Origin of the sequence: Paraburkholderia silviterrae (genome assembly GCF_004353915.1) — a bacterium.
Taxonomy (GTDB): domain Bacteria; phylum Pseudomonadota; class Gammaproteobacteria; order Burkholderiales; family Burkholderiaceae; genus Paraburkholderia; species Paraburkholderia silviterrae.
Genome location: NZ_SMRP01000038.1, coordinates 1 through 57,311, shown reverse-complemented (window position 1 = coordinate 57,311; position 57,311 = coordinate 1). Strand labels below are relative to the sequence as shown.

Genomic DNA, 57,311 nt, shown 5'->3' with positions numbered 1-57,311 from the left:
TGCCGCCCCGCACAGGGGCAACACTCATATACCGACATGAAAACAAGGAAAGGCCAACACCCAGCACCCAACACCCCCCCCCACCAAAAACAAATCTCACTCAAACAACTTCATAACATCATCATAAAGCGCCTGCGGAACCCTAACCCCATCACGCTCGCTGCGCTCACGCGCCTCGAACCTTCGCTGCGACGGCAAGCGCGCCCCTTGCCCAATCACCGCATCAAATAGCCGCTCGGCCCTTTCCTGCCCCGCCCCATAATCCGCGCCAAGAAACCGCCGCGGATCTATCGCGATCACCAACTCGCCATGGCAAGGACTCGCCCCCGCACCATCATCGAATGCCTGCGACTCCATGCTCGTGAGGTCGCCAATCAGCGCGCCCGCCAGCAACTCCACCATGGCCGCCAGCGCCGATCCCTTGTGACCGCCAAACGTCTGCATGGCGCCTTCGAGCGCGGCGCGCGCATCCGTGGTCGGCCTACCCTCACGATCGATCGCCCAATGCGAAGGAATGGGCTTGCCCTCGCGCGCATGCAATTCGATATCGCCGCGCGCGATCGCGCTGGTCGCGAAATCGAAGACGAACGGATGCCCATGCTCGCGCGGCCACGCGAACGCGATCGGGTTGGTGCCGAACACGCCACGCGTTCCGCCTGCCGGCGCGACCCAGCTATGACTCGGGTTCATCGCAAGGCCAACGAGGCCGTGCGCCGCGATTGCCTCCACCTCAGGCCATAGCGCCGAAAAATGGAAGCAACGGTTGATCGCCATCGCGGCAAGACCCTGCGTGCGGGCTTTTTCCGCTAGCACCGGCAAACCCGTCTCGAACGCCAGCAACGAAAATCCGTAATGCGCGTCCACGGCAAGCACGCCCGGCGACACGTCGCGCAAGGTGGGCTCAGCGCGCGGATCGACCTTGCCGCTGCGCACCGAGCGCACGCAGCCGAGCAGACGGTAGATGCCGTGCGAATGGCATTCGTCGCGCTGGCCCTGGGTGATGACGCGCGCGATCGCATCCGCGTGCGCACTCGACATGCCGTGATGCATGAGCGCCTTGCGCGCCAGCGCAAAAAGTCCGTCGAGCGAAAGCGTGACGCCTGCTGCTTGATTAGTCATCCCTATTTCCCTCCCGATGGATCACTCCATCCACGCGCCGTGTGAGGCCGAGCGGATTGCCCTCGCGCAGCGCCACGGGCAGCAAATCGTCCGGCAAATCCTGATACGAGACCGGGCGCAGGAATCGCTCGATGGCGCGGCTGCCCACCGAGGTCGTGCGCGCATCCGTGGTCGCCGGAAATGGCCCGCCGTGCACCATCGCATGCGCCACTTCCACGCCGGTGCCAAAACCGTTCGCCAGAATGCGGCCCGCCTTGCGTTCGAGCGTCGGCAGGAGCACGCGGCAGGCTTCGTGATCGGCGGACTCGAGATGCAGGGCCACCGTCAATTGGCCTTCGAGCGCCTTCAGCACGCCATGCAATTCCCCCAGGTCCTTGCAGCGCACGATGAGCGACGCCGGGCCGAACACTTCGTTGCGCAACGCCGGCTGTGCGAGGAACGCCTCGGCCGTGGTCGCAAAAAGCGCCGCCTGAGCGTCGAAGCGGCCGCCTTGCGCACCGCTCGCGAGCCGTTCCACGTTGGGATCCGCGGCGAGACGCTCGACGCCCTTGCAATAGTTCGCGTGAATGCCGGGCGTGAGCATCGTCGCTGCGCCGATGTTGGCGAGCGCGGCGCTCGCGGCCTGTTCGAACGTGCGCAAGGCCTCGCCTTGCACGGCCAGCACGAGACCCGGATTCGTGCAGAACTGTCCGGCGCCCAGCGTGAGCGAGGCGGCGAACTGCTGCGCGATCGCCGCGCCGCGCGCCGCCAGCGCGCCCGGCAGCAGCACCACGGGGTTGATCGAACTCATTTCCGCATAGACCGGCACCGGCTCGGGGCGCGCGTTCGCGATCTTCATGAGCGCCACGCCTGCCGCACGCGAGCCCGTGAAGCCCACCGCCTTGATGCGGTGATCGGCCACGAGCGCCTGGCCGATAGCGAGCCCGCCGTCGAACAGCATCGAGAACACGCCTTCGGGCAGGCCGCAGGCCTGCACTGCGCGCTGGATCGCCCGCCCCACGAGCTCCGAGGTGCCCGGATGCGCGCTATGCGCCTTCACGATCACGGGGCAGCCCGCCGCCAGCGCCGAAGCCGTATCGCCGCCCGCCACCGAAAATGCCAGCGGGAAGTTCGACGCGCCAAACACCGCCACCGGCCCGAGCGCGATGTTGCGCAACCTCAGGTCCACGCGCGGCAGCGGCTTGCGTTCGGGCTGCGCGGGATCGACACGCGCATCGATGAAATCGCCGTTGCGCAGCACCGCTGCAAAGAGCTTCAGTTGGCCGACCGTGCGCCCACGCTCGCCTTCGATACGCGCGCGCGGCAAGCCGGTTTCGGCCATGCAGCGTTCGATGAGCGCGTCGCCGATCGCATTGATCTGCTCTCCTATGGTTTCGAGGAAGGCCGCGCGTGCTTCCAGACTGGTTTCGCGGTACGCGTCGAAGGCGCTCTCCGCAAGCGCACAGGCACGCTCGAGATCTTGCTGCGTCGCGCCGCCGAATGCCGGCTCGAGCGCCTCGCCCGTGCGGGCGTCGACGCCATGGAATGCGCCGTTCGTGCCTCGCACGTTTGCCGCGCCGATCAGCGACTGGCCGGTCAAGGTCATGTTGCCCCCTGCAAAAAACAACCGGGCCAGCAAGGCCCGGTTTCAAATCGAATGGGAATCCGGCGGCGCGAATGGCCAATGGCCTGGCGCCGGATGGGGAACTGCGGTGAGACTGATCGTGGTCGCAGCGGGATGGGCGCCGCCGCACAGATTGCGCCGCGCGGCGTGCGAGGGATCAGGCTTTACAGACCCACGTCGGGCAGTTGCGGGCGCGTCGCGAGCGCCTTCTCCACCACCGCCTTCACGTGCGCGAGCGCTTCGCCTTCCAGCGCGAGGCGCGGCGGACGCGTGAGCGCGCTGCCACGGCCCACGAGTTCTTCGCACAGCTTGATGCACTGCACGAGGTCCGGGCGCGCATCGAGGTGCAGCAGCGGCATGAACCAGTGATAGAGCGCGAGCGCCTCTTCGAAACGCTTTTGCTTCGCGAGGCGGAACAGCGTCTCGCCTTCCTTCGGGAACACGTTCGACATGCCCGAGACCCAGCCCTGCGCGCCCACGGCAATGCTCTCGAGCACCACGTCGTCGAGGCCCGCGAACAGCACGAAGCGGTCGCCCACGGCGTTGCGCAGGTCGATGAAGCGGCGCGTGTCGCCCGAGGAGTCCTTGAAGCAGACGATATTTTCGCAATCCTGAATAGCGATCAGCACGTCGGGCGTGACGTCGTTCTTGTAGATCGGCGGGTTGTTGTAGACCATCACCGGCAGGTCGGTGCTCGACGCCACCGCGCGAAAGTGCGCGGCCGTCTCGTGCGGCTTGGCGGAGTACACGAGCGCCGGCATCACCATCACGCCGTCCACGCCCACGCGCTGCGCTTCGCGCACGGTCTGGCGCGCGAATTCGGTGGTGAACTCGGCCACGCCCGCGATCACCGGCACCTTGCCGCCCGCCGCGTCGCGCGCGGCTTCGATCACAGCCAGCTTTTCGCTGGTGTTCAGCGAGGTGTTCTCGCCCACCGTGCCGCACACCACGAGGCCCGACACGCCGTCCTTGACGAGATTGCTCACCACCCGGTGAGTCGCATCGATATCGACCGAGAAGTCCGGCTTGAACTGGGTGCTGACGGCGGGAAACACCCCGCTCCATTGGATCGCGTTGCGGCTCACGGTGACAATCTCCTTCGTTGAATGAATCGCGCCAACACGGTGTGGCGATGTGAAGAAGTATCGCTTTCCAGCGTGCGTAAAGCTTGGGGGCTTTCGCGACTCAAAAAGACGAAATCGGCACAATCAGGCGTGTCGGCACGAACGCGCGCGACGCATGTGCGAACGGTATCCGGGACAACCCCTGGATAGGCGCGCGCGAATCTTGCTTCCGCAGAGCGCTTGCGGCCCGCGAGCCTGCGCGCCAGCGCGACCGGTCAATCCGCGTCGCCGGGTTGGGGATGCAGCACCGCGCGATATTGACTCGGCGTCAGGCCCACGGTGGCCTTGAACTGACGCGTAAATGCGCTGTGATCGTTATAGCCGCAGCGCGTGGCGATGTCGGTAATGCTGAGCTCGCCCGCCAGCAGCTCGGAGGCGGCGTCGAGCCGCGTCTTCAGCAGCATCTGGCGCGGCGTGAGGTGGAAGATCTTGTGGAAGTAGCGCTCGATCTGCGCCACCGACATGTCGATGAGCGTGGCCAGATGCGAAAGCTTGAGCGGCTGCGCGTAGTTGTCCTGGATGTACTTCGCGGCGATGGCGAGGCGCTGATACGCGGGGTGCGTGCCCTCGGCCGCCTGCAGGTCGCGCGAGATGCCGGCCACGCCCAGCACGCGCCCTTGCGCGTCGTGCAGCGGGACTTTCGAGGTGAGGCACCAGCCCGGCTGGCGCCCCGGGTAGAGATGCAGTTCGAGCTGGTCGATGAGCCGGCTGTTCAGGCGCACGACGGCTTCGTCCTGCTCCGTGTAGATGCGGCCGAAGCGCCTCGGGAAAACTTCCTCGGCGGTCTTGCCGAGCAGCGCGCGCTTGTCCTTGAAGCCGCAGCGCGCGGCGAGCGTGGCGTTGGCGATCACATAGCGCGCCTCATGGTCCTTCACGAAGAAGACCACATCGGGCATCGCGTCGAAGAGCGGCTCCAGCAGCGAGAAGTGCGCCACCATCTGCGGCAGCGTGGTGTGTTCGTTGGCGGTGGGCAGAACCAGATCGGGCATCGCGAGGCATGACGAGTCGGAATCGGCTCGATTATGCCCTTGACATGCGTAGTTGCGCAGCCGCGAAAGAAAATCGGGCGGCGGAGTTTCCGCGCCGCCCGCTGTCTGTGCAAATGCACAGGCCCTGCGTTATGCCGCGCCCTCTACTTCGAGCAAAGTGCCGATACGCGCGGGCGAGAACGGCGGGCGCTGGCCGTTGCGCGGCCACCCAAAGCAGAATGCCGCCGCTTCGCCGCAGATCTTGCCCTGGCACGGCCCCATGCCGCAGCGCGTCTGCAGCTTCGCATCGCGCCATGAGCGATACTGCGCGGCGTCGCCGAAGCGCACGTCCTCGCAACGGCACAGCACCGTATCCGGCGCGGCGAGCGTGCGCAATTGCGGATCGAGCGCGAAGGCTTCGTGCATACGCCCGGCAAAGCGCCGATAGCGCGCGCGTTGTGCGAACAGAGCGCGTGCCTGCGCATCCTCGCCGAGCGCCGCGTGCGCCGCGATGCGGCCTTCCACGGCCGCCAGCTCCATGCCGCCCACGCCCGTGCATTCGCCCGCCGCATAGACATCGGGCAGCGACGTGGCCTGCACGTCGTCCACGGCGATGGCAGCCACGCCCTGCGATTCGTCGATCCCGCACCCGAGCGCGGCGCCCACGAGCGTATTCGGCACGAGCCCAAAAGCACAGGCAAGGCGGTCGCAGTCGATGCGCATTTCCCCGCTTCCCGTGCGAACCCGCACGTGCGTCACCTGCGTCTCGCCGCCCGCCGCCATCACGTGCGCGCCGCACAGGTACGGCGTGGCGCGCAAATCGAAGCGCATGCGCAGCGCCTGCACGAGCTTCGCGGGCGTCGCCACGAGCCCGGCCGCGAACTGGCGCACCGCATGCGGCGGCGCCTGCTCGACGATCGCCGCCACGTGCGCGCCATGCTCGCGCGCCGTGACGGCGGCGGCCCAGAGGAGCGGCCCCGTCCCCGCGATTACGATGCGTTCGCCGCGCACGGGCATGCCGCCCTTCACTAGCGCCTGGAGACCGCCCGCGCCCGTGACGCCCGGCAGCGTCCAGCCCGGATACGGCAGGAAACGCTCGCGCGCGCCCGTTGCCACGATGAGCTTGCCGTAGTCGACCGTATAGCCGCACGCCGCATCTTCAACCAGCAGCTGGCGCGCGCCGGTGGCCTGCACGACGCGGGTGCCGCTCATGTGCGAGACATTGGGTAGTTTCGCGAGCGCCTCGATGGCCTCGCGCGCGCGGCCGGCCGGCCGATGCTGCGGGCCCTGGCGCCAGATCTGGCCGCCCGGCAAGGCGTTGTCGTCGACGATGCCGACCCGCGCGCCCGCGTGCGCCGCCACGCGCGCCGCATTGAGTCCCGCTGGGCCCGCGCCGATAATCAGGATATCGAAATTCATTCGCTGGCTCTCCCCGTGACCACTTGCATGCCATCCACGCACAGGGTCTGGCAGGCCAGCCGATGCCGCACACCGTCGATCGTCACGCGACACTCCTGGCACACGCCCATGCCGCACAGCGGCCCGCGCAAGGCACCGCTCACGGAGCGGCGCGTGACTAAACCCGCGTGACTAGTTGCCAGCGCAACGGCTGCCACAACCGAGCTACCGTGCGCCACGCTGACGCTGCGGCCATCCACGTTGAGCGTGATCGTCTCAGACATGCGTGGCTCCCGTCGACGCGCCACGCGTGGCAGCCGGTGCCGCCGCATGTGTCGAAAAGCGCGCCGGCAAGTACGGGCTCGCGTCGATCCGCAATGCGTCCGGCACGCCGAGCATCTGCGCGGCGATCAGCTTGCCCGTGGCCAGCGCAGTGGTCACGCCTAGCCCCTCGTGCCCCGTTGCGAGCCACGTCGAGCGGTGGCAGGCGTCGCCGGCAAACTGCGCGGCGGGGCCGATGAGCGGCAGGCCGTCGGTGGTTGCGGGCCGGAAGCCCGTCCATGCGCGAATCGCATTGAGCGACGGCAGCTCCGGCAGATACTCGGCGGCCCGGCGCAGCATGCGCGCGAGGATGGCCGGCTCCACGGCGGGGTCGAGGCTGTCGAACTGGCGCGACGAGCCGATCAGCAGTTGCCCCGTGGGCCGCGGCTGCACGTTGAACGCCACCGAAGTGCCGGTCGCGTTGTGCGCGCTCTTGATATAGCCGAGCTCGAGCACCTGGTGGCGCACCGTGCCCGGGTAGCGGTCCGTGATGAGCAGATGTCCCTTCTTTGCCTGCATCGGCAGGCCGGGCAGGAGCTCGGCGGCCTGCAGGCCGCTGGCGATCAGCACGGCGCCTGCCGCAAGCGTCTGACCATCGGCCAGCACCACACCCGCGCGGTCCACGCGCGCGACTTGCGTCTGAAGCCTGCACGTCATGCGCCCTTTCACCGGCTGCGCAAGCAGCCACGCGGCGACAGCGGGCGCGTAGACCACGCCGTCGTCGGGAATCACCATGCCGCCTCGCAAATCGTGGCGCAATGCGGGCTCCGCCTCGCGCACCTGTTGCGCGTCCAGCATCGAGCACGCCACACCCTGGCTCGCGAGCGCCTGCTGGCGCGTTTGCGCGAGTGCCCATTCGTCGTCGTCGGCGGCCACCCACAGCGTGCCACAGCGCACGAAGGCCTCGCGCTCACCCAGGCGCGGCGCGAGATCGAGCCACAGCTCGCGCGACCACGCCGAAAGCGCGAACTCCGCGGGCGAATCGTCCATCACCACGAGGTGCCCCATGCCCGCCGCGCTCACGCCGCCGCCCACGCCCGCGCGTTCGAGCACGAGCACGTCGGCGCCGTGCTGCGCGAGCTCATACGCGCACGCCGCGCCCACGATGCCCGCGCCCACCACGATCACATCGGGACAGGAAGCCATCGCCTTCGTCACGCGCAAATGCCCCAGGCGAAGGGATCGTCGTCGCTGAAGATCAGTTTGGACTCGGCACTCAAGTGCGCCGTGCCGCGAATGCTCGGGCGCACGTAGCCGGGTGCGAGGTCCGCGCCGGTTTCGTATTGCGCCTCGAACACGCTGCCAACGATGCTCTCCTGGCGCCATTTCGCGCCCGGCGCGAGCAGGCCGTCGGCCGCGAGGCACGCGACTTTCGCGCTCGTGCCCGTGCCGCACGGCGAGCGGTCGTAGGCCTTGCCGGGGCACAGCACGAAGTTGCGGCTGTCAACGCCGGCCTTGTCGGAATCGGCGAACAGCTCGATATGGTCGATCAGCGCGCCGCCTTCGCCCGTGATGCCGTTGGCTTCGAGCGCCTGGCGGATGGCCCACGACGTTTGCGTGAGCGACTCCACATTGGCGAATTCGAGCTGCTGACCGTGATCGGAGACGAGGAAGAACCAGTTGCCGCCCCAGGCGATGTCGCCATGGATGCGCCCGAGGCCGGGCACGTCGAGCGGCACGCCCTGGCGATAGCGGTACGCGGGCACGTTGCGCACCGTCACGCTGTGGTCCGCGTGCAATTCGGCCTCGACTTCGCCCACGGGTGTTTCGATGCGGTGCACGCCCGGCGCGATGCGCCCCAGATGCGCGAGCGACACGATCAGGCCGATCGTGCCGTGCCCGCACATGCCGAGAAAGCCCACGTTGTTGAAGAAGATCACGCCCGCCGAGCAGCCCGGGTCGTGCGGCTCGCACAACAGCGCACCGACCATCACGTCCGAGCCGCGCGGCTCGTTCACGATGCCGGCGCGCATGCGGTCGAAGTCGCGGCGGAAGATTTCGAGCCGCTCACTGAGCGGGCCGCGGCCCAGCTCGGGGCCGCCTTCGGTCACGAGCCGCGTGGGCTCGCCGCCGGTATGGGAGTCGATTACGGTGAGGGTTTTCATGCCGACAATCGTAGGTCTCGCCCGTCTGGCCGTCTTGTTCGAACGGCTCAACGGCAATGACGATTTCGGCATAGCGCGTACCGGACCTGCCCACGCTCCCCCGGGTATTCCCGGCCACAAGGCTCAGATGCCCGCACCGCCCTCCGCGCGGGCGCCGCGCACGAACAGCTGGCGCAGCCACGCCTGGCCGTTCACGATCAAAAGACCCACTAGCACGAGTGCCGAGCCCGCGAGAAAGGCGGCGTCGACCTGTTCGTGCAGCAGCAGCACGCCCATCGCCACGCCGAAGAGCGGCGTCATGAACGAAAGCACGCCAAGGCGCGCCGCAAAGTAGCGCCGCAGCAGCCAGAACCAGACGAGGTAGCTCACGAAAGCCACCACGGTGGTCTGGAAGACGAGGCTCACGAGCGCGAGCGGCGTGCCGTGAAACGTGGTCTGGCCGGTGGCGAACGCAAACGGCACCAGCAGGACGAAGGCGCACGCGAGCTGATAAAAGAGCGTCTGCGTGGCGGGCGCCTCGCTCAAGCGGGTGGTGCGCACGACCACCGTGGTCATGCCCCACGCCGCGCCGCCGCACAGGGCCATGAAATCACCAAGCAGCCAGTTGGCGCCCGCCGCGCGGCCCCCGCCCACGAGCGCCGGGCCGAGAAACGCGACGGCGACGCCCGCGAACGCGAGGCCGATGCCGGCCCACTGGAGGCGGGCGAGACGCTCGTCGGGCAGCTTCAGATGCAGGCCGATGGCCGCGAACATGGGCGCGGTGTAGAGCAGCACGGCCACGTGCGAGGCGTTGGTCCAGCGCAGCGCTTCGGCCACGAACAGGAATTCGAACGCGAACAGCACGCCCACCACGAGCCCGGAGCGCAACGCGACGCCGGGCAGCCAGCGCTCGCGCGCAATCAGCCGGTTGAACAGCCAGACGAGCACCGCCGCGCCGCCCGAGCGCACGCCCACCTGCATCATGGGCGTGATGTCGCCCGCCACCGACTTGATCGCCACCTGCTGAAAACCCCAGATCAGGCACAGCGTCACCATGATGGCGATTGCCGCGCCATCCACATGCTTTCTCATTCCGGCCCCGCCGAGTTTCATTCTTGACCGGCGTAGTATTCCCGCGTCACGTTCAAGTCATATAGCTCAAAACTGACAACCGATAGCGACAGACCGCCAGTGATGCAACTGCGCGCCACGTTGTTCGTGCGCCAATTGCCCTATGTGCGCGCCCGCATAGATTTGCACGGCACGTCGTGATTGACTGTCTAAAATGTTTGAGATGTGAGATGGCAATTGCAGCCGCCCAGGCGGTCGGTCCGGACATAACATCCGGTAGCGTGACGTTTCCATTCCTTACCTGCGCGGCCCGCATTGGAGGCATGTCCATGGCGTGCCTGAACGAAAGGATTGTCGGCGCAATATGTCTCCTGCTGAGCGGGTATGCGCTCGCGGACGGCCCGCTCGGGGACGCGCCAGAAGAGATGACGGTCGCGAGTATCGCGCCCGCACCCATGGAGATCGTCCCGTCCATTCCTGGGCCTCAAACCTGGTTGCAGCGTTATGAGTTCCAGTATCAGGCGCAACAGCACGCCCCCTTCGATACGCAACTGACGAACTTCTATAGTGCCCAGGTCACCCATGACTTCCGGCTCGGCGCCGGGAAAGCGCCTCCAACGCCAGGCGTGGCGCAGCAGCAGACCTCAAGCGATCTCCATCTGGGCGGGCCGCCTGCGCCGGCACTCGCGATCACCCAGTTGCCGGACACCATTTTGACGATTGGTGCGCAACCCCAGCGGCGGCTCTCGCTGACCGTCGACGAATGGGTGTTTTCCGCCACGGCGCGCGTCGCGATTCTGCATTCGCATAGCACGGGCGCTACGATTGCCGTTCGGCGCGGCTTTTGAGGGGAGGTTTTTTTGGGCCTGGTCGGCCCGGTGTCGGGCGCTCAGTTTACTGCTGGTTGCTGGTTTTGAGTGTTGGCCTTTCCTTGATTTCATGTCGGTCTATTGGCGTTACCCCTGTGCGGGGCGGCACCTACTTTTCTTTGCAGCGGCAAAGAAAAGTAGGCAAAAGAAAGCCGCTCAAACCGCCAGTGTGACGCAGTGGACCACTAACCTTATATCGAAGTGGCTCCGGGGCGTCTGTCACCACTCGCCGTCCGCCGGAGTGACTAAGGGCTCATTCATCCGGCGGCGCTCCGCGCGCCGTGGGGCATAACCAAAACCGGTTGGGCGCACGCGTTTTAGTAGGAATCCAGTGTATTTGCTCGGCACTACTATCGCGCATTCGCCCGCAGCACGCGCGGTTTTCCTTGCATACCCTTCCGCCCGCGCGTAGCGCGCGGCGGGACGGATGAGCCCCTTGTCACTAACGCGGAGTGTGCGAGGTGACGGATGCCCCGGAGCCACTCTGATTTACAGGGCAGTGGGGGACAGCGTCACACTGGCGGTGTGAGCCGCTTTCTTTTGCCTACTTTTCTTTGCGGCTGCAAAGAAAAGTAGGTGCCGCCCCGCACAGGGGCAACACTAATATACCTACATGAAAACAAGGAAAGGCCCACGCGCCCAGCGCCCCACCCAAACTCCATCCCTCCCCACCCTCACTTAAAAATCAATCTTCGCATTCAAGCTCACGGTACGCGGATCGCCCGGCGCGATATAGTTATCGTACTGGAACATCCAGTACCGGCGATTCGTAATGTTATCGATAGCGGCACGCAGCGTCACATCATGCCCACCAATGCGCGTCACATAGTTCGCACCCACATTCACGAGCATATAGCCGCCTGTCTCCAGGTTACCGGCCGGACGCACTTCGGTGTTACCCGTGTACTTCGCGTCAGCGCCCAACCGCAGGCCCGGCACAAACGGCACGTCGTAGGTCACACGCCCCGCCGCCACGAACTGCGGCGCACCAGCCACGCGCTGGCCGTTATACTGCTGCCCCTTCGCGTACCACGTATCGAGCAGCATGACGTCGCCCGATACCTGCCAGCTGCGCCCAAGGCTCACGCTGCCGCCCGCCTCGATACCTTCATAAATCGAATCGCCATCCTGCGTAAGCACGTTCTGGCTGTTCGCGTAACTCGCGCCGCGCTCGATGCGGAACAGCGCCGCGTTCGCGCTCCAGCGCGCGTGCTCGCTCTTGATGCCAACTTCGTACTGGCGCGAGCGCAGCGGGCGCAGCACCGACCCGCCATTCGCATAGATATCCGAAACGATCTGCCCCGGCTCAAGCGACTCCACATAGCTCGCATAGAGCGTGGTTTGCGGCTCGAGCTTGTACATGAGCGCGAAGGTTGGCGTGACAACGCCGTTCTGCCCATACGCCGACGTGGTCGCCCCGGACTCCGCAAAGGACTCCTGATCGTAATTCGTATAACGAAGGCCCGCGAGCACCGACCAGCGGCTCGTTAGCTCCACCGTGTCGCTCACGAACAGCGACTTCTGGTTGATCTCGCTCGCGCGGTACTTCTGCAGGCCGCTGCCCGAGTAGTAGCGAAACGGGTTGGGCTCGTAAAGATTGCCCTCGCCGAGCTTCATCATGACCGTGCCCGCCGCCGTGCCGTAGTCGTTGGTCTGACGCTGCACCGCCGCGCCGAACACCAGTTGATGCGTGAGCGGCCCGGTCTTCACCTTGCCTTCGAAGGTGCCCTGCCAGTAGATGTCCTGATGGCCTTCGTCACCGTTCCAGCGGTTGTCGGTGTAATTGCCCGCCTGGTCGAGCAGCGTGAGCGTGCTCTCGTTGCGGTCGCGCGTCGACTTGCTGTAGCTCGCCGAGGTATTGAAGGTCCAGTCCGGCGCAATCTGGTATTTGACGCCGGCCGTGTAGAGCTGCAGGTTGGTGTTCAGATGCTGGTCGGTGCCGGCGAGCGAGTTGGTGCCGCCGCTGATCGTCGCGGGCAGGCTCGAGGCCGTGTAGCTGCCGGTGTAGATGGCCGGCGTCTGTCCGCTCGAACGGCTTTGCTGATAGATCGCGTTGAAGTAGACCTGCAGGTCGCGCGTGAGCTGCCCGTCGAGCGCGAGCGCCAGCGAGTTGCGGTTGATGTCGCCCGCGTTGTAGGTCTTGCCCGCCTCGTGCGTGTAGTTGATGCGCGCGCCGAACATGCCATCGGGGCCGAAGCGGCGGCTCAGGTCGACGTGCTGGGAGAGCACGCCATCCATCCGATAGCCGAGGTCGAGGCTCGTGACCGGATCCTTTTCCGGCTTCTTCGTGACGTAATTGACCACGCCGCCCGGCTGCGCGAAGCCGTACATGAAGCCGCCGAGGCCCTTGAGCAGCTCGACGCGCTCCAGATTCTCGTAGGGCATGGTGATGCCGTACGAAATGAACGGATTGCCGTCGATGCGAAAGCCGTTCTGCCAGTCGATGGGCAGGCCGCGTATCGTGATGTAGGTCGCCCACGCGCTATAGGCGTTGCTGTTGTCCGTGACCGAGGCGTCGCCGGCAAACACGTCGCCGAGCTTGTTCGCCTGGCGGTCGGCGAGATCCTCGCCCGTGACCACCGTGGTCGAGAACGGTGTGTCGAGCTGCGAGCGCGTGCCGAGCGCGCCGTTCGAAACCGGCGTTTCCAGATGCAACGGCGAGTCGGTCTCGGCGGCGGCGCTCACCTTCACGGCGGGCAGCGACTGCTCGGCGGCCGACGATGCCGTGCCTGAGGCGGTCCCAGCGGGGGTCGCGGCGCTCGCGCCACTCGTGGGCTTCGCCTGCGCAGCGGCGCCCTCGCCGGCTGAGGCTTGGGCAAAGGCGGACTGGGCCGCGGCGGCAAACGCAAGCCAGGCGGCAATCCGCACTGGACGGTGGAGCCTGCGCCCCGTATGGCGTGTGGTGTGTTGGTTCTTCATATCGGCCAGAGTTGGGGGGCGCCTCTCGCCCCGAAATATAAATACGACTCATTCTCATTACGTATCGGGCGGCATCTTAGCAAAGCCTTTCGCCTTTTGAAAGCGTCTCGCATCAGTTCGTCAGGTTGACTTGCCCAGCGTCGTGTCAATCTCCCCGACAGCCGCAGGGTCTTTCATATGAAGATTTTTCATAAAAAAGCGACCGAAGGCGCTTCATGGGCACGCACCGGGCACAGTGCGGTCGATCCCGCTCGCGAGCCGGTGCGCTGGGGCTTTCCGGACCCTGTTCGGTGATCGGGCTTCATGCCTGCTGGATCAACCAACTCGTTCGTCATCCTCAAGATGTCGCGTTTCGTCCTTGCCATGTGCGATCGAGTTTTCTATGATCCACAAACACGAATCGTTCTCATTTACATCGTTCAGACGCCGGTTCGGGCAGACGTTTCCTGCGCCCGTGCCTTGTGTCGCCTTTGTGACTGTCCTTCCCGTCTTCGTCCATCGATGAGGTACCTCAACATGGTCCTGTCCGGCCCGAGTGAAAGCTCAATCATGAGTACACCTAATGTCAAATCGAAAGCCCATTCACGGCCCGCGCCAGGCTCCGGCGTGCTCGACTTCATCGCGATCGGCCTCGGGCCGTTCAACCTGAGTCTCGCGTGTCTTGCCGAGCCGATCCGCGACCTGCGCGGTCTGTTCCTCGAACGCAACGAGGACTTCGACTGGCATCCCGGCATGCTGATCGACGACACCACGCTGCAAAACCCCTTTCTCGCGGACCTCGTGAGTCTCGCCGACCCGAAAAGCCCGTTCAGCTTCCTCAATTACTGCAAGCAGGAAGGCAAGCTCTACGCGTACTACATTCGCGAGCGCTTCTATCTGAGCCGCGCCGAATACAACCGCTACTGCAAATGGGCGATCCGCCAGCTTTCGAGCATCGCGTTCAGCTCGCAGGTGGAGCGCGTGGAATACGTGGAGCGCACGGCGGGTGACGGCGGCGAAGGTCATTACGTCGTGAGCGGACGTCACGTGCGGACCGGTGCGCCGTTCGTGCATCGCGCGGCGCGTCTCGTGATCGGCGTGGGCTCGGTGCCTCAGTTGCCGCCGTGCTGCGAAGAGGCGCGCGAACACTGCATTCATAGCGCGCACTATGTGGCCCGCAAGCGGGAGCTGCAAAAGAAGCGTTCGATTGCCGTGATCGGCAGTGGCCAGAGCGCCGCCGAGATTTTCTACGATCTGCTCAAAGAGTGCGACGAGCACGACTATGCGCTCACATGGATCACGCGCTCGCCGCGCTTCTTCCAGATGGAGAACACCAAGCTCACGCTGGAGATGATCTCGCCCGACTACATCGACTACTTCTACAACCTGCCGGACAATGTGCGCGAGGGCATCATCGCGAGGCAGGACAGCCTCTACAAGGGCGTGAACGCCTCGCTCATCAACCAGATCTACGACCTGCTCGACGACCGGCGCAGCCGCGCGGGCCGCGGTGGAAGTCCCGCGCGGCTCATCACCAATTCGGAACTCACAGGCTGCCATTACGACCGCAACGAGGCGCGTTTCCAGTTGCGCTTCGTGCAGCGCGACGAAGGCGTGCAGTACACGCATGCGACCGACGGCGCGATCTTCGCAACCGGTTATGGCCAGAACGTGCCCGGTTTCATCGACGGCATACGCGAGCGCATCCGCTGGGACGACAAGGGCCGTTATCGTCTCTCGCGCAACTACGCAATCGACGTGAACGAACGCGACATCTTCGTGCAGAACGCCGGGCTGTACAGCCACGGCCTCACCAATCCCGACCTGGGCATGAGCTGCTACCGCAACTCCTGCATTCTGCGCGAGCTGACCGGCGAGGAGCACTACAAGATCGAGCGGCGCATCGCGCTGCAGGACTTCTCGGTGCCCGATACGGATGCCTTCGTGAAAGCGCCGCTGGAGACGCAATGAATCTGCGCAATACCATCATCCTGATGACGACCTTCGCCGTCGTCAGCGACGCGATCCTGATCCCGTTCTATCCGCAGTTCTTCGCCGCGCGCTACGGCGTGACGAGCCCCGTGCACGCGGGCGCATACGTGGCGTGCATCTCCATCGCCGTGATGCTCACGCTGCCCGTCTGGGCACGCGCTGCAAAGCGCCTCGACGCCATGCATCTGCTCGTCTACACGCAATGCGCGGCAGGCGTGCTCTCGGTCGCAAGCTATTTCGCGTCCACGGTGCCGCTCTTCTGGGCGCTCTCGCTCGCGATGTTCATGTGCAAGAGCAGCTATCTGCTGATGTACCCGTACATGATGCGGCTCGAAGCGAAGGCATCGCATGCGCACACCATCGGCGTGCTTTCGGTGGTCGTGCATTTCGGCGCGATTGCGGGCGCCGTGGCGGGCGGCCTGGTCATGCAGGTATGGGACGCGCATCACTGCATCTTCGCGATGGCCGCCGGCGATTTCGTGCAGATGGCGATCTGCATGCACCTGATCCGTACGCATCGCATCGCGCGGCGCTGCCGCTTCTGGGTCAATGATGCCGATGATGCCGAGGCGCATGCGCTCCGCCCCAGCCTGCGCGAGCGCATGCCGATCCTGCGGCTCGCGCTGCTCATGCTCGCGTTCGACTTCTGCGTGTATCTGATCCGGCCGTTCATGTCGTCGTACTGGCAAGACGTAACCGGCTCGTCGAGCGAGCTCGCCTCCGGCCTCGTCTTTGCGATTCCCGGCATGGTCGCGCTGGCCGCGCTGCGCATCAACAAGCGCATTGCCGCGCGTGGCAAGCGGCTGCCCAATCACATGACCGCGAACCTGCTGCTGTGCACCGCGGGCATGCTGCTGCAAGGCGTGGAGGCGCCGCTCGCTATCGTCGCGGGCCGGGTGATATTCGGCTGGGCGCTCTTCCAGATCGTCGTGAAGCTCGACGTGACGATGTTCGCGCTCAGCACGCCGGTCTCCTATGCCGCCGATTACAGCGTCATCAACTTCTTCCAGAACCTGGGCGTGCTGCTCGCTTCGTTCGCGGCGGGCGCGATCGTCGATACGACCGGACTGCGCGCGCCGTTCTTCATCGCCTCGGCGGGCCTCCTGATCACCGCGTGGCTGGCCGCCTGGCTGCTCGAGCGCCCGCGCGCCGGTACGTCCGACGTGTCCGATCCAGCACGCCGGGCCGCCGAATGCGCCCCTTCCCGCGACCTCACCGACTCAGGAGTCACCGCCCGTGCGAACTGACATCGTTGCCGAAGAAATCGCGCTGCATTCAGCGCTGCCGCGCGCCGCCAGCCGCGTGCCCACCGCTTCCCGCGTGCGCCGCGAAACGCACTGCGCCAGCCTCGACGCCTTCCAGATCCGCCCGCTCGAGCCGGAGCGCGACGCGCCCACGCTCCAGCGCTGGTTCGCCGAAGAACGCGCCGCGTTCTGGAACATGCGCGAGAAGAGCGTGCGTGAAGTGGCCGCGTTCTATCGTGCCATCGAAGACTCGGGGCACGCGCGGGCCTGGCTCGGCCTGCGGCACGGCGCGCCCGCGTTCCTCTTCGAGAGCTACGACCCGGCGCACGACGAAGCCGGCGAGCACTACGCGGTGCGCGCGGGCGATCTAGGCATGCACCTCTTCGTGGGGCCGGCCAGGACGCCCGAGCCCGGCTACACACGCCTCGTGTTCCGCACGCTCATGACGTTCCTGTTCGAGCAATTGAGCGCCGAGCGCATTGTCGTGGAACCCGATGCACGCAACACCCGCATTCATGCGCTCAATCGTGCAATGGGCTTCGTCTACGCGAAAGACGTGCCGTTCCGCGAAAAGACTGCTTCGCTCGCATTCTGCACGCGGGCCGATTTTTACGCCGCCATTCAACAGGACTTCTAAAAGGACGCCATGCCATGACCCAACTCCTCGCCCAACCTTCTATGCAACACGTCCAGCTCGCACCGCGCGAGGCCGCCGCGCATCTCACACCCGAAGTCTGGCGCGAAGCGAACCGCATGCTGGTGCGCAAGGCCATTGCGGAGTACGCGCATGAACTCATCGTCGAGCCGCTGCGCACCGGAGATGCACCAGGCGTTGGCTACGCGCGCTACGCATTGAATTCCGACGACGGCACGCGCGCTTACACGTTCGAAGCCCGCTTGCTCGCGTTGCGCCACTGGAGCATCCGCCCGGAGACGATCGTCTGCACCGAGAACGGCGCTGAACAGCCACTCGATGCGCTCGCGTTCATTCTCGACGTGAAAGCGCGCCTTGGCATCAAGGAAGAGATGCTGCCGATCTATCTCGACGAAATCAGCAGCACGCTCTACGGCGCGGCTTACAAGGCCGTGAAGGCGGGTCCCGATACGCCCGAGTTGCTGAACGCGGACTTCCAGGCCATCGAGACCGCCATGAGCGAAGGGCACCCGGGCTTCGTCGCCAACAACGGACGGCTGGGCTTCGACGCTGGCGACTATCGCGCATTCGCGCCGGAAGCCGCTTCGGCCATCCAGGTGATATGGCTCGCCGTGCACAAGGACAATGCCGCGTTTCATTGCGCCGAAGACCTCGACTACGAGCGGCTCATGAACGACGAGCTCGGCGCACCGACCATCGCGCGCTACCGGGCCATCGTCGAGTCGCGCGGCTGCGATTTCGACGACTACCGCCTGATGCCCGCACACCCGTGGCAGTGGTTCAACAAGCTCTCCATTGCGTTCGCGTCCTACGTGGCGACGAACCGCATCATCTGCCTCGGCTACGGCGACGACCGCTATCTCGCGCAGCAGTCGATCCGCACGTTCTTCAACGTCTCGGACCGCTCGAAACGCTATGTGAAGACGTCGTTGTCGATCCTCAACATGGGCTTCATGCGCGGCCTCTCGCCCTACTACATGTCGGGCACGCCCGCCATCAACGACTTCATCAAGGGCATGGTTCAGAACGACCCGTATCTGCGCAGCAAGGGCTTCACGATCCTGCGCGAAGTGGCGTCGATGGGCTTTCGCAACCGCTATTACGAGGCGGCCGTGCAGGCGGACAGCCCCTACAAGAAGATGTTCTCCGCGTTGTGGCGCGAGAACCCACTCGCGCTCGCCGGCGATGGCCAACGCCTCATGACCATGGCCGCGCTGCTGCACACGGACCGCCACGGCCGCGCGCTGCTGCCCGCGCTCATCGAGGCATCGGGGCTTGAGACCGAAGCCTGGCTCGACCGCTACATGGAGGCGTATCTCGCGCCGCTCGTGCATTGTTTCTACACGCACGACCTCGTGTTCATGCCGCACGGCGAAAACCTCATTCTCGTGCTCGAAAGCCACGTGCCGGTGCGCGCGATCATGAAGGACATCGCGGAAGAATCTGCAATCCTGAATAAAGACGCGAAGCTGCCCGAGAACGTCAAGCGGCTTGCGGTGGACGTGCCCGAGAACGTCAAGCTGCTGGCGATCTTCATCGACGTGTTCGACGGCTTTTTCCGCTACGTGAACCAGATTCTCGTCGAGCACGGCTGCTGCAGCGAGGACGTATTCTGGAACGCCGTGGCGCGCTGCGTCGCGCGCTACCAGAGCGAGCATCCGGAGCTTGCGCAGAAGTTCGCCGATTACGACCTGTTCGCGCCCGAGTTCCTGCACTCCTGCCTGAACCGCCTGCAACTGGGCAACAACCTGCAGATGGTCAATCTCGCCGACCCCGCCGGCAACCTGAAGATGGCGGGCAATCTGCGCAACCCGCTTGCCGGAAGGCGTGACGTGCAACCGGCGTCGCTCGCGGCAGGCAAGCGCGCCGCCGTGGAAGCGGTAGAAGCATAAGCATGGCGGCGAACCGCGCACTGGAGGACATGCTGCGACTCGCCGCGCGTCTCGTGCCGGGCTTGCGCGGCGTGGTGCTGGCGCAACCTGAAGCGCCAAGCGCTCGATCCGTGCAAGACCCGGTGTACGTATGCCCCGCACCGCGCGCGGACGAAGGCAACCGCGCTGCTCTCGATGCCCTGCTCGCGCACTGGTCCCGGGCCTACCCAGAGGCTGGGCGCGCCTACTGGGCTTCGCGCTGCTGGGGCATCCTGATTTGGCAGCCCGTGTATCTGAGCGTGATCGGCGTGCATGCTGCGCAGCGCGTGCTCTCGCTCGCCGCGCTCGCGCAACCGGTTTCCGAAGGCTGGACGCGCGAGGTGCGCCTGCCCGATCACGCGCCCGCAACAGGCGACACCGAACGGTTGATCGCGCACGCCGCGCGCGAGATCGCCGCGTGCTGCGCCCAGATCTACGCCGCCCTCACGCCCGTGATCCACGTGAATCCGGCTGTGGCGCGCGGGACACAAGCCGACGTGGTGCTCGCCGCCCTGCTCGCGGCACGCAAGATGCGGCCCGAGTGGAGCCACGCGCAGGTAGACGCGCTCGGCCGCCAGTGGCTTGCCGCGCTCGGTCTCGCAGACTGCGGCGGCTACTTCGCGTTCGCACGCAGCGACGGCTCGTGCTCGCTCGCGCTCGAACGCCGGACCTGCTGCTACCACTACCGCCGCCGCGACGGCGAAATGTGCAGCACGTGTCCGCGGCTCGCGAAGCACGAACGCATCGTGCGACTGAATGCCGAACGGGACGCCGTGCTCGAAGCGCATGGCGTCCAACCGAAAGGAATCGATCGATGAACGACATCAGCAACCTGACGCATCTCGCCCCGCCGGCCGATGCGACAGCGAGCCCATTGCAACTGCCCGCCAGCGCCTATTTCGACGAGGCGCTGTTCGAGCGCGAGATGGCGCGCATCTTTGCGCAATCGGCGCTTTACGTGGGGCATGCGCAGTCGGTGCCGGAGCCCGGCGACTGGCGGCGCCTGCCGCAGGACGAAGGCGGCCGCATCCTGGTGCGCGATGCGTGTGGCGCCAAAGGCGTGCAACTGCTCTCCAACGTGTGCCGCCACCGGCAGGCATTGATGCTGGGAGGCCTGCCAGGCACGAGCAACGGCAGCAACGGTGGCAACAACGGCAGCAACGGTGGCGAAACCCTGAACGCCACACACACGCGCGGCAATCTCGCGGCGACGGGCGGCAACATCGTCTGCCCGCTGCACCGCTGGACCTACGATGCGCGCGGCGAGCTGATCGGCGCGCCCGAGTTCGTGCGCAAGCCCTGCCGCAATCTCGAACGCTTCGCGCTGCGCCATTGTCATGGACTCCTCTACGAAGGGCCACGCGATCCGGCGCACGACATGGCCAGCGTGTTCGCGCGGCCCGAGTTCGATTTTTCCGGCTACGTGCTCGACCACGTGGAAACGCACACCTGCCGCTACAACTGGAAGACCTTCATCGAGGTCTATCTGGAGGACTATCACGTCGCGCCGTTCCACCCCGGGCTCGGGCGCTTCGTGACCTGCGAAGACCTCGACTGGGAATTCGCCGATACGTACAGCATGCAGCGCGTAGGCGTGCATGCGGCGCTTGCGCAACCGGGCTCGGAGGCGTATCGCGCGTGGCACGACCGCCTGCTCGACTATCGCGGCGGCGAGGCGCCCGAGTTCGGCGCCATCTGGCTCGCGTATTTTCCGACCCAGATGATCGAGCTGTACCCGCACGTGCTAGTGGTCTCGACGCTCTATCCGAAGGGGCCGCAAGAAACGCTCAACGTGATCGAGTTCCATTACCCCGAGGAAATCGCGGCCTTCGAGCGCGAGTTCATCGAAGCCCAGCGCGCCGCGTATCTGGAAACGATGATCGAAGACGACGAGATTGCCGAGCGCATGGACGCGGGACGCCTGCGTCTGGCCCGGCGCGGCGTGAGCGACGCCGGGCCGTATCAGTCGCCGCTCGAGGACGGCATGCGCCATTTCCACGCGTGGTACAGGCACGCGCTCGCGGCGCCGGCGCAACGCGCCCCGGTTCCCGCCGTCGCGCCGGCCAATACGCCGGCACGCTCGCCGGGGATCAAGGCGTAACGGCTTGCTCAACGGCTCGCCTGACTCGTGTGGTCCGTGAAGCCGCCGGCTCTTGCCGGCGGCTTTGTTTTTGGGCTGGGGAAACCTGGCTCGGCCAGGCCATACAGCGCAGAGCGCTGCCGAACAACTCCAACCACGCAACGCCAGGGCAAGCGCCCCCTCACGAATTCGCCCCGCCCTCCTCGCGGCACAGCCACCCGCGCACGCGTCCGCCTGTTGCCACGGCCTCGCCCGCCACCTCGCGCCACCAGCGCTCGCCGCGATGCGGCGCCGCCAGGTCGAGCCGCTCGCCCATGCGCGGCGTCGCCAGCGCCACGCCGCGCGCAAGCGCCAGTCCCGTGACGCGCTCGAACGGCTCTTGCCAGCGGTGCATCGCCAGATCGAAGGTGCCGTTGTGGATCGGCATGAGCCAGCGGCCGCGCAAGTCGAGATGTGCCTGCACCGTCTCTTCGGGCTGCATATGCACATACGGCCACTGCGCGTCATAAGCGCCGGTCTCGATCAGCGTCACGTCGAACGGCCCAAGGCGCTCGCCGATCTCGCGAAAGCCCTCGAAGTAGCCCGTATCGCCGCTGAAGAACACGCGCAGATCGCCATCGGCGATAACCCACGAGGCCCACAGCGTGCTGTTGCCGTCGAACAGGCTGCGCCCGGAGAAGTGCTGCGCGGGCGTGGCCGTGAACGTCAGACCTTCCACCTCGGAGCTCTGCCACCAGTCGAGCTGCCGTATTTTCGCCGCGTCGACACCCCATTCGATCAGCCGGTCGCCCACGCCCAGCGGCGCAAGAAACACGCCCGTGGTGGCGGCGAGCGCGAGCACGGTCTCGCGGTCGAGGTGGTCGTAGTGATCGTGCGAGAGGATCACGCCGCGCAACGGCGGCAGGTTCTCGAGCGCGATGGGCGGCGCGTGAAAACGCTTCGGCCCCATGCGCTTGAACGGCGAAGCCCGCTCTCCGAACACCGGATCGGTGAGCCAGTACTCACCGCGCAATTTCAGAAGCAGCGTGGAATGGCCGAGTCGGTAGAGGCTGCGGTCGGGCGCGGCTTCGAGGTCGGCGCGGCTCAGCGCATCGACGGGCAGCGCGCCCGCCGGCATGGTGCCCTGCGGCTTCCTGAACAGCACATTCCAGACAATACCGAGGCTCTTCGCGAGCCCTTCCACCGGGCGCGGACGGACATTGCGAAAGCGCGTGCCGTCGTGCTGCGGCGAGCCGCCCGACATGACGCGCGAGCGGCGCGCGGCGGCGAATCCGAGCATGCGGTCGAGAAAATCGGGGATCGATGCCATGGAGTCTCCCGGCAAGAAAAGTAGACTCCAAAGTGTAGTTTATTTTGGATAAAAGTAAACTGCTCGGTGTAAAATTCTTGTATGGATCAGAACGCCACTCCCCAACGCCTGACCGACCGTAAGCGCGCCGCCATTCTCGAGGCGGCCATCGAGGAATTTCTCGCCGCCGGCTACGACCTCACCAGCATGGACCGCATCGCCGCCCGCGCGAGCGTCTCGAAGCGCACGGTCTACAACCACTTCCCGAGCAAGGAGGCGCTGTTTGCGGCCATCCTGCATCGGCTCTGGGACGCGAGCGAGGGCAGCGCACCGCCCGCGTACCAGGCCGGGCAGCCGCTGCGCGAGCAACTACTGGCGCTCTTGCTGCGCAAGTTGCGCCTGATGACCGACGAATCGTTCCTCGCGCTTGCGCGTGTGGCGATCGGGGCGGGCATCCACTCGCCCGAGCGCGCGCGGGACATGGTGGCGCGCCTCGGGCAGCGCGAAGAGGATTTGACTGTGTGGATCCGCGCCGCGGCCGCCGACGGCCGCCTGCGCATCGACGACCCGCTGTTCGCCGCGCAGCAGTTGCATGGACTCGTCAAGGCATTTGCGTTCTGGCCACAGATCACGATGGGCCAGCCGCCGCTGGGCGAAGACGAGCAGCAGCAAGTCGCGCAAGCCGCCGCCGACATGTTTCTCGCGCGCTACGCGTAACGCGCGCGGGCACTGCGCCCCCGCGCCGGTGTTCGCGCTCCCGTGCGCCAGAAAAACAACGCAAGCAGCTCCGCCAGCGCCTGCATGTCGATCACGAACGCCACGCCGCCCTGCAGACGGCGGGCGGGCGATACGTGCCGCTCCGCCGCGCGCACAAAACATCTGCACTCCGAAGTTATTGCCGGAAGCTCTGGTCAACGTAGCCGGCGGCGTCGTTTCAATGCGTGACAATGGCGCGATCGTTCTATGCGAAGCCATTGTGAATGGGATCTCATCGCGCAGTGCACGCGTGAGAATGCCGATCTCGCCATTTTCTTTATGCGAAACCGCGCCATTATCAAACGCGCATGGATTGCCCCTTGACGCCAATTCATGTGCGAACGAGACTTTGTGCGCTGTATTGGACACAAGTGCTTGACAATGGAGAAGACATGCAGGTATCGAAGGACACGAAACTAAGCAGTGGACTGAAGCAGCGTCACGTGACGATGATGTCGATCGGCGGCGTGATCGGTGCGGGCTTGTTCGTGGGCTCGGGCCACGCCATCGCAGAGGCCGGGCCGGCCGCGCTGCTCGCCTATGTGTTCGCGGGCATGCTCGTCGTGCTCGTCATGCGCATGCTGGGCGAAATGGCCACGGCGCAGCCCGACAGCGGCTCGTTCTCGACCTATGCCGACCACGCCATCGGCCATTGGGCCGGATTCACGATCGGCTGGCTGTACTGGTGGTTCTGGGTGCTGGTCATCCCGATCGAGGCCACCGCCGCCGCCACGATCCTCAACACGTGGTTTCCCTCCATCGCGACCTGGGTCTATGCCCTCGGGATCACCTTCATCCTGACCGTCACGAATCTCCTCTCGGTCAAGAACTACGGCGAATTCGAGTTCTGGTTCGCGCTGATCAAGGTGGTCGCGATCATCGTCTTTCTCTGCATCGGCGGCGCGGCCATCCTCGGCTTCCTGCCGCATTCCGGCGTGTCGGGCGCTTCGCGGCTCGTGGCATATGGCGGCTTCATGCCGAACGGGCTCGGCGCCGTCTTTGCCGCCATGCTCACCACGATGTTCTCCTTCATGGGCACGGAGATCGTCACCATCGCCGCTGCGGAGTCGCATAACCCCCGGCAGCAGATCGTGCGCGCCACCAACTCGGTCATCTGGCGCATTTCATTGTTCTATTTCGGCTCGATCTTCATCGTCACGGCGATCGTGCCCTGGACCGATCCCGGCTTGACGTCGCAAGGCTCGTATCAGCGCGCCATGGAATTGATCGGCGTGCCGAACGCGAAGGCGATCATCGACGTCGTCGTGCTGCTGTCGGTCGCCAGCTGCCTGAACTCGGCCCTTTACACGGCATCGCGCATGATCTATTCGCTGTCCGTGCGGCACGATGCGCCCGCGCTGCTGCGCAAAACCGACAAGGCGGGCACGCCGCGCACGGCGGTGCTGGCCTCCACCGCATTCGGCTTCCTGACGGTGATCGCCAACTACCTGGTGCCCGAGCAAGTGTTCAGCTTTTTGCTGGCAACGTCGGGCGCCATCGCGCTGCTCGTCTATCTCGTCATCGCGGTCTCGCAGCTTCGGATGCGTGCAAAACTCGACATCGCCAAAGACGGCCCGCAGTTGAAGATGTGGTGCTTTCCGTGGCTGACGTGGGCGGTCATCGCGTTCATCTGCGTCGTGCTGACCGTGATGCTGGTGGGCCAGGACCACAGGATGGAGGTCGGGGCAACGGCAGCCCTCGCGCTCTGCGTTGTTGCGGCGTCGTGGTTGAACCGGCGCTATCGGCAGCGCCAGATGCAGATGCAGATGCAGGCTGCGCAAACGTCGGCGCGCGTTCAATAAGGCGTATCCGGCTGCAAAGGACAGCCTTGCCAGCCCTGCCAGCACCGGGCAGGGCTGGACAGCAGCGCCACAAGCCACGACACTGGATGCAGCCGGGCAAGCCACCCACGCGCATGTGCAGCGGCGCATCCGGGCTTCAACGATTCATCGCGAAACCTGAGAACAGCGCTGCACGGAACAGGAGATGAGAGGATGAACGAGTTTCCAGCCATATTTCACGATCCAGGCGTCGAAGTCCTGCGCGCGGATCTCGCGCTCGCGCTGCGCGCGGCGGCGCATTATGGTCTGGGCGAGGGCGTCTGCAATCACTTCAGCGTGGCGCTTCCCGACGCGGACGGCCTGTTCCTGCTGAACCCGCGCGGTCTGATGTGGAGCGAGGTGGAGGGCGACGATATCGTGATCGTCGATGCGGCCGGTTCCGTGGTGGCCGGCCGGCACGAAGTGGAGCCAACGGCCATGTTCATCCACGCCGCGATTCATCGCATCGCCAGCAAGACCTGCGTGCTGCACACCCACATGCCCTATGCCACGACCCTCACGCTCACCGAAGATTGCGGGCTCGACACCACGCTCTCGCAGAACGCCATGCGCTACCACGGCCGCATCGCGCTGGACCGCGACTATAACGGCCTCGCGCTCGACCCCGAGGAAGGCGAGCGCATCGCGCATGCGCTGGCGGGCAAGGACATCGGCTTCCTCGGCAATCATGGCGTCGTGGTGTGCGGCGAGCGCATCGATTATGCGTTCGACGATCTCTATTACCTCGAGCGAGCCTGCGCATTGCAGGTGCTCGCACGCTCGACCGGGCGCGCGCTGCGGCCCGTGACGGCCGACCTCGCGCAAAAGGTCGCGAATCAGGTGCTAAGCGAGCGATTGCAATCGGAATTGTTCTTCGCTGCCTTGAGAAGAACCCTCCCCGCCGGCGCATAGTCAAAGCTGCGGCCGGGCGCTCGATCTGCGCAGCCCGCTACGCCGCCGCCCCCTCGCCTTACGCCATTCGCACCTGCTCGTGCCTGTTCACGCCCGCTCACGCCATGCCGAAATCGCGCCCACCCGCCGCCCCTACGCGCAACGTGCTGCAGCACGTGAGCCCGCCGCCGTTCGTCGGCACGCTGCCCGTGCCGGTCTATTTCCGCACCGAGCACATGCCGTCGCACGCGCGCTATCCAACGATGCGGCATCCGTGGGGCGAGTTCGTCTATTCGTTCAGCGGCATCACGGAGGTCACGACCGGCGAGGAGTACTTTCTCGCCCCGCCGCATATGGGCCTGTGGATCGCGCCCGGCACCGAACACATCGGCTTCAATCATGCGGAGACCGTGCACTGCTCGGTCTACATCAGCCGCGAACTGTGCACTGCGATGCCTGCGCAAACCTGCGCGATGATGGTCTCGCCGCTCGTGCGTGCGATGCTCGACCATCTGCGCGCGCTGCCGCCCGCCGGACACGACGGCAGCGAGTCGCCTTCGCGCGCGCGCCTGCTGCGCGTGCTGGTGGACCTGCTCTCGACCTGCGCCACCACGGGCAGCTATCTGCCCCACGCGGACAACCCCGAGTTGAACGCCGTGCTCCAGGTCTTCCACGACAATCCCGCCGACAACCGCCCGCTCGCCGAACTGGCCGCCGCCTTCCATATGAGCGAACGCACGCTGATACGCCACGCGCAGCGCGAACTGGGCATGTCGCTGACCGAGTGGCGCGCGCGCCTGCGTCTCGTGAGCGCGTTGCCGCTCCTGCAGGCCGGGCGCAGCGTGGAGTCCGTGGCGCTCGATCTGGGCTATGCGACTTCGTCGGCGTTCATCGCGATGTTCCGGCGCCTCACGGGCACGAGCCCGGGGAAGTTCGTGGCCCGCCCGTCGAATATTCAGGTATTCGGATGAAATTGTGCGCAGGGCGCGATTGAGTCTTGAGGCAAGGCGCGCGCCGCGCTCTGCGCGGTGGCGCCTGACACGCTCAAGCGGCGCGCAATGCCTCCGAGGGCCGCATGCCGAACATGCGCCGATAATCCGTCGCGAACTGGCTCAAATGCCAGAAGCCCCACGCGGCAGCCACGTCCTGCACCGAACCAGCCGCGCGCCCGCACAGGTCGCGGCGCGCGCCGTTCAGGCGCAGCGCGCGCAGATAGGTCGCGGGCGCCATGCCGAGCACGTCCTGAAAGCAGTACTGCAACGTGCGGCGGCTCACGAGCAATTGCTCGCAAAGCTCGGGCACGCCCACCGGCCGGGAGCGGTGCGCGAGCACGTAGTCGCGCGCCTGCGCGACGATCCAGCGCCGCCGCGAGGCTTGATCGAGGCCCGCGTCCGCCTGGGCGTCGTCGGCCGTGCATGCGTCGAACAGCGCCGCCAGCAATTCGGCCTGCAGGTCGTTGCGCGCGAAGTCCGAGAGCGGCGCAAGCGCATGAGCTGTGCCATCCGCATCGCTCAGGCGCTGCGCGAGCAGCCCGCACAGATGCGCGAGACGCCCCGCGCCCGCCTGCACGATGGGGGTATCGGGCAGCCGCGCGTCGAGCGGCATGCGTTCGACGGTCTGCGCGTAGTGGCGCAGCACCTCACCGCGCACCACCACGCCGTAAATCGAGAACTGCGCTGGGGTGACCAGTTCGAATTCCACGTTGCCGGGACGCACGGCGAAGGCCTGGGCGCCGAACGGCTGCGCGTCGATGCGCGCCTGCCGGTCGCGCGCGGCGGGAATGCCGAACCAGTACGCGTCGCCTCGCACCTCGCACGCCTGGCGCAGCGTGTGGCTCGTGGTCTCGCAGAACACCTTCATGGTGTCGAGCGGAATCTCGGTAAGCGTGCCGACGAAGCGGCCCGCCGCGAGCTGGTCGTAGGTCTGCCGCCAGCCGACGAGATTGCGTGCCTGTTCATCGGCGTCGTGCGCGACGCTCACCACGGCGTGCCCTGCCGGCGCGTGCGCACCCTGCGCGCTCAGGCGCGTGTCTTCGGCCGTTTGCTCCAACGGCGTGGCCATGTGATCCATGGGGTTCTGAACCATGGGGTGCCTCCTTGCGCAACCTGTCTGTCGAAACGATCCGTGCAGGAGACGCAATATCCGCGCCAGATCGTGCAGCCATGCGGGGATGGCTCGCGGCGCGCGCGGCGGCGCATTGCGCGCTCCGCGTCAAGCGACAGGTGCGCAACGGCGGCGCACTGCGCTCGCTTCGATGTTCAACAAATGCGCATTATCGGCGCAGCGCCACGTGCACACCAATGCGGTGCAACCATAGGTTGACGCACGATTGTGGCGCGAATGAGGGGCGCGAACACGCACGCGCGACGCACGAATCGGGGTGCGTCACGCCATGGGGCGAGATTGCACTATTCGCGACAGGCTCGCGCAGGCGGGCCTAAACCGATTCGATCCGCTCCGCCTCATGCGCCCCAGGCAGGAGCGCATCGCTGTCGTCCTTGAGGCCCACGCCGGTCAGCCCGAGCCGCCGCGCATGCGTGAGCAGGTAGTGCAGCTTGTGCGCGGCCCCATCGTACGGCAGCCCCTCGGGCCGCACGTTCGAGATGCAGTTGCGCATCGCATCGTGGCAGCCCACCTTCGGCGCCCAGGTGAGATACACGCCCAGGCTGTCGGGCGAGCTCAGGCCCGGCCGCTCGCCAATCAGCATCGCCACGAGCTTCGCACCCAGCAGCTCGCCGATCTCGTCGCCGAGCGCAACGCGCGCCTGACGCGCCACCACCACCGGCCCGACGCGCCAGCCCCGGCCTGCCGCGGAATCGGCGTCCAGGCGCTCGCGAACGGCCTGCAACAGCGGCAAGGCCTGCTTCGCGGCGGCAAACGCAGAGAGCCCGTCGCCGACCACGAACACGATGTCGGGACCTTCTTTGCCTTCATGGCTCGTGCGGCCCACGTCGGACAACGCCGCGCGGCTCTCGTCCGAGAGCCGCCGCCCGAGGTCGGGGCGCCGCAAATAATGGTCTCGGTCCGGCGCGGCGCTCGCCACCCCGAGCGTCGCAAAGCCCGCGCCCTCCAGCTCGCGCCGCAGCGCCTCTGCGTCGAGCGGCTGATGCACGGCGTCGCGCGCCTGCGCGTGCGAGAGATTGAACGCGAGCAGCGGCGCGGTTGGCAGGCCGTTGCCCGCGCGGCCCAGCGCGATGCGCGCGTTCGTGAACGCCTTGAGGCCGGCCCACGGATTTTTTTCGACGGCGTCGCTCATGCGCTCACTCCCATCCCGCTTCCCATCCATTCCTGGGCTCCCGCGAGCAGCGGCACACGCGGCGAGGTGGGCAACAGCACGCCTTTCGCGTCGGCAATCTCCATCGTCTCCAGCCACTCCTCGAACTCGGGCGCGCGCCGCAGGCCGAGCAGATCGCGCACATAGAGCGCGTCGTGAAACGAGGTGCTCTGGTAGTTGAGCATCACGTCGTCGGCGCCCGGAATGCCCATGATGAAGTTGATGCCCGCCGCGCCCAGCAGCGTGAGCAGCGTGTCCATGTCGTCCTGATCGGCTTCCGCATGGTTCGTGTAACAGATGTCGCAACCCATCGGGACGCCTAACAACTTGCCGCAGAAGTGGTCTTCGAGCCCCGCGCGAATGATCTGCTTGCCGTCGTAGAGATATTCCGGGCCGATGAAGCCCACCACCGTGTTCACGAGGAACGGCTCGAAACGGCGCGCGACCGCATAGGCGCGCACTTCGCAAGTCTGTTGATCGACACCGTAATGCGCGTTGGCCGAGAGCGCGCTACCCTGCCCCGTCTCGAAGTACATGAGGTTGTTGCCCACCGTGCCGCGCTTGAGCGAAAGCGCCGCCTCGCGTGCCTCGCCGAGCAGCGCGAGCGAGATGCCGAAGCTCGCGTTGGCCTTTTCGGTGCCCGCAATCGACTGGAACACAAGGTCGACGGGCGCGCCCTTCTCGACCGCTGCGATCGTGTTGGTGACGTGCGTGAGCACACACGATTGCGTCGGCACGCGGTAGCGCTCGCGAAAACCGTCGATCATCGAGAGCAGCTTGACGATGGCGGAGAGGCTGTCGGTGGCCGGATTGATGCCGATCATCGCGTCGCCGCAGCCGTACATGAGACCGTCGAGCATCGAGGCGGCAATGCCCTTCACGTCGTCGGTGGGATGGTTCGGCTGCAGGCGCACCGACATGCGACCGGGCAGCCCCACTGTGTTGCGAAAGCGCGTGACCACGGGCCGCTTCTTCGCCACCGCAATGAGGTCCTGGTTGCGCATGAGCTTCGAAACCGCCGCCGCCATCTCCGGCGTGATGCCCGGTCCCACGCGCTCGAGCGTCGCGCTGTCCGCCTCGGGCGAGAGCAACCAGTTGCGAAAGTCGCCCACCGTGAGATGCGAGATCGGCGCGAACGCCGCCTTGTCGTGCGTATCGACGATCAGGCGCGTAACTTCGTCCTCCTCATAAGGCACCAGGGCCTCGCTCAGGAAGGTCTTGAGCGGCACGTCGGCGAGCGCCATCTTCGCGGCGACGCGCTCCTCCTCGCTCGCCGCCGCCACGCCCGCGAGCTGATCGCCGCTGCGCAGCGGGCTCGCCTTGGCGAGCAAGGTCTTGAGGTCCGCGAAACGGTACGTGCGCGGACCGATCGTCTCCGTGTAGGACATGACTTCAGCTCCTGTCGACAAGAGTTCGTGCTTCAGCACTTACTCTTGTCCCATGCAACGCAATCGATCGGACTTGGCGCTTTAGCGCCTAGTCCGATCCCAAGCAGCATTCATGCTGCGTTCCTTTCTGTTGCACCCGCTCACTCTTCGAGCAGCACGCCCTGGGGTTCGATCGGCGCATCCGTCTCGAGGTCCGGCTGGGCGCTCGAAGCCGCGTCGCGCTGTGTGCGGGTGGCCAGGAAATAAGCATAGCCCACCGCGAGAAACAACACGAAGATCAGGGCCACGAGCGCGTTGTAATAGACCATGGTGGCAAGGCACACGACTGCGGCCACGAGCGCGAAGGCCGGAAAGAACGGATAGAGCGGCGCGCGGAACGGCCGTTCCATGTTGGGCCTCGTGCGGCGCAGCTTGAAGAGCGCCGCCATGCTGACGATGTACATGACGATGGCGCCGAACACCGACATCGTGACGATGTTCGCGGTGAGCGTCTGGCCGCCGAACTGGATCAGCTCGTCGCTATAGATGGCCGCGATGCCGACCACGCCGCCCGCGAGGATCGCGCGATAAGGCGTCTTGAAGCGCGGATGCACCTTGGCGAGCCAGGCGGGCAGAAAGCCTTCGCGGGCAAGCGCGAAGATCTGGCGCGAGTAGCCGAGGATGATGCCGTGGAACGACGCGACGAGGCCGAACAGACCGAGCCACACGAGCATGTGCATCCAGCCGCTGTGCTCGCCCACGATGTACTTCATGGCCTGCGGCAGCGGGTCGTTGATGTTGGCGAGTTTGGTCCAGTCGCCCGCGCCGCCCGCGAACACCATCACGCCCACGGCAAGGGCCACCAGCGTGAGAATGCCGGTCACGTAGGCAATGGGAATCGAGCGCTTGGGGTTCTTCGCTTCCTCGGCGGCCATGGCCACGCCTTCGATGGCGAGGAAGAACCAGATCGCGAACGGAATGGCCGCGAACATGCCGTGGAAGGCGCCCATCGAGAAGTGGTCGCTGCCCGACCAGCCGCCCTTCAGGAAGTGCGTCCACGCGAAGCCCGGCGACACCACGCCCATGAACACGAGCAGCTCGAAGATCGCGAACAGCGTGACCACGAGCTCGAAGGTCGCGGCAATCTGCACGCCCACGATATTGAGCGCCATGAACACGAGATACGCGCCCATGGCGGCGTGCTTGGGCTCGAGGCCGGGAAACTGCACATGCAGATACGCGCCAATGGCAAGCGCGATAGCCGGCGGCGCGAACACGAACTCCACGAGCGTGGCCGCGCCCGCGAGGTAGCCGCCGGCCGGGCCGAACGCGCGGCGCGCATAGGCAAAGGGGCCGCCCGCGTGCGGAATCGAGGTGGTGAGCTCGGTGAAGCTGAAAATGAAGGTGGTGTACATCGCCGCCACGAACAGCGCCGTGACGACGAAGCCCAGCGTGCCGGCCGTCGCCCAGCCGTAGCTCCAGCCGAAGTACTCTCCGGAAATCACAAGCCCGACAGCAATGCCCCACAGCTGCCACGTGCCGAGCGTCTGCTTGAGCGCTGGCGCGGCGCCGTGGCCTTTCGAGTCTGCCTGCATGGTGTTTTCTCCTCCAGGGTGGCCCGTGCGGACAGTGCCGCATTGGGTGTTGGAGACCATGCTAGAGAGTCATTAAACGACGTGTTATCGAAAATCGGCAATTGCGCGATGCTTTCGTTTTGCCTACGCAGCATTGGCTGTTGCGTCATTCAACCCTTGAAGGTCCAGGCCCGGACGTAAAAAACCGCCCGAAGGCGGTTTGTGAACGGCACACCGTCAGGCGGCAATGGAGACCTGAGGGAAGAACACCGCAGGACTGATTCTGAATCGTTGAGCGAGCAACCCAATTTGGCGCGTGTTCAGCTCTCGCTTGCCGCTGAGAATCTCGGAGATCACACCCTGGCTACCAATCTCAGGTAGATCGCTCTGCTTCAGGTTGTGTTGATTCATCAACTCCCTGAGCACCGCTTCAGGCGTCACCCCCGGCACGTCGTGGTTGGCGTCCTCATAGCTGCCAATCAAGCTGCCGAGAATATCCACCAGCGGAGCCAGTTCATGATTTTCATCCGCACCGCCGGCATCGAGCAGCCCATTCAAAACACGCACCGCCTCCGCGTAATCCGTCTCGTTGGCAGGCGGTTGTAGCGGAATGCGATTCATGAGCGCACTCAGATGTCCGACTATTTCCCGGACTTCTCCTGGATTAAACGTCAGGGTTTCCATTTGTCGTACTCCTTGCGCGTCAGCAGGTGCCTCACGAACAGCATCTGACGATTGAAGTGAATTGCCGCAATCAAGCGATATTTGTTTCCGCCGATGTTGAACACACAGTACTCTCCAACCTTGTCGACCGAATTGAACGTCTGCCTGAGCGAGGCGAAGTCAGGGAAATAACCGGTCACAACGATTTGGCGCCACGCCCAGACGGCATCGTGCGCGTCTAGATGCTCGGCGCAGAAGTCTCTAAGTGGGGTGTCGGAGATCACTCGCATTCCGACAATATATCTCAAATTGAGATTCTGTCAAGCCGTGACCTTAAGCCCAGTCAAAACCCAAACACTTTTCCTTAAGCGTTGCCTAAGTGTTTTCCCTGCACAATGCGCCGCAAGTCTGCCGCGCGCGCATTGCTGCGCGGTGTTTTTGCAGCAATGCGCCGGCGCCGCGCCCCTGGCGCGTCGCCGGTCCCGTATCGAGGAACGCACGTTGTCCCGCACGCTTTCCCGTTTGCCGCTTTATCCGTCGTTGCGCGCCGCCTTGCCGCGCGCCGCGCTTTGTTCCGCCGTTTCGGCGGCCTTCCTGCTCTCGGCCTGCGCCGTCTATCATGCGCAGCCCCTGCCCTCGGGCGACTCGCTGCTCACGCGGGACGCCCTCTCGCGCGTGCAGATCGACCCCGCGAAGATGCCGCTGCCCGAGCTTGCCGCGCACCGCTTCGACCCTTCCGCCGGCTTCGACATGGAAGACGTCGCGATGCTCGCCGTCGCGAACAATCCCGACTTGAAGCTCGCACGCGACGATCTCGGCATCGCCCAGGCGCAGGCGTTTTCGGCAGGACTGCTGCCCGATCCGCAAGTCAGCATATCGAGCGACTACCCTGGCGCCGCCGGCTTTTCGCGCGCGTTCAGCTACGGCCTTAGCATGGACGTGATGGCCATCATCACGCGCAGCGCGAACAAGCAATCCGCCGACGCCACGGTGCGCAAGACCGATCTCGGCCTGCTCTGGCAAGAGTGGCAGGTGGTGGCCCAGGCGCGGCAGCTCTATGTGAAGGCGCGCTTCCAGGACGAGACGCTGCCGCTGCTCGAGCAGCAGGCCGAACTCGCGCACACGCGCTACGCGCGCACCGCGCACGCGGCAAGCGAGCACAACGTGAGCGCCGACACCGCCACCGCCGCGCTCACGGCCTGGGAGGACGCGCGCAAGCAATACGCCGACATGCAGCACGCGCGCGAGCAGACGCGCCACGACCTGAACGCCTTACTCGGCCTCGCGCCCGACGTGGATCTGCCGCTCAGCGGAGCAGCTACAGTCGAGCCGCTCGACGCGGCCACGCTCGACGCGGCCGTCACGGCGCTACCGAAGCGCCGCCCGGACCTGATCGCGTTGCAAGCCGGTTACGAGGCGCAGGAGCAGAAATACCGCGCAGCAATCCTCAATCAGTTTCCGAGTCTCTCGGTGGGCTTCACGCGCCAGCGCGATACTTCGGAGATCTACACGAGCGGCTTCGCCATCAATCTCACGCTGCCCGTCTTCAACCGCAACCGCGGCAACATCGCCATCGAGCAGGCCACGCGCCAGCATCTCGCCGACGAATACCAGAACCGCCTGAACGCCGCCTACGCCGATATCGCCCACCTGCGCGCCGATACGGCGATCGCCGCGCAGCAGCTCGCGCAAGACGAGGCCGCGCTGCCCGAGCTCGACCGCGCGGCGGCGCGCGCGCATGACGCCTACGCGGCGCACGACATCGTGCTCGGCCAATACGTCGATGCGCAAAGCGCAGCGCTCGCGCGCCGCGTGGATGCCGCCACCGGGCGCGAGGCGCTCGCCGAGCAGCGCATCGCGCTGCAGGCGCTGCTCGGCAGCGCGATCCCCGATCCCTACGGCGATGCGCGTGCTGCGGCAAGCGCCGCTGCGCCCGCCGCCGCCGATAACGCACAAGACGCCGCGCCTGCCCCGGCAAGCGCCGCCACGAACGCCACCGTTACTCGTTGATGCCCATGCAAGAACGCAATTTCCCCCTGCGCGCCGCCGCGTACATCCTGTGCGCCGCCGGTGCGCTCGCCGCGGGCGGCACACTTTTCCACGCGCGCACCGCTCACGCCGAAGCCAGCGCCGCCGAACCCGCGGCCTCGGTGGCCGTGCAGGTCGTGCCGGTATCGCGCAAGCCCGTCTCCCAGCAGGTCGTGGCCTATGGCGTGGTGGGCGCCGCCGGTGCCAACGCCGTCACCGTGAGCCTGCCCTATGTCGCGCGCATCACGCGCGTGCTCGTGCAGCCGGGCCAGACGGTCGCGCGCGGCGCCCCGCTGTTCGTCGTGCAGGCCGACCCCGGCGCGGTGGTCGCGTTCACCCAGGCGCAGAGCGCAGCCACGCTCGCGCGCGGTGAGCTGGCGCGCACCCAGGCGCTCTATCGCGATGGCCTCGCCACACAATCGCAGCTCGCCGCCGCGCAGAAGGCGCTCGACGATGCCCAGCAGGCGCTCGCGGCGCAGAACGCGTCGGGCATTGCGGCGGGGGCGAAGACCGTTGCCGCGCCCGTGGCCGGCGTGGTCTCGCAGATGAGTGCCGCGCCCGGCGACCAGGTGCAAGCGGGCACCGCGCTCGCGCAACTGGTCGGAGCGAATGGCGCCGGCACGCAGGCCGCGAATGTGTCGCTGGGCGTCGAACCGGCCGACGCGGCGACCATCCACGCGGGCGACCGCGTCGTGCTTCATCCGCTCTCGGCCGCCCTGCAGTCCGTGCAGGCGCAAGGCCAGGTGGCCATGGTGGGCGCCGCCGTCGACGCGCAGAGCCAGCTCGTGAACGTGGGCGCCAGCGTGCCGCTCGCAGGCACGGCGTTCCTGCCGGGCACGCGCGTGCGCGCACAGATCGACACGCAAACGGGCACCTGGTGGGAAGTGCCGCGCGCGGCCGTCCTGCAGGACGCGCAGGGCCAATACGTGTACCAGGTGATGCCGGGCAACAAGGCACACCGCGTGGCCGTGACCGTGAAAGTCGAACACGGTGGCAGCTACGGAGTGGAAGGCGCGCTCGACGCCGCGCGCGGGCTCGTCGTGAGCGGCAACTACGAACTGGAAGACGGCATGGCCGTTCGCGCAGCCAAAGCTGAGCAAGGCGGCGCACGATGACTTTTGGTCAATGGATGCAGCGCCACCGGCGCTCGCTGCTGTTCGTGATCGCGCTGTGCGCCATCGCGGGCGCGCTCACCGGCTTGCGCCTGCCGATCTCGCTCTTTCCGAACGTCTCGTTCCCGCGCGCAGTGGTCTCGCTTGACGCGGGCGACCGCCCCGCCGAGCAGATGGCGACGGTCGTCACCATGCCCGTGGAGGAAGCGCTGCGCCGCGTGCCCGGCGTGCGCGACGTGGAGTCGACCACCAGCCGCGGCTCCGCGCAAATCTCGCTGAACTTCGACTGGGGCACCGACATGGCGCAGGCCACGCTGCAGGCGCAGTCGGCCATCGCCGAGATCCTCGCAACGCTGCCGCCGGGCACCACCATGCAGGTGCGCCGCATGGACCCGACGGTCTTCCCCGTGCTCGCCTATAGCCTCACCTCGTCGCGGCTCTCGCTCGCGCAGCTCTACGATCTCGCGCAATTCCAGCTGCGCCCGATGCTCTCCTCTGTCGAGGGCGTGGCGCGCGTGGACATCGCAGGCGGCGCGCGCGACGAGCTCGAAGTGGCCGTCGATCCGGCGCGGCTCGCCGCGTACAAGCTCTCCGTGGCCGACGTCTCGCGCGCGATCGGCGCGGGCAACGTGCTGATGGCGACGGGGCGCATCGAAGACCACGACAAGCTCTATCTCGTGGTGGCGAACGCCCCCGTGAACGGCATCGACGCGCTGAAGAACGTGGTGGTATCCACACCGGGGCAGAACCAGGCGAACCAGGTCCGGCTCGGCGATATCGCCACCGTCTCGCAGGGCACGGTGCCGCAGTGGATTCGCGTCACGGCAGATGGCAAGGATGCCGTATTAATTAACGTCTACCAGCAGCCCGGCGCGAACAGCGTGGCAATGGCAAAGGCCATCCGTGCACGGCTCGCGAACTTCAGCAAGCAGATGCCCGCGGGCGTGCATCTCTCGAACTGGTACGACCAGAGCGAGCTCGTGGTCGCCTCGGCCACGAGCGTGCGCGACGCCATCATGATTGGCGTGGTGCTCGCCGCACTCACGCTCTTCGTCTTCCTGCGTAACGTGAAGATCACGGTGATCGCCGTGGCGCTCGTGCCCGTCGTGATGGCAGCGACCATTCTCCTGCTCGACGTGTTCGGCATGGGCTTCAACATCATGACGCTCGGCGGCATGGCCGCCGCCGTGGGCCTCGTGATCGACGACGCCATCGTCATGATCGAGCACATCGCGCGGCGCATGCGCGAAGCCGGCGCAAACGCGTTCCATGGGCGCGTGATGAGCGCGGCGCTCGAGTTCACGCGGCCGCTCGCGGGCTCCTCGGCCGCCACGCTCATTATCTTCGTGCCGCTCGCGTTTCTCTCGGGCGTGACGGGCGCGTTTTTCAAGGCGCTCTCCGTCACCATGGCCAGCGCCCTCTTCATTTCGTTCCTCGTGACGTGGCTCGCCATTCCCATTCTGTGCGACCGCTGGCTCACCGCGCAAGACGCTGAAGAACACAGCGAAACGCGCTTCGCCGCGTGGCTCAACCGCCGCTACGCGCAGCTCGTCGCGGCCGTGAGCGCGCGGCCGGTGTGGGTGCTCGCGCTCATCGTGCCGCTCGCCCTGCTCGCCGCGCTCGCCTTCACGCGCGTGGGCAGCGGCTTCATGCCCTCGATGGACGAAGGCGGCTTCGTGCTCGACTACCACACGAAGCCAGGCACCTCGATCACCGAGACCGACCGCCTCATGCAGCAGATCGAGGCCATCATCCGCGCCAATCCGAACGTGGCCACCTACTCGCGGCGCACGGGCGCGGGTCTCGGCGGGGACCTCAACGAGCCGAACAAGGGCGATTTCTTCGTGCGCCTGAAGTCGGGCAAGCGCGAGCCCATCGAGACGGTCATGGAGGAAATCCGTTCGCAGATCGAAACACAGGTACCGGGCGTGAGCGTCGAGCTTGCGCAGCTCATGGAGGACCTGATCGGCGACCTCACGGCCGTGCCACAACCGGTGCAGATCAAGATCTATTCAGACGACCAGAACGTGCTCGACGGCACCGCGGAGCGCGTGGCCGCGCGCATCGGCAAGATCCCGGGCATTGTCGACATCGACGACGGCATCAACCCGGCCGGCGACGCCATCGACCTGCACATCCGGCCCGACGCCGTGGCGGCCGAGGGCATGGACCCGCAGGCCGTGGCGCAGCAGGTCAGCGACCTGCTCGACGGCAACGTGGCCACGCAGTACCAGGACGGCCCGAAGAGCATCGGCGTGCGCGTGCGCGCGCAAGGCGCGCTGCACATGACCGACACGGCGCTCGGCCAGTTGCCGATCCGCGCGCCGGACGGCCACGTGTTCGCGCTCTCGCGCGTGGCCACGCGCGTGACGGTGAGCGGCCAGCCCGAGATCAGCCGCGACAACCTCAAGCGCATGGTGGCGGTCACCGCGCGCATCGACGGGCGCGATCTCGGCTCCACCATCGCCGACGTCCAGCGCGCGCTGGCCGACCCGAACCTGCTGCCGGCGGGCGTCTACTACGAGCTGGGCGGCCTCTACCAGCAACAGCAGATCGCCTTCAAGGGGCTCATCGCCGTTTTCGGCGCGGCGGTCGCGCTCGTATTCGGCTTGCTGCTGTTTCTCTACGAGCGCTTTCGCGTGGCGCTCGCCGTCATGGCGATGCCCTTGCTCGCGACCGGCGCGGTCTTCATCGGCCTGTGGGTGACCGGCATCGAGCTCAACATCTCCGCGATGATGGGCATGACGATGATCGTCGGCATCGTGACCGAAGTGGCGATCTTCTATGTCTCCGAATTCCAGGGCCTCGTGCGCGACGAAGGCGTGCCGGTGCCCGAAGCGCTGCTGGCCGCGGGCCGCAACCGCCTGCGCCCGATCGCCATGACGACCATTGCCGCGATTCTCGCGCTCTTGCCGCTCGCGTTCGCGCTGGGCCAGGGGTCCGCGATGCAGCAGCCGCTCGCGGTGGCGATCATCTCGGGCCTGATCGTGCAGATGCCGCTCGTGCTGCTGGTGCTGCCAGTGCTGCTACGCCTGTTGCTGGGCACGGGCAAATCCGGCAAGCCTGGCAAGCCCGGCGTGGCACCGCACGGCCCACATGCGAAAGGCTGAAACCCGAGGCGACTTTGGGAGACGAGGAGACTGTGCCATGAGCGCGAATGAGCGACAATTGCAGACAGAAGAAGCGACCTGGAGCACCACGATGCGTCTCTTGCTCGTCGAAGACGACGAAATGATTGCCGAGCCCGTGCTCGACGCGCTGCGCCGCGAAGGCTACGCCGTCGACTGGGCGAAGGACGGGCGCGAGGCCGAGCTCTCGCTCGCCAACGATGTCTACGACCTCGTGCTGCTCGACCTCGGCCTGCCGAAGAAAGACGGCGTGAGCGTGCTGGCCGCCTACCGGCGGCGCGGCGGCGAAGCGCCGATCCTGATCCTCACCGCGCGCGACAGCGTGACCGACCGCGTGAGCGGACTCGACGCGGGCGCCGACGACTACCTCGTCAAGCCCTTCGACCTCTACGAGCTTGCCGCTCGCGCCCGCGCGCTGCTGCGGCGGCGCACCGGCCGCAAGCAGCCCGTCTACACGCATGGCGACCTCGCGCTCGATCCGGCCGCGCACGAAGTGACCAAGGGCGGCGAGCCCGTCTCGCTCGTGCCGCGCGAGTTCGCGCTACTGCACGTGCTGATCGAGGAGCCTGCGCGCGTGTTCACCAAGGCCGAGCTCGAAGAGCGGCTCTATGGCTGGGGCGAGGAGGTGGGCAGCAACACGATTGAAGTGCATGTGCACAGCTTGCGCCGCAAGATCGGCGCGGAGCAGATCGTCACGGTGCGCGGCGTGGGGTATCGGCTGAAGAGGGGCGAATGAGATCGATCCGCCGCCGGCTGCTGGGCTGGCTGATCTGCGGGTTCGCGGCCGGGTCCATCGTGGCGGGCTTCGGCATCTTTCACACCGCGCACGACGAGGCGAACGAGCTGTTCGACTACGAACTGCGCGCTGTTGCGCTGTCTCTGCCGTCCAACCTCAAGGAAGGCCACACGGAGCACGCCGCCCCGGATCTGCAAGGCATTGCCGACGACCGCATTCTCATCGAAATCTGGGACGCCGACGGCACGCCGATCTACCATACCTCGCATGACGCGCCGCTACCGCGAGAGTCAGCAGGATTCCATACGATCGAGCGCGCGGAAACGCACTGGCGCACCTTCGGCGTGCAGCAGCCCGAGCGTTTCGTGCAGGTCGCGCAGCCCATCTCCGTGCGCGAAGCGCTGGCGCTGCGGCTCGCGCTGCATACACTCTGGCCGCTCGCGCTATTCGTGCCGGTTGCCATCGTGCTTGTGCTGCTCGTGGTGAGGCGCGGGCTTGCACCCGTCGGCGCCCTTTCCACGCTGCTCACCGCGCGCTCGCACAACGCGCTCGAGCCGATCAAGCTGGACGGCTCTGTGCCGATCGAGCTGCGCCCGCTGGTGGAGGCGCTCAACGGCCTGCTGCAGCGCCTGAACGCCGCGTCGCAGGCGCAGCGCACCTTCATCGCCGACGCCGCGCACGAATTGCGCTCGCCGCTCGCAGCGCTCAAGCTGCAATTGCAGGCCGCGCTGCGCGACGGCACGCTCACGGGCGAGCCGCAGACGACTGGACGCATCGAAACCCGCCTGAACCGCCTCATCCGGCTCGTGCAGCAATTGCTCACGCTCGCGCGCGAGGACGCGCAGCCCACGCTGCCCGTGGCCATGGTGAGCCTCAGGCGTCTGGGCGAGCAGGCCATCGGCGACTTCTCGCTGCTTGCGGAGGAAAAGGGCATCGACCTCGGCCTCGAAGTGCGAGCGCCTGTGACTGAAGACGACGCCTGTAATGTGGCTGCGGATCCGCACGGACTCAACACGCTGCTGAACAATCTGCTCGATAACGCGATCCGCTATACGCCGCGCGGCGGCAAGATCGATCTCGTGCTCACGCGCACGGGCGAGCAACTGGGGTTCGAAGTCGTGGACAACGGGCCCGGTATTCCCGAAGAGGATCTCGGGCGGGTGCTCGATCGCTTTTATCGCGCGAACCATGTGCCGGGCACTGGCAGCGGCCTCGGGCTCTCGATCGCGATGCGCATCGCGCAGCGACATGAGCTGAAGCTCGTGCTGCGCAACAATCCGGGCGGGCGCGGACTCACCGCGGCGGTCAGTGGATTGCGCCCGCGTGTGCAGGTGGAGGCGGGCTCGCCAGCCTGAGGTTGGCCGCCGGGCGCGAAGCTGTAGTGTGATGCAGCGGCGCGTTGCCATAGCCCGTTGCCGCAAGGCTCAAGTTTCGCTGTACGCTGCCGATATGCAGATAGATGCCGTCTCAGCCCCGCGCGGCGGCGCGCGCTATCGAAGTGTTTCCGAACATGTCTCGCTCCATTTCTCCGCGGTTCGTGAAGGCCCTCTGCCTCGCGATCTGGCTAGCGTTGTTCGCGTCGAACAAGATCGCCGAACCCGCCCCCGCCTCCATGGTCGTAAGCCTCGTCGTGCAGCAAAGCTGTCTTGTGATGGAAGCCGATGCGGTCGATGCACCCGCCGTGAGCTGCCTGCACGGTGAGCCATATCTCGTTTCGAGGGGCGACGCGCCGGTCGCGCGTTTTGGGTCAGAGGTTCAGTATGCCGCGTATCGCGCCGCAAGTGCGCTCTGGATCGTCATGTTTTAAGTTGGTGTTTTGAAGTTCCTTCTGGAGTTTTTTTGGGGGGTTCTGGGGGTGTTGGCATTTCCTTGTTTTCATGTCGGTCTATTAGCGTTACCCCTGTGCGGGGCGGCACCTACTTTTCTTTGCCGCGGCAAAGAAAAGTAGGCAAAAGAAAGCCGCTTAAACCGCCAGTGTGACGCAGTTCACCACTCGACTTTAGTCGGAGCGGCTCCGGGGCGTCTGTCATCACTCGCCGCCACCCGGAGTGACTAAGGGCTCATCCATCCGGCGGCGCTCCGCGCGCCGTGGGGCATAATCAAAACCGGTGGGACCGACGCGGTTTCGTAGGACTTCCGTGCATTTGATCGGCAGTACTATCGCGCATTCGCTGGCAGCACGCCCGGTTTTCCTTGCAGACCCATCCGCCCGCGCGTAGCGCGTGGCGGGAAGAATGAGTCCTTTGTCACTAACGCGGAGTGTGCGAGGTGACGGATGCCCCGGAGCCGCTCCGATATAAGTCGAGTGGTGGACTGCGTCACACTGGCGGTTTGAGCCGCTTTCTTTTGCCTACTTTTCTTTGCGGCTGCAAAGAAAAGTAGGTGCCGCCCCGCACAGGGGCAACACCAATATACCGACATGAATACAAGGAAAGGCCAACGCACTATAACCCGAAACAAAAAACCCCCAAATCAACCTCCCCATTAACACCCTTCAAAAATATATCGTCGCCGTGATGGTATCGCTGTAGCTACCAGGCACCGGCGTACTCTGCGCCGGCACTTGCCCATAGACCGTGAAACTCTGCTGCGCCCCCGTGCCGGTGCCGGCCGCCGTCGCCGTACCTCCAGTCCCATCTCCCCAAGCACTGCTATACCGCGAATCCAAGTACAACTGATAATTAACCGCCCCGCCACCACCCGAGCGCTGCATGGCGCGCGCCCCCACGTTGCCGCTCGCGCCACCATTGAGCGCGATCTTGTACGCGTCGCCGTTCGTGCACTGCGCCGTGATCGCCCCGGTCGCCCTCAACTGCGAACTAAGCACGCCCGCCGAGCCGAACGCCACGTTCGTCGCGCTGATGTTGCAGTTGTTGATCACATTGGCATTGACCGAGAACGCAAAAGTGCCACCCGTCGCGGTAAGCGACGCGCACGTGGGCGCCACCAGCAGATAGAACTGGTAGTTGATCGACGTGGTATTGCCACCGAACGTCTGCGAATACGTCGTGCTCACGTTGTTGACGGTGGGCACCGCGGGCTGCGCCGCGCTGATCTGCCCGTAGACGGTCACTGTGGTGGTGAGCGTGGTGCCACTCGGCTTGGCCATGATGAGCGAGATGGGCGTCGTGCCCGAATAAATCGATCCCCACGGCTGCGTGTGCGCGGCGTCGCGATAGAGGTCGTAGATGAGCGCGTTCGTCCCGCTCGTGAGCGAGCGCGGGCTCGTGCCGCCCAGGCTCAGGCAAACGAGCACATCGGGCGTGAGCGTAATCACGGGCCACGTGCAGGTCACATTGATGCTGCTTGTCGCAGACACCGCGGCCCCCGCGATCGGACTCACCGAGCCGAACGAGACCGGCGTTGCCGAAGCCGAGCAGGTCTGCGCGCGCACGCCACCCGCCGCGAATAGCAGCGCGAAACACGCGCCGAGCATGAGCAGCGCGCGCTGCAGGGTACGGTTCAAGGCGCTCCTCCCTGCGAATCCTGCTGCGGCTCGCGCTGCAATATGGGATGCGAGTCAGGCTGCAAATCAGGCTGCGATACCGGCGCGCCCGACGTCTGCGGCCGGCAAACAAGCGGCCCGATGGTTTGCAACGTCTCGCCCTTACCCGGCACCCACGCGAACGATACTTCGCAGTGCTGCGGACCATCGTCGATCAGCAAATGATTCTCGGCTGCGAGACCGTCGACGAAGGTGATGCCGTCGTAGCCAACGATCGTGTCGTGCCCGCTCTCCACGTGATGCACGCGTGCGCCCACGGGCAGCGGCTTGCCCGCCGCGTCGTGCACGACGATCGACGCCGCTCGATAGCGCGTTACCGCAAAATGCGCAAGCACGCCCGACTGCGCTTGCGGCACGGCATCCATCGACGTGTCGGCAATACGCGCATCGGCAGGCAGCTTCATGGTGTCGATGGCGATCTGATTGCGCTGATACGCGTTGAGGTCCGGAATCAGCAGATGGCCGCCGCCGTCGGTGGCGCCAATCACGCGGTTCTCGTGCAGCACCGGTATGCCGGCAACGCCGTCCGTGGATACGAGCGCAAAGCCGTCGTCGATGCGCCGCGCGGGCTCTACCGTGCCGTCCATCATCACGAATGCGCCGGTCAGGTCGAACGCGCCGATCGTCTGGCTGCCCACCTGCTGCACGGAAGCCGTGGCCTCGCCGTGGCGGCCCAGGTATTGCAACTGCCCCTGGCGGTATGGCGTTGCGCCCGTGCCGCCCGCTTGCACGCCCCACCCCCAGCCGCCCGCGTAATCGGGTGGGCGCAGCGCGTTGACGTTCCAGGTTGACGCGCCGGCCTGGCGTCCCACCGTCGCGTTGACCGAGGTATTGCCGCCAAGGCCAATGCTCGCGGAAAGCAGCACACCACGCGAGTCGTGCTGGTGAAAGTCCTGGTACGCGCTCAGGTTCAGCGAAACCAGGTTGCCGAAGTTGAAGGTCCACGAAACAGAGCCGATCTTCGAAACCGGCGCCGTGGGAATCTTGTAGCCGATATAGCTGACCGAGAACGTCTGGTTGCGCAGGAAGGGAATGGCAAGCGTGACGCGATCCGTCGCGCTCGGCACCGGCGTGCCGTCACGCGCCGCCAGATCGCCATAGTTGCCGAATGCGCGGATCGTCTGCGCGTCGATCGAGACGCGCGGCGAGACGTATTGATAGCCGAGGCTCAACTGCGTGCCGGAGAGCTTGCCCGCACTGCCGGACAGCGAGCCGTTGAGCACGCCCGCCGAGCCAAGGCCGAACAGCACGCCGCCGCCCGCGTTGAAGAGACCGCCGGTCGCCTCGCCATGGGCTTCGAGCGTCAAGTGGTCGTTCACGCCGTGCCGCCACGATGCGCTCACGGCGGGCCGCGTGTCGTAGTCGAACGAATCGAGGCCGTAATTGCGGCGCAGAAAGCCCGCCTCGAACGAATAGCTCGACAGGCCCGGCGCCATCAGGCGCGTATCCACGTAGAGCGGCACCGAAGTCGCGATCGTGCGGCCCAGCGCGTCGTGCGTGATGACAGTGGCCTGCCCCGCGCCCGTGATGCCCGGCACGTCGTTGATGATGAACGGGCCGCTCGGCACGCTGCCCGTGTACTGGCGCACGCTGTTGATATAGAGGTCGACCGAGGTGGGCACGACCGCGCTGCCCGGCAGCGCCGGCACGGGAAAGGTCACGAGATCGGGCCGCAGCGCGAAGTTGCTGCGCCACTGCACGCCCGCCATGCGAATCGAGCGCGTCCACGCGAGCGACGAGGAGATCGTGTCGCCAAGCTCGGTGGTGCTCAGATCGGCGGAATTCGACATGCTCCATGAGGTGTCGTAGCGCACATAGTCGCGCCGGTCGCGATAAACATAAGCGATGCCCGTATTGCTTAGCACTCCATTTGGATCGAAATAGCGCTCCTCGCTCCACAGCGCGAATTCGGAGGCGGTGCCGCCCTGCGCGTACGCGTCGTAGTTGAACACGAAGCCGCGGCCGGACGTGGCTTGCGGCGTGGCAGCGACCCCGCGCGTGTCGAACTCGAAAGGCTTGCGGATGGCGTCGGGAATCTGCAGCTCGATCGTCTGCCTTGGCGCGTCGTAGCGGTAGCGCAGGCCGGGCAGCGTATCGAGATTGACGCTCGCATTGTCGGCAATGCCGAGCTTCGAGGTCGCCACGCCCACCTGTGCGAGGTCCTCGCCGGTGGCGAAGAAGTGCCCGTCGAGCTGCCTGAAATGCACGACCTGCGCGGTGTGCTCGCCGTTCACATCGACTTCGAGATACAGGTCACGCGTGTCCATCGCGCCGGCGTTGATCAACTGTCCCTGCGCGCGCGCCCCCGCGCTCAGGAACGCCAGCAGCGCCGCCACCGACACCACGCGCCTCGCCAGGCCAGAGCGGAACGCGCCTCGAGTTCGCTTCATTCTTCTTCGTTCGCTTCATGCTGTTCTCCGCCGTGCGCCTTGCGGGACCTTGCCCTATGGGTCATTGCATTACCGGCCGTTGCCTTGCGGGCCGTTGCCTTGCGGGTCGTTGCCTAACCGCTCATTAGCCGCCCTGCTCGACCGTCACCGTCTCCTCGACCGGGCGCGTGTTGACCGTCGCCCGCACCTTGAGCGCTCCGCCGAACTTCGCATCGGGCGGCACCGGCACGCTCCACTGCCGCCCCTGTCCGGCAAGCGCGTAGCCGAGCAGTCCGCGCGTCACGTCCCAGCGGTGGCCGCCAGCATCGAGAAGCTCAACCGCCGCGATTTGCGCGCGCTTCGCGCCGGTGTTGTCGGCACGCAGCGCATAGCCTTGTGCGGCATGCACGAGATGCCACGCAAGCAACGGCTGCGCGGCGCCGCCCGCCGGCGCCTCGACGAAGACGGGCACCGAATAGCGCAAGCGGATCGTCACGCCCTCCGTGCCTGCCGTGCCCGGCGCGGGCAATTCGTCGATCAGCAGGCGATAGCTGCGCTCGCCGCCGGCAAGCCCGACGGCTCCCGACGCCGCTTGCGTCGACTGAGCGGCGCCGGCGCCCGCAGCGGAAAATGACGCGTTCGCGCGCACGAGCCGCACGAGTTGATCGCCATGCGGCGCAACCTCGATGAGCGGGGGACTCGCGATGACATCGGTGGTGGGCGTGAGCACGTCTTCGCCGTGCGCCTGGCCCCACTGGAATACGCGCACTTGGCCGTAAAGCGGCGTGTCGCCGGGATTGCGCAATGTGAGGCCGGTGGCGTTCTCGCTCGCGGAGAACTCGATCGTGACGGGTGAGATCTGCAGCGTGGCAGCCTGCGCGGCGGCGCCGAAAAGCAGCGACAAGCATGCCGCCGTCGCGCCGCGCGCGGCATGACAAGCAAGCCGCCGCTTCAAAAGTAAACCGTCGCGGTAACTGTAGTCTGATAGGTATCCGGCTTCGGCGTGGATTGCGCCGGCACCTGGCCATACACCGTGATCGATTGCGCCGATCCGGTGCCAGTGCCCGCCACCGTGTTGGTGCCCTGTGTGTTGCCCCAGATCGTCGTATGCCCGGCATCCTGATAGAGCTGGAACCCGACGGTAGTGCTGGTGTTACCCGTGGCGGTGCCCGCCATGAGCCGGCTCGTCACGGTGGATCCGGTAACGGTGCCGGCGTCCAGACCCACGTTATAGGGCGTCGTGTTCGTGCAGGTGACGCTCAGTGTGCTCTGCTGATTGACCGCCGTGGAAAGCACCCCGTTGGTGCCGAAGCTCAGCGGATTCGCGGAGATCGCGCAATTCGCCTGAAGCGTGAGCGTGACATTGAAGGTGGCCGTTGCCGTACCGTTCGTATAGGTCGCGGCTTGCGCGAGCGGAACGACAGGCAAGACGGGCATCAAGGCAAACTGCGAGCCGACCAGCGCGGCCGCGATGTGTTTTCGTTTCATCGAATTTGCTCCTGCACGCGAATGCGCTTGGCGCATACGATATCGGGGTACCGAAAGAGCGGATTAAGAACCTAAGTGAATCGACACTTTATTTATACGAACAATGTCACACCCCGTTGAGCACAATTACATCCTGTTACAGAGAGACCATGCACATCGAATCGCTCAGGTAATCCGTGCTGAATTCGATGCGAGCTCAACCAACCTGGAATTTTTTACTGGCAAAGGCGAATGCTTCATCCACGGCCTGCATGCAGGGGGCTCTCGTGCTTCTGAGCGGGAACGCGGCTTGCTCCGTGCTGGCAAACCATTCGATAATTGGGCGTCTCATTGCGCAATACTGGCGGATATGCCGTACGCGGGACATCTTGCAGACTGATCCCTCATCGATTCCGGGTAAGCGCTGTCCTCATCGGCGCTCCGTGTCCATTTCCAGGCCGCGATCTGCCGCAACCAGCTTCACCGGATCGGTCTTCTTCCACTGCGATTTCGGCACCAGCAGCGACCATTCAGCGCTGGCGGTGTCGCGGAAGAACGCGGCCACGCCCACATAGTTCGCTGCCCCGTCCATCGGTTCGGATACCTTCACGGTCTGGCCCGGTCCCAGCGTCACGTCCTTGCTCCAGACCGTTGCATCCTTCAGCGCATCGTTGCCATAAAGCAGTTGCTCGTAGGTGGCCGTTGCAAACGGACGGTCGTCCTTCAACTGATAAATGCGCAATACAACCGGTAGCGAGACGCCGCGCCCGTCCTGGTTCAGCGCATTGCGTGCCGTGACGACGAGGTTCATCTGCTTGACCCGCGTCTCGAACACCGCCCGCGTTATGTTAGCCGTGCCGTCCCTCACGGACTGCCACATACCGCACGCGGAAACGGCCAGCGCAAGACCGATGCCAAGCGCCCATCGCATGATTCGAGTGCTCATCAGAAAGGCGCTCCCTCGAAGTCGATACGTGAATACGCGGTCTCCTCGCCGTCGATGTACAGCACGAGTTGCATGGCATGGTGGAAGCACGCGTAGCGGCCCAGGAAGCGGTTGAGCACATCGCCAAACAGCACGGCATCGCCCGGTCCGTCGAAAGCGGTCGCGTCGAGTTCGACATGTACGCGGATAACACGTTGCTCGTAGCCGCGCAGCCGCACCTGCTCCTCGGAAAACCACACGCCCCTGATTGCCTCGATGCGTCGCGAAACCTCGTCGTCTGGCGACCAGTCGTAGAGCTCCAGCACCTCATGCAGTGCCGGCGCGCCCTCCATGTGGATCCGGTTCAGTTCGTTCGCGCCGCCGGCCGTAAAGTGCCCGAGGACACGCCAGTCGTATTCCGGATGATGGCGCGGCGGATAGTGCGGCAGGCTCGGCGCCGTCAGGTTGCGCACCGATGCGATGCCGGTAAAGCCCGCTACCGTCTCGTTGATCGTCGCCCCGGCGAGCGCCATGCGCGGCAGGCGGCCGTTGTTCGCGAGCGCCCGCACGGTCAGGTAGCGGTCCGGGTGGGGACGGTCCAGATCGCCCAGTGCGTTGCGGTGCGTCCCCGCCCAAAGCTGGCCCTCCAGCGTGACCCACAGTTCCCGCCCACGCTCGCCGAAACGCGTCGAGGTATGGAAGTACCGCTCCGGTTTCTCGTAGCGCAGCATCCAGCCGCGATGCCGGAAGCTCGTGAATGCCTGATAGGCGTACCGTGCACTATCCTCCGGATCGGCGGCGATAATCTCGAGTACGTCGTATGGCTCGACATATCCAGCGACACCCGGCTGCACGCGGACGCGGTGCTCACGGTCGTGCCAGTCTGCGGGCTGTAGCGGCAGCGCATCGACCTCGAACAGGTTGATCACCGGCGTCCAGAAAAGCCGAAAGCTCCCGCGGCCGACTGGATGATCGCCGGGCATGCGCCCGTTCAGTTCGATCTCGAAGGTCATCCGTGTTTCCCCCGCCGGCACGATCGCGCTATCGAAGCCGCACAGATCGACGAAGTGAAACTTCTGCGGGAACACGAAATACTCCAGCAGCGTCTGCTCGCGGTCGAGCTGCTGGTTGCGCCCAGCGTTCGTGACCGGCCACAGCCGCGTCGACGGGCCGAAACCCGACGCCTCGAAACGCACACCTGCGAGCGGCTGCAACGCGCCGGTGCGCACCGTCGGCAAACGCAGGCCGATTGACGCCACGTGGCGCGTGAGCGCCGCGTACAGAGCCGCTGCCGCGGGCCGGTCTCCGTGCAGGTAGAGGCGGATGCGCGAGAGGTCCACATGCTCACGCTGCGCCGCCAGATGGACGCCAAACGTGAGGCGGATGAACGTGCGCCCGTCTGGGCGTACCGCGATAAGCGCGTCCTCCACCGAGAGCGGCAGCAGCTCGACGGGCTGTGTCGTCCGGTAGAGGCATTGCACCTCATCGTGACCGACCGGCGCGGAGCGCACCACGGCGCCGGCGGGAATCCGCGCCGGGGTCGAGACCGTGCGGTTCAGTGGCGCGCATTCGATGATCGACAGGGATGGAATCGCACGTGCCGCATGTTCGTACAGGTTGTCGAGCAGTGCGTCGGTCACCTCTGGCATCCCGTCGTCGAGCTTCATGCGCAGGCGCGCCACGAGCATTGCGAAGCCTTCGTCGACCGCACGAACAGGGCCTTCAGGTTCACCATAGGCCATCCCCATGCGTCGGGCGGTGTCGGGATGGGCCTGGACAAACTCGCGGCCTGCCTCGCGCAGATAGCGCATCTCCTCGTCGTAATACCTGAGGAACGGATTCCCGCTTTCGCCGGGGTTCTTCTTCCACGGCGCGGTCATGGCTGCACCTCCGGCGGCAGCGGCGGCAGGGAGGGCAGCCCGCTCAGCGAACCGGCGCGGCCCGTGACGAAGATGCGCTCCGGCATGCGCAAGCCGCGCAGTTTCAGCAGGTCCAGCGGCCCCGCGCCCGCCTGCGCGCGTAGCAGGTAGCGCAACGGCGACGCTGCATCGCCGCCCGGAGCCGAAGCGGCCTTCGTGTCCGCGCTGGCCGTGGCGCCATTCCAGACCAGCTCAAAGCGCGAATCATCGAGCGGCCTGACCTGCGCTTTTTCGAGCAGGCGCAGAAACGCCCAGTCGCCCGTGGCGTCGGACGCGATGCGTGTTCCCGCATCCAGCGTTTGCCAGGTTAGCGAAGCATGGCCGTTCAGGCCATTGCCTGGCCACACGAGCGGCGTCCACGTCTCCCGCTGGTTGAAGGAGACGATCTGCTGCCCGTCTACCGTCAGTTCCGTGCGCGTCACGTCCGGCGTGGGCTGCGGCATGATGCTGAAGTGATAACCGGCGTCTCCCTGTGCATAGAGACGAGCGCCCAGCGGGCCGATCAGCCGCAACATGGCAAGGAACTTCGGGTCAAACTGCAGCGACTGCGGCGCGAGTTCGTTCGGCACCCACTGATCGCCCTGACGCTTGAGCACGCCGGAAAGCTCGACCTCGACGAAGCGGCTGATCAACCCCGTATCGGGCCGCACATACCGGCCAAAATCGGCAAGGGAGGCGTCCGCCGCCGTCGGCGAGAACGGATAGCGCGAAGCGAACGTCGAGGCAAAGGGCGCCGCCACGGCTGTGCGCCACGCATCGTTCAGGCTCGCGGCCGCGGGCTGCAGGACGGCCTGCCACGCTGCGTCGAGCGGCTGCACGAACATCGTCTGCCCGAAGCCCGACCACTGCGCACCGAGGCTCGCGGCAGTCAGCGCCGCGTCGTCGCGCGCCTGCGTGAGGTCTGAGAGCTTGCCCTGGAAGACCGCCTGCGCGAGCGCGCGCGCCATCGACTGCGCATCGGGGCTTGACTGGATCTGCTGCAACTTCAGGCGCACGGTCGTATCCGCCGTCAGGACGCGCGAGAGGCTGACGCCGTTGAACGCGGCGGCATTCGCCGCCTTGCCGTCGCCTGCCTTGTTGCCGGCCGCCGCCGGGTTCGCGTCGCCCATCAGCGCCAGCAGCGGCCCGAACGAGCGATCCAGCGGATTGACCACCTGTGCCTGCGTCGGGTCGCTGTCGCCCCCGCCGAGCAGCCCCTGCGCCTTGCGGACCAGCGTATCGGTCAGCGCCTGCGAGGGGCGCCCCGCCTCGCCCTGGTACTGCACCGACTTCATGACCGCGAGCAGCGGCGAGGTCTGCGCATCGGTGAGGCGCGTAAGCTGGTCGATCACACCAGATAAGCTCGTCGCGGGAATCCACCGGAAGCTGTTGAGCATGCCCGCCCAAGCCGCCGTGTAGTCCGTGAAGTAACGCGTACGCAACCGCTCCCGGAGCTCGTCGGCCTCGCGCTTCGCGTCGAGCGCGGTACGAGCCGCGCCAACCGCGCCTTCGACGACCGAGGCGCTCACCTGGGCGGTCGGCTGGTCGCCGGTCAGCACCCAGTCTCCCTCGACGTGCTGTTCCTTCGCGGCGTCGTCGATCGCCTTCTCGATCACGCCGTCCCAAGCCGCGCGCGTGAAAATACCCGGTACGGTCTGCGTGGTCGTGAACAGGCCGTGCGAATCGGCACCGGCGAGCAGCGTCGCAAGCGATACGTCGGCATACTTGCCGCGCGCTTCATCAAGGACGCGCTGATAGAGCACGTCGTCGCTCGCTGCGAGGCCGATCTGGTTGACGAGCGTCGAGCGCATTTGCGTAACGAGCGGTGTCGACGCGCTGATCCGCCATTCGGGATGCGCCTTGAGGTGGTCGGACCAGAAGCCCGCGAGCTGCTGCGAGGTATCGAGCCATTCCCCCGGGCGCATGCCGGAGGGCGCAGGCCAGACGGCCAACAGTTGCGACTTGAGGAATGGCACGTCGGTACGCGCGGGCGTGGCGAGCATCAGGTACGCCTTGAGACGGTTGTAGGCGAGCTGCTGCGCGTCGTGGCTCTGCTGCTCGTCGGCGCGCACCTGAGCGAACCCGGCGAGCTGGCCTTCCAGGGCCTGCACGGCGGGCTGCTGCAGGTTGCGCATGGCGACGGTCCTGTACGGTTGCCAGAGCGAGCCCAGGAGATCATCGTTGCGCGACAGGCCCGCACGCAGGTACCAGGGCACGCCATGCGCTTTGCGGTATTCGAGCGTGTCGATCTGTTTCTGTAGCGCGAGCTGTGCGCGCAGCGCTTGCGGTGTCGCGGGCGTGGCGGCCAACGCTGCAGCAGCAGTTGATTCGGCCTCCAGAACGAGTTTCCGGTTGCCCATACCCGACACCATCAGTGCGATCGTCCAGGCGATCGCGCCGGCAAGGACGACCATCGCCAGCACATCTGGCCAGTAAATTCGTGTGCGGTGGCCACGATATTGAGGCGTGGATGCCGCGATCCTGTGCCAGACAGGCAACAGTGCGGCGGGCTGTTGGCGCATCGCGGTCTGCACCGATGGCGCTTCGGCGGGCTGCCCGGGTGTGCCGCCGCCGTTGGCGAGCGGCACTGGCACGACGGGCGCGCCTGAAAAAACTGGCGCGAACATGACGCCCGCCAGCGGTGCGCGCAGCCAGTTCGACGCCGCCAGCCCTCGCAGACCCTCGACGATGCGCTCGCCATGGTCGCCGATGTACTTCGAGACCTCCATCAGCCACTTCACGTGATTATTCTGAGTGCACAGGTGCACGCCTGCGTCGGCTGACCTATGCTCGACCTCGCCCAGCAGTTCCGGCAGTCTCTCGACCGCGGCCAGCGCCTGTCTGCGCGCCTCGTTCGGCATGAAGACGCCGACGGCGTCGAAACGCTCCGACGGATTGCCGTGCGCCTCGACCGGATGCAGGAACGTAACGGGCGCGGCCCAGCCGAGCGCGGTGCCAAGCGTTGAAAGCGCGCGCGGCAACTCCGTGTCGGTATCCCCGGCGCGCGCAACGTGGACCAGGCCGTCGACCGGATAGCGGCGGCGCAACTGCCGGATCTGGCCAAGCCACTTCGCCGCCTCGATACCGTCCGGTGCCGCGTGGACGAGGATGATCTCGTCAACGTGCAGGACGCCCGCCTGCTTGAGACCGGGCGCGACCTGATCGACCCGATCGTTATCGCCATGCACCAGCAGCCAGCGCAGATGGCGGCGCCAGAACCAGCCGTGCGCGACGCGCAGTTCGTCGGACATGCGTTGCAGCCGTGCGTCGCGCTTGAGCGGCTTTTCGGCCTTTACGCTATCGCCGACCTCCCGGCGAAACAATCGCCCGGTGAATGCGTAGGTACCCGTAGCAAACAGGACAAGATGAGCAACGACGACAAACGCGAAGGCCGAGAGAATGCCGACGATCACCCACAGTCGCGACTCGCGGGACGTCATGCCGTCGATTTCGCCGTGCAGCGATACGTAGCCGATCGCGAGCAGGGCCACGCTCAGGGCCATGACCGGAAACCCCCAGATCGCGAGACGGCTGGATGAACTGGATTCTTCCGCCGTTGATGCGGGCTCGATCGAGAGCAGGTTAAGCCTGGGGTCTGTCATCGGAAATCCGGTGGTTGTCGATTGTGTTGAGCGTCAAACGCAGGACTGCAGACTGCATGTCGTCGATGATGAGTTGCGGGCCATCTGCCATGCCCGATTCGATGGCTGCTGCAACGGACAGCCAACCACTGCCGTCGCCGAAATCGCCTACGATGCGGTCGGGCCTGCGCTGCGCGTCGCCTTTCGTAATGGCGTCCATATGGGCCGCGTAAAGCGCCTTGTCGCATCCGTTGACGGGCCGGGTAATCCACGCGCCTACGAGCGAGGTATAGGCCGCCTTGCCCCATAGCGCGGCATTGGCGAAACCATACGCGGCTCCGCCGGGAAGGCCCCGGACGGGCCGGTGCAGCAGTGCCGCGACCCTGACCTGTTCCGGCAACCGAAAGTAACCCGCCGCGAGCAGCACGGCCACGCATCCCTCGGTACTGTCTTCAGGTGGCCCGCTCTCGTGCCAGGCCGTCGCCACGACGAGCAGCGGGCGCGCTTCCCTCGCGTCGAGCCACGCATCGGCCACCATCAACCCGTCCGAAGCCGGTACCGCCTGTACCGCCAGCGATGGCAGGCCCGCGATACGCAGCGCCTCGACGACCCGTGCGACGTCCGCCTGCTCCCTGCCCGATGGACTCAGTACGCGAACCTGCGGCCACCAGACCCGCTCGTAGCACGTCAGGGCGCGCAGGCTCCCGGAAAGCTGCTCAAGCGTCTGGGCAATCTTGAGCGTCAGCAGCGGTACCGATTGCGTCGCCTGTTTCGCGTCCAGACTTTCTTCGCAATCCTCATGACTCGCCGTAGCGGGAGCATCGACCATCCAGTTCGCATCTTCAAAGCGCGCGTGGGAAACGCGCTCCAGGCCGGTGCGCGGTATCTGCTCAACGGAAAGGCATTTCCCGGCGGCAATCGCACCGGCAAGCGTTTGTCGATCAAACGGCTGTCTGCCAAGTGGAAGGCAGTAGCCGACACCGAGCACCTGGAGGGGTCTCTGCGCCGTACGTAGCCGCTCCGCCAGCCATCGGTTCCGATGATGGTTACGCCAGTGCGCCCGATACCACAGGCCCTCGTAGCCGGTACGTTCGATGCCGAACAACCCCACGAAGGTACCGTTTGAAATACCAATGAAGCAGAACCAGAACCATCCCCCGCTCGCCGGTTGCCCCTTCGGCCAGAGCAGCATGGCAATGGCGACGCCCACCACGTTGCAGGCGAGCCAGATGCAGAACCACCACGGCCAGAACCGGGGACGGCGTGGATAGGCGCTCGGGCGACGCGCTGGAGAAAGATCGACCGGCATCAGGCGATATTGACGTTCTGGAGCGACGAGATCAGCCGGCAGCCGCACGCGCAGCGGTCATGGTGCATGGCGACCGCCTTGCCGTCGCGGTCGGGGAACTTGTCGTAACCCTCGGCGATGACAGTCGGGCCGTGCTGCGCGCAGAGCGCCGCGTCGCCCTTGCGGGCGAGCGGCCTGCCCATGAAGTTGGTCCACGGTGAGCCACCCGTTACTTCGCCGCCGTGTTCGAGTTCGTCACCCGTGCGGACAGGAGATTTCATAGCAAATTGTTCCGATTCGTACCGATAGCAAATCATTGAGTTCGGCATGACCTCTGGATCAGCAAGATATTATCTAAACGCTGCCTTGCGAAATTAAGAGCCATTTCACTACCAACCCAGCCAACAAGATTGGATGCTTGCTTTCCAACATTAACCTCCATACGTGCAGCTTCGCTCAAATAATCCACCACAAAGCTTGCGCATGCAGCTCCATTTTTTATATTGATATCTTCATTTAGTTTAGCTATTTGACTGTTTATATCGGCAACGCCCTCGTCATAGCACTGCTGAACAATCATTCCACAGCCAGCCTGACAATTTAGGCGATCAAGTTTAGTGCGATTCATACACTGAGCGTAAGCATCCGCACTCGGCACTTTTGAAAATGCACTGCAAGATACCAGTGTCATCAACATCAATGAAAGGATAGAGAATGCGCTCTTCATAGAAATAATCCTTTATACCGGCCCCGACAGATCGACCACTACTGTAGTATGCCTCGGGATTTAAAATCACTTGACCCAATTGAACAGCCTGTTGCAGGCTTTGTTGTTGATTACCTTTGTCTTTCCTGTTTTTATTTCAATCACGTCAACTTCAGGGTCTGATCCGCACTGGTGCCGATCCACTGATATATATTTTCCATCGAACGATATAACGGGGATCATATCCGAAGAGGCCTCCTCTTCTAACTTAGACTTGCTCACAGTAGTTCTATAGAAACCCGGTTTTTCAACCAGATTCCTGTCGCTTCCGATTTTCCCAACAACCGCCACAAAACTCAAAGGCGAAACAGCAACCGGGACCATTGATGCATAAATACTCGCCTTGATATTTATGTCCGATAGAAAGCCTACGTGCGGGGCTGCGCGCCTTACGTGAACAGGCGTGCCAGCCTTGCAACGACTTAACTCGCCGACAGGAACGTAGCTGGTACCCGAGACGATAACCGCCTCACCATCCGAACTCAGCGTAACGTCAATGGGTTCCTCGTCTACCAAACAGTGCAAGGCACCGACCTTCGTCTGCACAGACAAATTGAAAGCTCCTGCCGTGTTCGTGACGCTAGCAGTATTACAGTGGGCTTGGACTGAGGAAGCGAGCAGACCGACAAATACGAGCGCATTAATTTTCACAGAAGAACCTCCTTGATCATACGGGTATACTTGATTCGCTTATCAATCCCGATAAGCGCACCATTGATGCCATTTGTGACATCTTTTATTACCCGCTCCTCTTTTGCCAGTTCAACTGCGGTTTTCGGTATATTAAAACTGTCAGCATCCATAGCTCGGACAACCTTCGGTCTGAAGCAGGTTACATACCACGCTCCAGAGTCCAAGCAATTCGCTGGCTCTGTTGCAATAACCTTAGGACTATCAACGCGCGCAGGAATTTTTGTCATCAGTGCGCGATGTTTCGCGTGATATTGGGGATCGCTCCACCAAAACGCAGTAAAACTCGATTGCCGAATCCACGCTCGATATAACCAATAGTCCGCGTAATTACTTCTGAAGGTAAGCTGCTTAAACCCGCGACCGCGGAATTTTTGAGCATCCTCTCTATCGCAGTTCCCACCCCTCCAGTCATATGATGAGGTTATTAAACCACCATTTGAGCTGTACTTGGCCAATCTGTAATATGGGTCATCCTCAGACGAAATTGCACCGTACCAATGCCCAAGATCTTTCTCTGATTTTACCGACATTGGATTGATGTTAGTGCCGTAACCAGCGGTTGCGGTCACATTACCCACCATACTCGACTCCTGCATAGCACAGAGAAAGTTGGATTCCACAGCACCTTGCCCTAAGAAGTGCGATTGTTTCAAATAATTCAACATCCCGTATTTTCGCAGAGAGAAGTTCAGGGGTTTTCTGTACTTCTCTCGGATAGCGTCCGCGTTTCCAGACATATGACTGTCTGGATAAATCAATGCGAACTCATCTTTTGTGAACCAAGCACACTTCCTGAAATGCCGGATAAACGCGAGCGGATGGAAAAACCACAGCTTCTGCCCGGCC

Annotated in this window: 45 protein-coding genes and 1 pseudogene; 17 read left to right on the top strand and 29 right to left on the bottom strand. The window is 65.3% G+C overall.

What is annotated here, in order from left to right; genetic code table 11:
* Positions 1 to 96: 96 nt before the first annotated feature.
* The 9 genes from EYW47_RS36520 to EYW47_RS36480 form a co-directional block, all read right to left on the bottom strand.
* Complete coding sequence (locus EYW47_RS36520) at positions 97 to 1,119, bottom strand: Ldh family oxidoreductase (protein ID WP_133199668.1); 1,023 nt, start codon at positions 1,117 to 1,119, stop codon at positions 97 to 99.
* The gene (locus EYW47_RS36515; protein ID WP_133199667.1) at positions 1,112 to 2,704 is read right to left on the bottom strand and encodes an aldehyde dehydrogenase (NADP(+)); all 1,593 of its coding nucleotides are present in this window, start codon (positions 2,702 to 2,704) and stop codon (positions 1,112 to 1,114) included. Before EYW47_RS36515 ends, EYW47_RS36520 begins: the two co-directional genes overlap by 8 nt.
* 182 nt (positions 2,705 to 2,886) lie before the next feature.
* A complete protein-coding gene (locus EYW47_RS36510; protein WP_133199666.1) occupies positions 2,887 to 3,807 on the bottom strand; it encodes a dihydrodipicolinate synthase family protein in 921 nt (306 codons plus the stop codon).
* 254 nt (positions 3,808 to 4,061) lie between these two features.
* Positions 4,062 to 4,835 carry an AraC family transcriptional regulator gene (locus tag EYW47_RS36505; RefSeq protein ID WP_165976777.1) on the bottom strand — a complete coding sequence of 258 codons (774 nt, stop codon included), beginning with the start codon at positions 4,833 to 4,835 and terminating at the stop codon, positions 4,062 to 4,064.
* Positions 4,836 to 4,964: 129 nt separating this feature from the next.
* Complete coding sequence (locus EYW47_RS36500) at positions 4,965 to 6,233, bottom strand: NAD(P)/FAD-dependent oxidoreductase (protein WP_133199665.1); 1,269 nt, start codon at positions 6,231 to 6,233, stop codon at positions 4,965 to 4,967.
* Positions 6,230 to 6,496: a (2Fe-2S)-binding protein gene (locus EYW47_RS36495; protein ID WP_133199664.1), complete on the bottom strand. Its 267-nt coding sequence runs from the start codon at positions 6,494 to 6,496 to the stop codon at positions 6,230 to 6,232. Before EYW47_RS36495 ends, EYW47_RS36500 begins: the two co-directional genes overlap by 4 nt.
* Positions 6,489 to 7,679, bottom strand: a complete 1,191-nt coding sequence (locus tag EYW47_RS36490) for an NAD(P)/FAD-dependent oxidoreductase (RefSeq protein WP_133199663.1) — start codon at positions 7,677 to 7,679, stop codon at positions 6,489 to 6,491. Before EYW47_RS36490 ends, EYW47_RS36495 begins: the two co-directional genes overlap by 8 nt.
* An 8-nt stretch (positions 7,680 to 7,687) precedes the next feature.
* Positions 7,688 to 8,647 (bottom strand): 4-hydroxyproline epimerase, encoded by a 960-nt coding sequence (locus tag EYW47_RS36485; RefSeq protein WP_133199675.1) that lies wholly within the window; start codon positions 8,645 to 8,647, stop codon positions 7,688 to 7,690.
* A gap of 114 nt (positions 8,648 to 8,761) precedes the next feature.
* Positions 8,762 to 9,709, bottom strand: coding sequence for a DMT family transporter (locus tag EYW47_RS36480; RefSeq protein ID WP_133199662.1), 948 nt, complete (start codon positions 9,707 to 9,709; stop codon positions 8,762 to 8,764).
* Positions 9,710 to 10,017: 308 nt separating this feature from the next.
* Between EYW47_RS36480 and EYW47_RS36475 the strand changes: the two genes are divergently transcribed.
* Positions 10,018 to 10,536 (top strand): hypothetical protein, encoded by a 519-nt coding sequence (locus EYW47_RS36475; RefSeq protein ID WP_133199661.1) that lies wholly within the window; start codon positions 10,018 to 10,020, stop codon positions 10,534 to 10,536.
* A gap of 699 nt (positions 10,537 to 11,235) precedes the next feature.
* Here the strand turns inward: EYW47_RS36475 and EYW47_RS36470 are convergent.
* Positions 11,236 to 13,476, bottom strand: coding sequence for a TonB-dependent siderophore receptor (locus tag EYW47_RS36470; RefSeq protein WP_240764068.1), 2,241 nt, complete (start codon positions 13,474 to 13,476; stop codon positions 11,236 to 11,238).
* 549 nt (positions 13,477 to 14,025) lie between these two features.
* Between EYW47_RS36470 and EYW47_RS36465 the strand changes: the two genes are divergently transcribed.
* The 6 genes from EYW47_RS36465 to EYW47_RS36440 are packed head-to-tail and all read left to right on the top strand — an operon-like array spanning position 14,026 to position 21,357.
* On the top strand, positions 14,026 to 15,426 hold the full coding sequence (locus EYW47_RS36465) for a lysine N(6)-hydroxylase/L-ornithine N(5)-oxygenase family protein (RefSeq protein ID WP_133199660.1): 1,401 nt from the start codon (positions 14,026 to 14,028) through the stop codon (positions 15,424 to 15,426).
* A complete protein-coding gene (locus tag EYW47_RS36460; protein ID WP_133199659.1) occupies positions 15,423 to 16,694 on the top strand; it encodes an MFS transporter in 1,272 nt (423 codons plus the stop codon). The genes EYW47_RS36465 and EYW47_RS36460 overlap by 4 nt, the downstream gene beginning before the upstream one ends.
* A complete protein-coding gene (locus EYW47_RS36455; RefSeq protein ID WP_133199658.1) occupies positions 16,684 to 17,328 on the top strand; it encodes a GNAT family N-acetyltransferase in 645 nt (214 codons plus the stop codon). The genes EYW47_RS36460 and EYW47_RS36455 overlap by 11 nt, the downstream gene beginning before the upstream one ends.
* A 14-nt stretch (positions 17,329 to 17,342) precedes the next feature.
* Positions 17,343 to 19,238, top strand: coding sequence for an IucA/IucC family protein (locus EYW47_RS36450; RefSeq protein WP_133199657.1), 1,896 nt, complete (start codon positions 17,343 to 17,345; stop codon positions 19,236 to 19,238).
* A gap of 2 nt (positions 19,239 to 19,240) precedes the next feature.
* Positions 19,241 to 20,074, top strand: a complete 834-nt coding sequence (locus tag EYW47_RS36445; protein ID WP_133199656.1) for a siderophore ferric iron reductase — start codon at positions 19,241 to 19,243, stop codon at positions 20,072 to 20,074.
* Positions 20,071 to 21,357 (top strand): aromatic ring-hydroxylating oxygenase subunit alpha, encoded by a 1,287-nt coding sequence (locus EYW47_RS36440; protein WP_133199655.1) that lies wholly within the window; start codon positions 20,071 to 20,073, stop codon positions 21,355 to 21,357. Before EYW47_RS36445 ends, EYW47_RS36440 begins: the two co-directional genes overlap by 4 nt.
* 160 nt (positions 21,358 to 21,517) lie before the next feature.
* On the opposite strand, the gene EYW47_RS36435 is transcribed toward EYW47_RS36440, so the two are convergent.
* Positions 21,518 to 22,645, bottom strand: a complete 1,128-nt coding sequence (locus EYW47_RS36435) for an MBL fold metallo-hydrolase (RefSeq protein ID WP_133199654.1) — start codon at positions 22,643 to 22,645, stop codon at positions 21,518 to 21,520.
* Between the two features lie 81 nt (positions 22,646 to 22,726).
* Here EYW47_RS36435 and EYW47_RS36430 point away from each other — a divergent pair, with 81 nt between their 5' ends.
* The 4 genes from EYW47_RS36430 to EYW47_RS36415 all read left to right on the top strand — a co-directional run bounded on the left by EYW47_RS36430 (position 22,727) and on the right by EYW47_RS36415 (position 27,062).
* Positions 22,727 to 23,341, top strand: coding sequence for a TetR/AcrR family transcriptional regulator (locus EYW47_RS36430; protein WP_133199653.1), 615 nt, complete (start codon positions 22,727 to 22,729; stop codon positions 23,339 to 23,341).
* 431 nt (positions 23,342 to 23,772) lie between these two features.
* The gene (gabP, locus tag EYW47_RS36425; RefSeq protein WP_133199652.1) at positions 23,773 to 25,182 is read left to right on the top strand and encodes a GABA permease; all 1,410 of its coding nucleotides are present in this window, start codon (positions 23,773 to 23,775) and stop codon (positions 25,180 to 25,182) included.
* Between the two features lie 192 nt (positions 25,183 to 25,374).
* Positions 25,375 to 26,112 (top strand): aldolase, encoded by a 738-nt coding sequence (locus EYW47_RS36420; RefSeq protein ID WP_133199651.1) that lies wholly within the window; start codon positions 25,375 to 25,377, stop codon positions 26,110 to 26,112.
* 104 nt (positions 26,113 to 26,216) lie between these two features.
* The gene (locus EYW47_RS36415; protein ID WP_133199650.1) at positions 26,217 to 27,062 is read left to right on the top strand and encodes an AraC family transcriptional regulator; all 846 of its coding nucleotides are present in this window, start codon (positions 26,217 to 26,219) and stop codon (positions 27,060 to 27,062) included.
* A 73-nt stretch (positions 27,063 to 27,135) separates the two neighbouring features.
* Here EYW47_RS36415 and EYW47_RS36410 read toward each other — a convergent pair whose 3' ends face one another.
* The 6 genes from EYW47_RS36410 to EYW47_RS36385 form a co-directional block, all read right to left on the bottom strand.
* Entirely contained in the window at positions 27,136 to 28,161 is a 1,026-nt protein-coding gene (locus EYW47_RS36410) for a helix-turn-helix domain-containing protein (protein WP_133199673.1), read from the bottom strand.
* A gap of 367 nt (positions 28,162 to 28,528) precedes the next feature.
* A complete protein-coding gene (gene eutC, locus EYW47_RS36405) occupies positions 28,529 to 29,347 on the bottom strand; it encodes an ethanolamine ammonia-lyase subunit EutC (RefSeq protein WP_133199649.1) in 819 nt (272 codons plus the stop codon).
* Entirely contained in the window at positions 29,344 to 30,753 is a 1,410-nt protein-coding gene (locus tag EYW47_RS36400; protein WP_133199648.1) for an ethanolamine ammonia-lyase subunit EutB, read from the bottom strand. Before EYW47_RS36400 ends, eutC begins: the two co-directional genes overlap by 4 nt.
* Positions 30,754 to 30,893: 140 nt before the next feature.
* Complete coding sequence (eat, locus tag EYW47_RS36395) at positions 30,894 to 32,327, bottom strand: ethanolamine permease (protein ID WP_133199647.1); 1,434 nt, start codon at positions 32,325 to 32,327, stop codon at positions 30,894 to 30,896.
* Between the two features lie 216 nt (positions 32,328 to 32,543).
* Complete coding sequence (locus tag EYW47_RS36390; RefSeq protein ID WP_133199646.1) at positions 32,544 to 32,990, bottom strand: helix-turn-helix domain-containing protein; 447 nt, start codon at positions 32,988 to 32,990, stop codon at positions 32,544 to 32,546.
* Entirely contained in the window at positions 32,978 to 33,259 is a 282-nt protein-coding gene (locus EYW47_RS36385; RefSeq protein WP_133199645.1) for a type II toxin-antitoxin system HigB family toxin, read from the bottom strand. Before EYW47_RS36385 ends, EYW47_RS36390 begins: the two co-directional genes overlap by 13 nt.
* Before the next feature lie 211 nt (positions 33,260 to 33,470).
* On the opposite strand from EYW47_RS36385, the gene EYW47_RS36380 reads away from it, so the two are divergent.
* From EYW47_RS36380 to EYW47_RS36355, 6 genes are all read left to right on the top strand, one after another.
* On the top strand, positions 33,471 to 34,979 hold the full coding sequence (locus EYW47_RS36380) for a TolC family protein (RefSeq protein WP_240764067.1): 1,509 nt from the start codon (positions 33,471 to 33,473) through the stop codon (positions 34,977 to 34,979).
* Positions 34,980 to 34,984: 5 nt separating this feature from the next.
* Positions 34,985 to 36,112, top strand: a complete 1,128-nt coding sequence (locus tag EYW47_RS36375) for an efflux RND transporter periplasmic adaptor subunit (protein ID WP_133199644.1) — start codon at positions 34,985 to 34,987, stop codon at positions 36,110 to 36,112.
* Complete coding sequence (locus EYW47_RS36370) at positions 36,109 to 39,219, top strand: efflux RND transporter permease subunit (protein ID WP_133199643.1); 3,111 nt, start codon at positions 36,109 to 36,111, stop codon at positions 39,217 to 39,219. Before EYW47_RS36375 ends, EYW47_RS36370 begins: the two co-directional genes overlap by 4 nt.
* 91 nt (positions 39,220 to 39,310) lie before the next feature.
* The gene (locus tag EYW47_RS36365) at positions 39,311 to 39,973 is read left to right on the top strand and encodes a response regulator (RefSeq protein ID WP_133199671.1); all 663 of its coding nucleotides are present in this window, start codon (positions 39,311 to 39,313) and stop codon (positions 39,971 to 39,973) included.
* Positions 39,970 to 41,328 carry an ATP-binding protein gene (locus EYW47_RS36360; protein WP_133199642.1) on the top strand — a complete coding sequence of 453 codons (1,359 nt, stop codon included), beginning with the start codon at positions 39,970 to 39,972 and terminating at the stop codon, positions 41,326 to 41,328. Before EYW47_RS36365 ends, EYW47_RS36360 begins: the two co-directional genes overlap by 4 nt.
* A 155-nt stretch (positions 41,329 to 41,483) precedes the next feature.
* Positions 41,484 to 41,780 (top strand): hypothetical protein, encoded by a 297-nt coding sequence (locus EYW47_RS36355; protein WP_133199641.1) that lies wholly within the window; start codon positions 41,484 to 41,486, stop codon positions 41,778 to 41,780.
* A 687-nt stretch (positions 41,781 to 42,467) separates the two neighbouring features.
* On the opposite strand, the gene EYW47_RS36350 is transcribed toward EYW47_RS36355, so the two are convergent.
* The 12 genes and pseudogenes from EYW47_RS36350 to EYW47_RS41170 form a co-directional block, all read right to left on the bottom strand.
* Complete coding sequence (locus tag EYW47_RS36350) at positions 42,468 to 43,409, bottom strand: Csu type fimbrial protein (RefSeq protein ID WP_133199670.1); 942 nt, start codon at positions 43,407 to 43,409, stop codon at positions 42,468 to 42,470.
* 26 nt (positions 43,410 to 43,435) lie between these two features.
* On the bottom strand, positions 43,436 to 45,868 hold the full coding sequence (locus EYW47_RS36345) for a fimbria/pilus outer membrane usher protein (protein ID WP_133199640.1): 2,433 nt from the start codon (positions 45,866 to 45,868) through the stop codon (positions 43,436 to 43,438).
* Between the two features lie 124 nt (positions 45,869 to 45,992).
* Positions 45,993 to 46,751 carry a fimbrial biogenesis chaperone gene (locus EYW47_RS36340; RefSeq protein ID WP_133199639.1) on the bottom strand — a complete coding sequence of 253 codons (759 nt, stop codon included), beginning with the start codon at positions 46,749 to 46,751 and terminating at the stop codon, positions 45,993 to 45,995.
* Positions 46,752 to 46,798: 47 nt separating this feature from the next.
* Complete coding sequence (locus EYW47_RS36335) at positions 46,799 to 47,284, bottom strand: Csu type fimbrial protein (RefSeq protein ID WP_133199669.1); 486 nt, start codon at positions 47,282 to 47,284, stop codon at positions 46,799 to 46,801.
* A gap of 460 nt (positions 47,285 to 47,744) precedes the next feature.
* A complete protein-coding gene (tssJ, locus tag EYW47_RS36330; RefSeq protein WP_133199638.1) occupies positions 47,745 to 48,260 on the bottom strand; it encodes a type VI secretion system lipoprotein TssJ in 516 nt (171 codons plus the stop codon).
* Complete coding sequence (tssF, locus tag EYW47_RS36325; RefSeq protein ID WP_133199637.1) at positions 48,260 to 50,119, bottom strand: type VI secretion system baseplate subunit TssF; 1,860 nt, start codon at positions 50,117 to 50,119, stop codon at positions 48,260 to 48,262. Before tssF ends, tssJ begins: the two co-directional genes overlap by 1 nt.
* Complete coding sequence (locus tag EYW47_RS36320; protein WP_133199636.1) at positions 50,116 to 53,739, bottom strand: ImcF-related family protein; 3,624 nt, start codon at positions 53,737 to 53,739, stop codon at positions 50,116 to 50,118. The genes tssF and EYW47_RS36320 overlap by 4 nt, the downstream gene beginning before the upstream one ends.
* Positions 53,720 to 55,075 (bottom strand): hypothetical protein, encoded by a 1,356-nt coding sequence (locus EYW47_RS36315; RefSeq protein ID WP_133199635.1) that lies wholly within the window; start codon positions 55,073 to 55,075, stop codon positions 53,720 to 53,722. Before EYW47_RS36315 ends, EYW47_RS36320 begins: the two co-directional genes overlap by 20 nt.
* Positions 55,027 to 55,287, bottom strand: coding sequence for a PAAR domain-containing protein (locus EYW47_RS36310; protein ID WP_133199634.1), 261 nt, complete (start codon positions 55,285 to 55,287; stop codon positions 55,027 to 55,029). Before EYW47_RS36310 ends, EYW47_RS36315 begins: the two co-directional genes overlap by 49 nt.
* A gap of 32 nt (positions 55,288 to 55,319) precedes the next feature.
* The gene (locus tag EYW47_RS36305; protein ID WP_133199633.1) at positions 55,320 to 55,733 is read right to left on the bottom strand and encodes a hypothetical protein; all 414 of its coding nucleotides are present in this window, start codon (positions 55,731 to 55,733) and stop codon (positions 55,320 to 55,322) included.
* A 66-nt stretch (positions 55,734 to 55,799) separates the two neighbouring features.
* The gene (locus tag EYW47_RS36300; protein ID WP_133199632.1) at positions 55,800 to 56,423 is read right to left on the bottom strand and encodes a hypothetical protein; all 624 of its coding nucleotides are present in this window, start codon (positions 56,421 to 56,423) and stop codon (positions 55,800 to 55,802) included.
* A pseudogene (locus EYW47_RS41170) lies at positions 56,420 to 57,311 on the bottom strand (hypothetical protein); the annotation flags it as partial. The pseudogene EYW47_RS41170 and the gene EYW47_RS36300, both read right to left, overlap by 4 nt.

Excerpts from the sequence above, each read along its gene's own strand:
- EYW47_RS36420 (WP_133199651.1), top strand. The coding sequence starts at position 25,375 with ATGAACGAGTTTCCAGCCATATTTCACGATCCAGGCGTCGAAGTCCTG.
- EYW47_RS36500 (WP_133199665.1), bottom strand. The coding sequence starts at position 6,233 with ATGAATTTCGATATCCTGATTATCGGCGCGGGCCCAGCGGGACTCAAT.
- EYW47_RS36355 (WP_133199641.1), top strand. The coding sequence starts at position 41,484 with ATGTCTCGCTCCATTTCTCCGCGGTTCGTGAAGGCCCTCTGCCTCGCG.
- EYW47_RS36445 (WP_133199656.1), top strand. The coding sequence starts at position 19,241 with ATGGCGGCGAACCGCGCACTGGAGGACATGCTGCGACTCGCCGCGCGT.
- EYW47_RS36310 (WP_133199634.1), bottom strand. The coding sequence starts at position 55,287 with ATGAAATCTCCTGTCCGCACGGGTGACGAACTCGAACACGGCGGCGAA.
- EYW47_RS36480 (WP_133199662.1), bottom strand. The coding sequence starts at position 9,709 with ATGAGAAAGCATGTGGATGGCGCGGCAATCGCCATCATGGTGACGCTG.
- tssJ (WP_133199638.1), bottom strand. The coding sequence starts at position 48,260 with ATGAGCACTCGAATCATGCGATGGGCGCTTGGCATCGGTCTTGCGCTG.
- EYW47_RS36335 (WP_133199669.1), bottom strand. The coding sequence starts at position 47,284 with ATGCCCGTCTTGCCTGTCGTTCCGCTCGCGCAAGCCGCGACCTATACG.
- EYW47_RS36415 (WP_133199650.1), top strand. The coding sequence starts at position 26,217 with ATGCCGAAATCGCGCCCACCCGCCGCCCCTACGCGCAACGTGCTGCAG.
- EYW47_RS36490 (WP_133199663.1), bottom strand. The coding sequence starts at position 7,679 with ATGGCTTCCTGTCCCGATGTGATCGTGGTGGGCGCGGGCATCGTGGGC.
- EYW47_RS36450 (WP_133199657.1), top strand. The coding sequence starts at position 17,343 with ATGACCCAACTCCTCGCCCAACCTTCTATGCAACACGTCCAGCTCGCA.
- EYW47_RS36350 (WP_133199670.1), bottom strand. The coding sequence starts at position 43,409 with ATGCTCGGCGCGTGTTTCGCGCTGCTATTCGCGGCGGGTGGCGTGCGC.
- eutC (WP_133199649.1), bottom strand. The coding sequence starts at position 29,347 with ATGAGCGACGCCGTCGAAAAAAATCCGTGGGCCGGCCTCAAGGCGTTC.
- EYW47_RS36440 (WP_133199655.1), top strand. The coding sequence starts at position 20,071 with ATGAACGACATCAGCAACCTGACGCATCTCGCCCCGCCGGCCGATGCG.
- eat (WP_133199647.1), bottom strand. The coding sequence starts at position 32,327 with ATGCAGGCAGACTCGAAAGGCCACGGCGCCGCGCCAGCGCTCAAGCAG.
- EYW47_RS36410 (WP_133199673.1), bottom strand. The coding sequence starts at position 28,161 with ATGGATCACATGGCCACGCCGTTGGAGCAAACGGCCGAAGACACGCGC.
- EYW47_RS36465 (WP_133199660.1), top strand. The coding sequence starts at position 14,026 with ATGAGTACACCTAATGTCAAATCGAAAGCCCATTCACGGCCCGCGCCA.
- EYW47_RS36505 (WP_165976777.1), bottom strand. The coding sequence starts at position 4,835 with ATGCCCGATCTGGTTCTGCCCACCGCCAACGAACACACCACGCTGCCG.
- EYW47_RS36375 (WP_133199644.1), top strand. The coding sequence starts at position 34,985 with ATGCAAGAACGCAATTTCCCCCTGCGCGCCGCCGCGTACATCCTGTGC.
- EYW47_RS36430 (WP_133199653.1), top strand. The coding sequence starts at position 22,727 with ATGGATCAGAACGCCACTCCCCAACGCCTGACCGACCGTAAGCGCGCC.
- gabP (WP_133199652.1), top strand. The coding sequence starts at position 23,773 with ATGCAGGTATCGAAGGACACGAAACTAAGCAGTGGACTGAAGCAGCGT.
- EYW47_RS36470 (WP_240764068.1), bottom strand. The coding sequence starts at position 13,476 with ATGAAGAACCAACACACCACACGCCATACGGGGCGCAGGCTCCACCGT.
- EYW47_RS36385 (WP_133199645.1), bottom strand. The coding sequence starts at position 33,259 with ATGCGAGTGATCTCCGACACCCCACTTAGAGACTTCTGCGCCGAGCAT.
- EYW47_RS36515 (WP_133199667.1), bottom strand. The coding sequence starts at position 2,704 with ATGACCTTGACCGGCCAGTCGCTGATCGGCGCGGCAAACGTGCGAGGC.
- EYW47_RS36365 (WP_133199671.1), top strand. The coding sequence starts at position 39,311 with ATGCGTCTCTTGCTCGTCGAAGACGACGAAATGATTGCCGAGCCCGTG.
- tssF (WP_133199637.1), bottom strand. The coding sequence starts at position 50,119 with ATGACCGCGCCGTGGAAGAAGAACCCCGGCGAAAGCGGGAATCCGTTC.
- EYW47_RS36370 (WP_133199643.1), top strand. The coding sequence starts at position 36,109 with ATGACTTTTGGTCAATGGATGCAGCGCCACCGGCGCTCGCTGCTGTTC.
- EYW47_RS36520 (WP_133199668.1), bottom strand. The coding sequence starts at position 1,119 with ATGACTAATCAAGCAGCAGGCGTCACGCTTTCGCTCGACGGACTTTTT.
- EYW47_RS36435 (WP_133199654.1), bottom strand. The coding sequence starts at position 22,645 with ATGGCATCGATCCCCGATTTTCTCGACCGCATGCTCGGATTCGCCGCC.
- EYW47_RS36305 (WP_133199633.1), bottom strand. The coding sequence starts at position 55,733 with ATGAAGAGCGCATTCTCTATCCTTTCATTGATGTTGATGACACTGGTA.
- EYW47_RS36475 (WP_133199661.1), top strand. The coding sequence starts at position 10,018 with ATGGCGTGCCTGAACGAAAGGATTGTCGGCGCAATATGTCTCCTGCTG.
- EYW47_RS36390 (WP_133199646.1), bottom strand. The coding sequence starts at position 32,990 with ATGGAAACCCTGACGTTTAATCCAGGAGAAGTCCGGGAAATAGTCGGA.
- EYW47_RS36495 (WP_133199664.1), bottom strand. The coding sequence starts at position 6,496 with ATGTCTGAGACGATCACGCTCAACGTGGATGGCCGCAGCGTCAGCGTG.
- EYW47_RS36360 (WP_133199642.1), top strand. The coding sequence starts at position 39,970 with ATGAGATCGATCCGCCGCCGGCTGCTGGGCTGGCTGATCTGCGGGTTC.
- EYW47_RS36460 (WP_133199659.1), top strand. The coding sequence starts at position 15,423 with ATGAATCTGCGCAATACCATCATCCTGATGACGACCTTCGCCGTCGTC.
- EYW47_RS36320 (WP_133199636.1), bottom strand. The coding sequence starts at position 53,739 with ATGACAGACCCCAGGCTTAACCTGCTCTCGATCGAGCCCGCATCAACG.
- EYW47_RS36400 (WP_133199648.1), bottom strand. The coding sequence starts at position 30,753 with ATGTCCTACACGGAGACGATCGGTCCGCGCACGTACCGTTTCGCGGAC.
- EYW47_RS36345 (WP_133199640.1), bottom strand. The coding sequence starts at position 45,868 with ATGAAGCGAACTCGAGGCGCGTTCCGCTCTGGCCTGGCGAGGCGCGTG.